We start from the raw sequence: 57,671 nt of genomic DNA on the forward strand, positions 1-57,671 counted from the left end.
CGGACTCGATCGACTTCCGCTGGTCGGCGGTGGCCGGGCCCTTCTCGCACTTCTCGGTGGTCTCGGCGTCTCCCTTGTTGCAGAGGAAGATCGAGACGTTGACCTTGTCGTACCAGAAGTCCTTCATCACGCTGACCTGCTCGCGCATGAGCAGTGCGCCGCCGAACAGCGCGAGCGAAAGGGCTACGGAAATGATGACGGCGAACGTCATCGTCAGATTTCGGCGGAGACCGACGCCGATCTCCGACAGGACGAACTGGGCGCGCATGGCGTCCTTTCAGCTTTCGATGCTCTTCGCGTTGCTCAGTGCTGGTAGCCGTAGACGCCTCGCGCCTGGTCTCGCACGAGACGGCCCTTTTCGAGCTCGATCACACGCTTGCGCATCTGGTCGACGATGTTCTGGTCGTGGGTCGCCATCACGACGGTCGTGCCGGTGCGGTTGATGCGGTCCAGCAGCTTCATGATGCCGACGGAGGTCTGCGGGTCGAGGTTGCCCGTCGGCTCGTCCGCGATCAGCAGCATGGGGCGGTTGACGAAGGCCCGTGCGATCGCGACGCGTTGCTGCTCACCACCGGAGAGTTCACCGGGCATCCGGTCCTCCTTGCCGCCGAGTCCGACGAGATCGAGGACCTGGGGCACGGACTTGTTGGTCTCCCCACGGGACTTGCCGATGACCTCCTGCGCGAACGCCACGTTCTGCATGACGGTCTTGTTCGGCAGCAGGCGGAAGTCCTGGAAGACCGTGCCGAGTTGGCGGCGCATGCTCGGCACCTTCCAGTTCGACAAGCGCGCGAGGTCCTTGCCGAGGACATGCACCATGCCGTGGCTGGCGCGCTCCTCACGCAGGACGAGCCGCAGGAAGGTCGACTTGCCGGAGCCCGAGGAGCCCACCAGGAAGACGAATTCGCCCTTCTCGATTTCGAGGGACACATCGCGCAGGGCGGGTCGGTTCTGCTTCGGATAGGTCTTGGAGACGTTGTCGAATCGGATCACGGGTGCACCACGGTCGGCCGGGAGTAGGTGAGCGAGACCTTACGCGAACCGGCCGGGGCCGCGCAGTCGGCCGCCGGGGTTGGTCCGGGCTTGGGTGATTTATCACGGCTGCCGGCCGCCCGCCACCGGGGACGGACCGGGTGCGATCCGACGGGGCGCGCCGAATCGAGCGAGAGCTGGCACAGTGGTACGGGGAACGGTCGCGTTTCCCGGAGCGTTGGGCGCAGTGAGAGTGACCGCGGCTCCGCGGCGCGGGAGGAGGAGAGCGCATGACCTTTGATCGGCTGGTGTGCGCCAACTGCGCGGGACCCGTCAGCGAGGGCCGGTGCCATGTGTGCCGTGCGAACAGGCAGCGGCTGGAGCAGGAGGGCCCCTTCGGCGGTCTGAGCCCGGTGGCGCTGCTGACCCTGCTGGTGGTGCTGATAGCGGCGGTGGCGCTGGTGGCGGTGGGGCATCAGACGGCCTGAGCCGTCCCCGAGCACAAGGAAGGGCCCGGACACCGAGTGGGTGTCCGGGCCCTTCCGTACGTACGGGATGGCTCAGGCGGCCGTGGCGCGGCTGCCGACCAGACGCGGGAGCATCCGGAAGCCGATACCGCCGGCGATCATGGTCGCGGCACCGATGATCAGGAACGTGGTCTCGGCGGCGCCGGTCTCCGCCAGCTCCTCCTTGGCCTCGCCCTGCTCGACCGGCTGCGAACCGGCGTTGTCGGTGTCCGTGCCGCCGGTGCTGCTGCCGGCGCCACCTGCGGTCTGACCCTCGTCGGTGCCACCGCTCTGGCCTTCAGCGGCTCCGCCGTCAGCGCCACCATCGGCACCGCCGTCGGCACCGCCGTCAGCACCGCCGTCGGCGCCACCGTCAGCACCGCCATCGGCGCCACCGTCAGCACCGCCATCGGCGCCACCATCGGCACCGCCATCGGCTCCACCGTCAGCACCGCCGTCAGCACCGCCATCGGCACCACCGTCAGCGCCGCCATCGGCACCGCCGTCGGCACCGCCGTCAGCGCCACCATCGGCTCCACCGTCGACACCGCCGTCAGCACCGCCATCGGCACCGCCGTCAGCGCCACCATCGGCTCCACCGTCAGCACCGCCGTCAGCGCCACCATCGGCACCGCCGTCGACACCACCATCGGCTCCGCCGTCGACACCACCATCGGCTCCGCCGTCGACACCGCCCGGGTCGCCCCCACCGATGTCGGCTCCACCGTCAACACCGCCGGGGTCGCCCCCGCCGTCGGCGCCGCCATCCGTGTCCCCGAGGCCGAGACCGACGTCCAGGCCGTCCTCGTTGACGTCCGCGTTGGCGCTGAGGCCACCGACATTGACATCGATGCCGACGGCCGAAGCGGCGCCCGCGGCGGTCAGCGAAGCACCGGCGGCGATCACGGCGCCGGCGGCTATCCGCGCTACGCGGATCCGCGTCTTCTTGGTCATGTGCTTGCTACCCCCAGTAGCTAATCGTGAGTGGTGCAGCGTCCGGGGCCGGCCGGTTGGAAGACCGCGTGTACAGGTCCCCCGATCACACACGCCCCAGAAATACGCATGCCGCGCGTCACCTTTCCGAGTTTTTGCATAAGCGTCAAGGTCGTTGCGCGTGCGATGCCCGGATTAAAGCCAGTTGTCCGCCGGGCGCGGGGCAACTGTGACACAAACGGGAACTACCGCCTCCTGAACGGCAGTTCCTTTGTCGACAAAGCGAGTCCCTTGCCAACAGGCCGAGTTGGCCTCTGACAAGGGACGTAGCCGCCGGGAAGTGCTTAGCGTTCCTGCTGCTTGCGCCAGCGAATTCCGGCTTCCAGGAAGCCGTCGATCTCGCCGTCGAGCACGCCCTGGGGATTGCCCACCTCGAACTCCGTACGGAGGTCCTTGACCATCTGGTACGGGTGCAGGACGTACGAACGCATCTGGTTGCCCCACGAGTTGCCGCCGTCGCCCTTGAGGGCGTCCATCTTGGCCTGCTCCTCCTGACGGCGGCGTTCGAGCAGCTTCGCCTGAAGGACGTTCATGGCGCTGGCCTTGTTCTGGATCTGCGAGCGCTCGTTCTGGCACGAGACCACGATGCCGGTGGGGATGTGCGTGATGCGGACCGCGGAGTCCGTGGTGTTGACGCCCTGACCGCCGGGACCCGACGCGCGGTAGACGTCCACGCGCAGCTCGGTCTCGTCGATCTCGACGTGGTCGCTGGACTCGACGACGGGAAGCACCTCGACGCCCGCGAAGGAGGTCTGACGGCGCCCCTGGTTGTCGAACGGCGAGATACGGACCAGCCGGTGGGTGCCCTGCTCGACGGAGAGGGTGCCGTAGGCGTACGGCGCCTTCACGACGAAGGTGGTCGACTTGATGCCGGCCTCTTCCGCGTACGACGTCTCGTAGACCTCGGTCGGGTAGTTGTGCCGCTCCGCCCAGCGGATGTACATGCGCTGGAGCTGCTCGGCGAAGTCCGCCGCGTCGACGCCGCCGGCCTCGGCCCGGATGTTGACGAGGGCCTGCCGCTCGTCGTACTCGCCGGACAGGAGGGTGCGGACCTCCATCTCGTCGAGCGCCTTCTTCACCGCGACGAGTTCGGCCTCGGCCTCGTGCCGGGCGTCGGCGTCGTCCTCGCTCTCGGCCAGCTCGAACATCACCTCGACGTCGTCGATCCGGCCCCGGAGCGCCTCGGTCTTGCGCAGCTCGGCCTGGAGGTGCGACAGCTTGCTGGTGATCTTCTGCGCCGCCTCCGGGTCGTCCCAGAGGGACGGCGCCGCCGCCTGGTCCTCCAGGACGGCGATCTCCGCCCTCATCTTGTCGAGGTCAAGGACGGCCTCGATCGACCCCATGGTCGAGGAAAGGGACTTCAGCTCTTCGGATACATCGACGACTGCCACGGACCCAGCCTAACGGCTGACCGGTGAAACCCCGCCGCCGCTCCCGCCGCCGCCCCACGAGGCCCGGCCGGCACCGGCCGCGAGGGCCCACGGGCGGCTACGGGACGGGCGCCGCCGACCTGGTGCTGTCGCCGGGGGTGGGCTCCGCGCCGTCGCTGCTCGTCGCCAGCCAGCCGCCGACGCCGAGGACGGCGATCAGCAGGGCGGCCGTCACACCCAGCGTGATACGGCGTTTGCGTACCGCCTCCGCCTTGTGCCGGGCCGATCCGGGCCTGCGCTGGCCGGCCGCGCGCGGGGCCCTGGCCGTACCGCGCGCACCGCCCGCCAGCTCGTCGGGGCCCGGGACGCGCATGCTCGTGTGGGTGTCGCGGTTGGAGTCGGGGGCCGCTCCGGGGACGAGCGGTACGGCGCCCCGGCGGCGCGGCTGCTCGGCCGGCGCCGGCCGCTGTTCGTCGGCGTCCTGGTAGGACCGTTCCTCCTCGGTCGGCTCGGCGTCCGGCTCGTCCACCTCCAGGGAGGGGATGCCGGCGAGCTGCGGAAGCTGCTCGCGGAGCCGGGCCGCCAGCTCGGAGGCGCGCAGCCGGGAGGCCGGGGCCTTGGCCAGGCACTGGACGAGGAGCTGCCACAGCTCGTCGGGGATGCCGGGCAGCGGTACGACGGTCTCGGTGACATGGCGGCGCAGGACGGCGCCGGGGTGGCCGCCGCCGAAGGGCGTGAAGCCGGCGAGCAGCTCGTACAGGACCGTCGCGAGTGCGTAGATGTCGACGGCGGCGCGCGGTGGCAGGCCCTCGACGATCTCGGGCGCCAGATAGTCGGGGGTGCCGATGATCCTGGTCGCCTTCGTACGGCGGGGGGTGTCGATCAGCTTGGCGATGCCGAAGTCGGTGAGCAGCGCGGGGTGCGAGCCGCCGGGGCCGATGGGGCCCTCCATGTCGAGCAGGATGTTCTCCGGCTTGACGTCGCGGTGGACGACTCCGGCGGCGTGCGCGGCGGCGAGGCCGTCGGCGACATCGGCGACGACGGCGACCGCGGCCTCGGGGGCGAGCCGGCGTTCGCGGTCGAGACGGGTGCGCAGGTCGGTGCCCCGCACCAGCTCCATGACGAGGGCCAGGTCGTTGCCGTCCACGACGAGGTCGCGGACGGCCACCACGCGCGGGTGGTCGAGTCCGAGCAGCGCGGTGCGCTCCTGGACGAAGCGCCCGACCAGCTCCTGGTCGGAGGCGAGGTCTTCGCGCAACAGCTTGATGGCGACGGGCCCTTCGGGTCCCTCGCCGAGCCACACCGTGCCGGCGCTGCCCCGCCCCAGGATCTGATGGGCGGTGTACCGGCTGCCGATATTCCGTGCCAAGACTGCTCCCTCAGCGGCTGGCTTTGCCCATCAAAGTACGCGGGTATCGGGGTGTTGAGTGCCCGGTACCGCGGCAACGTTCACTTCTACGGGGGAATTGATCCCGCGGGAATCGACAAAGCGACAGAAGCGACCGATCCGTGCCGGGCGCCGGTGGGGGACCCCGCCGGCGCCGGTGTTCGGCAGGATCAGGGGGTGGTTCCGGAGTCCGAACCACCGAACTCGGAGACCCAGTCCGAGACCGTGTTGTACGAGTCCTTGATCGCCTGCCAGTAGCTCTTGCCCTGGCCGATCCAGTCCTGGAGCGGGGTCAGCTCCCAGATCAGCCAGCTGGCCACGACGAGCAGGATGATCGTGAACAGGCACCCCTTGAGGCATCCGAGGCCGGGGATCCGCATCGGGTTGGCGCTGCGCTGCCGGGGCTGGCGCGGTGCGGGCGGCTGAGGCGGCTGGGGCGCGGGCTGCTGCGGGGGCGCGTACCGCTGCTGTTGCTGCTGCGGGGGTGGTGAGTAGCGCTGCTGCTGGGGCTGATGAGGCTGGTGGGACTGCGGCGGGTACGGCTGCTGCTGCGGGGCCCGCTGTTGCCGGCGCTGGGACGGCGGGGGCTGCTGGCCCTGGGGCCGCTGGGGCCGGCGCCTGAGCGGGTCCTGGCTCGGGTCCAGGTACTGGACCTGGGTCTGCTCGTTGCGGTCGCGCGCGGCCCTGAGCTGGTTCTGCCAGGGGTGCGGGTCCTCGGGACCGGGGCCGCCGGGACCGCCGGGGCCACCGGGACCGCCCGCGCCGACCGGCATGACCGACGTCGGGTCGGCCGAGCCCGGCGCGTTCGGCGCGTTCGTCGGCAGGACGCTGGTGGCGGCGGCCGGGTCGTACGATCCCGCGTTGCTCGGCAGGACCTGCGTCGGGTCGGCGGCGCCGGGCTCACCGGGCACGGTGGTGGGCGACGGGTCGGGCGCCAGCAGGGCGCCCACGCCCATCGCGGCGTTGATCTGGGCGGAGTTCGCCTGCGCGCCGACACCGGAGGCGACGGTGCGCAGGCCCCGGGCGAGATTGACGGCGCTGGGCCGCTCGTCCGGCTCCTTACGGAGGCAGCGCTCTATCACCGTCCACAGCGGTTCGGGGACGTTGGACGGCCGGCGGGGCTCCTCGCTGAGGTGGCGGTGGAGCACTTCCAGGGCCGTACCGCCCGCGAACGGCGGACGGCCGGTGACCAGCTCGTACAGCAGGATGCCCGCGCCGTAGACGTCCACGGCGGAGGTCTGCGGGCGGCCCTCGGCGGACTCCGGCGCGACGTACGCGGGCGTGCCGACGAACTCGTGCGTCCGCGTCAGTCCCGGGGAGTCGGCGAGCCGGGCGATACCGAAGTCGGTGAGCATCGGGTGCAGCTGGTCGCCGTCGTCCTTCAGGAGGACGTTGGCGGGCTTCAGGTCACGGTGTACGACGCCGTCGGCGTGGCTGGCGGCCAGCGCGTCCGCGATCTGGGCCGTGAGCAGCGAGGCCGCGATCGGGCTGAAGGGGCCGTTCTGGCGCAGGTAGTGGTGCAGGTCGGGGCCCTCGACCAGATCCATGACGAGGGCCAGGAGGTCACCCTCGACGACCAGGTCACGGGTCCGCACGATGTTGGGGTGGGTGAGCCGGAGCAGGACGGAGCGCTCGCGCAGGAAGCGCATCACCACGTCCGCGTCGTTCGCCAGCTCCTCCTTGAGGACCTTGATCGCGACGGTCTCACCGGGCTGCCCGGCCACGGCGGCCTCGGCTCCGGCGGTCTCCCGCTGCCGGGCGCGCCAGACGGTGCCCGTGGCGCCGCGCCCGATGGGCTCCTCCAGGAGGTACTTGCTGCCTACCGGCCGCACGTCACGCTCTCCCTGCTGCTGGTGGTCCTTGCATGGCCCCGGGCCCGCCCGGGTGTCCGACCCACTTTAGAGGTCCCGCGCGGGTTGTCGTCGCGGTCGTGTTCGAGAACAGGACGCGAGCGTCCTGCGGATGGTTGCCCTGTACGCGTACCCGCAGGGGCCACGGATGATCCCAACCCGTTCTCAACCATGCACTTTTGCACGCACAGCCGACCATTCAAGATCACTTCCCCCTGGTTCGTGGGCGTGTTGTCGGTGGCAGGTGCGAAGATGCCATGCAGCACTCGATGTGTGGGGTCGTTCGCTCACCGTCCGTGCCGACCTGTACCGGACGATGTGTCGGTGCCGGGTGGGGGGATTCACACAGGGCAGCACCCCTGCCGGGCACCCCGCGCAGAAGGGACCGCTGACGGCGATGCAGATCCGGCTGACCGTCCTCGCGCCGCGCAGCGGCCATCCCGCGGGGCGCGCGTGCGACGTGCTCGTGACCGCCCCGGCGGGGACGGCCCTCGCGGCCGTCGCCTCCGGTCTGGCCACGGCCGTCGCCGGCCCCGACGTCTCGGGCGCCGTCGTGCTGTACGCGGGGCGGGAGCGGCTGGACGCGCAGCGCCGCACCCTGGGCGAGCCACCGCTGGTGGACGGCGCCGTGCTGTCCCTGCACGTCCCCGGCGAGGACGACGCGCCGACCGACGACGTCCCCGCCCAGCTCCATGTGGTCGCGGGCCCGGACGCGGGCGGGGTGCATCTGCTGCACGGCGGCCAGGTCAGGATCGGCCGCTCGGCGGACGCCGACGTACCGCTCGACGACCCGGACGTCTCACGGCTGCACTGCTCGGTGACGGTGGCCGATGACGGCCATGTCTCGGTCGCGGACCTGCATTCCACGAACGGCACCACCCTCGAAGGCGTACGGGTCGGTGCCCGGCCGGTGCCGCTCCCGGCCGGCGCCCTGCTGCGGCTGGGCGAGTCCGCGGTGCGGCTGACCTCGGGCGGCCGGATGCCGGCCCTGGCGACCGCGCCGGACGGCGAGGGCCATCTGCGGATCGCACGCGGGGACGGCGCGGCCGGTGGCAAGGACGGCGGGAGCGACGGCGCGGGAGGCGCGCGTACGGGCTCCGGCGCGGCGGCGGGGACGTACGGCGGCCCGCGATCGGGCCAGGAGGCCGCGTCGTACGGATCGGGCACCCCGGGCGGGCGGACGGTCCACGCGTACACACAGGGCGGTCAGGGCGGTCAGGGCGGTCAGGGGCATGGCGGCCAGGGCGGCCCGGCCGTCACGCCGCGCGTGCCCGATCCGCGCACCCCCCGCTCGGACGCGGACACCCGGTACGGCGACGCGCTGTACGCGCCGGTGCCCGGCGCCGGGCGGCCCGCGCACGACCGGGCCGACAGCGACGAGACGCACGACGGGACCGACGACGGCCCCCAGGGACACAGCCGTACGCCGGGCTCCCGCCGCCAGGGCACACCCATGCGCGGCACGGAGCTGCCCGAGAGCCCCGGCAGGCGGCGCGGCGGCATAGGGGCGTGGGCCCGGCGGCTGGCCGGCGGTCGCGACGAGGAGTTCCCCGACGGCGACGAGGGCGCCCCGGCGACCGCCGCGCGGCCCCGGGGGCGCGCGCCCCTGGACGACACCTGGCCGGATCCCGCCTCCGTACTGATGACGGCGCTCGGCCCCGGCCCCCGGCTCTGGGAGCGCGGCCCCGGCCATCCGGAGTCGCTCGTCGTGCGTCTCGGCACGACGGAGCGCCCGGCGCCCGACGGCACCGGCCCGCTGCCCCCGGTCCCCGTGACCGTCAGCCTGCGGGAGGCCGGTTCACTCGGTCTGGCGGGTCCCAGGGAGCGGTTGACGGGTATCGCCAGGTCGGCCGTGGCGCAGCTCGCCGCGCTGCACTCCCCCGCCGATCTGGAGATCGTGCTGGTCAGCGCCGACCGGAACAGAAGCGTGGAGCAGCGCAGGCGCGACTGGGGCTGGCTCGGCTGGCTGCCGCACGTGCGGCCGGCCCATGGCCAGGACTGCCGGCTGCTGCTGGCCTACGACCGGGACCAGGCCGCCGCGCGGCTGGGCGAGCTGACGCGCCGGCTGGACGACGGGCCGCTCGGCACGGGGTGGGCGTCGGCGGGCGCCAGGTCCGTCGCGGAGGCCGCCGGGCGGTACGAGGGGTCGGCCACCGTGGTGGTCGTGGACGGCGATCCCGGCTCCGCCGCGCTGCGCGAGACCGCCGCGCGGCTGGCGGGCGCCGGTTCGGTGGCCGGTGTCCATGTGATCTGTCTCGCCGAGACCCCGGCGGCGTCGCCCCTCTCCCCGGTCGCCGCGACGTACGAGACGGCGTGCGCCGCTTCGGTGGCCTTCCGTGAGTGCGGGGCGGTGGCCCTGCTGAGCGGTGATGTGGCCACGGCGCTGCGGCTGTTGCGTACGACGGTGGGGCAGCCCGCCGGGCACGGCACGGTCGCGACGGTGGACGCGGTGTCCGTGGCGTGGGCCGACCGTTTCGGCCGGGCGCTGGCTCCCCTTCGTACGGAGGCGGGCAGCGCGGCGGCCTCGGGCCGGAGCAGGCAGGCGGCGGCGCTGCCCCGGTCGGCGCGGCTGCTGGACGAGTTGGGGCTGGCGCGGGCGACTCCCGCGTCGCTGATGGCGCGCTGGGCGTCGGCGGCGGGCGGTACGACGGTGCTCGGCACGGGGCCGCACGGCCCGGTGACGGTGGATCTGGTGGAGGAGGGCCCGCATCTGCTGATCGAGGGGCCGGCGGGCAGTGGCCGCTCCGAGCTGCTGCGCGCGGTCGCGGCCTCTCTCGCCGCCGGCTGCCGCCCGGACAGGCTGGGGCTGCTCCTGGTGGACGGCGCGGGTGGTGAGCGCGGCGAGGGGCTGGCGGCCTGTACGGAGCTGCCGCATGTGACCGAGCATCTGGTGGCCTCGGACCCGATCCTGATGCGGGAGTTCGCGCAGGCGCTGGGCGCCGAGCTGAAGCGGCGCGCGGAGGTGCTGGGGCGGCTGGACTTCGCCGAGTGGCACAACAGACGTGAGGTCGCGGAGCGGATGGTGGGCCAGCGCGCCCCGAGCCCGGCCGAGCAGCGGGGCACGCAGGGCGCGGGGATGCCCGGCCAGTCGCCCACCGGTGGTACGAGCGGCGCGAGCGCGGGCGCGCGCGGCGGTACGGGCGGTGCGACGGGCTCGGCCGGCTCGGGCGGCTCGGGCGGTACGGGCGCAGGCTCGGGCGGCACCCTGGGCGGCAGCACCGTCCGGCTGCGCCAGACCGCCTCCCGTACGCGCGGCGAGCCCGGCCCCGGCCCCGTACTCCCCCGGCTCATCGTCCTCGTCGACGACTACGACGCCCTGGTCGCGCCCGCGCTGGGCAGTCCGGGCCGCCCGGCGGCCGGTTCGGTCGTCCGGGCCCTGGAGGCCGTCGCCCGCGACGGCGAGCGCCTCGGGGTCCATCTGGTCGCCACGTCCGCCCGCCCGGAGCGGACGTCGGAGACGGAGCTGGCGTCCCGGACCCGGCTGCGGGTGGTGCTGGACACACCGCCGGCCGCGCCCGCCCCGGACGATCCGCTGCCGGGCCGCGGCAGGCTCGGGCATCCGGACGGCCGGGTGACGCCGTTCCAGGGCGGCCGGGTGACCGGCCGTATTCCGCGTACGGCGACACAGCGACCCACGGTCGTCCCGCTGGAGTGGGAGCGCATGGGTGATCCGCCGGCCCGTCGGCCGGTGCGCGAGCTGGGCAACGGGCCGACGGATCTGGCCCTGCTGGCAAGTGCCCTGGAACGGGCGGCCCGTTCGGTGTCCGCGATGCCGGTGGGACCCCTGGGTCGTGTCTGACGGTAACCGTCGGCGGGGCGCCGACCCGGCGGCCACCCCGTCGCCGCCGGTGGCCGAAAGCGGACATCCTGCGGTGGCGGCCGGTATTGGTCCAGACCTCGGCAGGTCACCATGCCTTCACATCTCTGAAATTACCCCTACGTCCGTAAACGACGTCACGAGCCCATCACGATCTTCGATTTGAAGCCCAGGACAGTATTGCGGCCTACGGTCACTGCGCGTAGGACTTACCGCACGGGACAAGGACGGCGTCGTCAGCTCGCTCGGGGCGCCGGTCCGCATGCGTAATCATGCGTCAAGATCCGCACGCTCGATGGAGAGACGGGGCAGTCATGCGTACAACTCTTAATGGCCGCAAGGCATTTGGAGCAGGAGCACGTTCAGCGGCACGGGGATCACACAGAGCGGCGGTGGCGGCCGTGGTCGTCGGCGCCGTGGTGCTCACCGGCTGTGGTGGCGACTCCGAGGACAAGTCGGACGGTGGGAGCGAGAGCAAGAAGCCCGCGAGCACGGTCGAACTGCCCAAATTGGACGGCGAGAAGATCCAGGTCGCCGCGGTGTGGACCGGCCCCGAGCAGGCCAACTTCACCAAGGTCCTGGACGAGTTCGAGAAGCGGACGGGTGCGACGGTCACGTTCGTCCCCGCGCAGGACCCGATCGTGAACTTCCTCGGCACCAAGATCGCCGGCGGCAGCCCGCCCGATGTCGCGATGCTCCCGCAGGTCGGCGCGATCACGCAGGCCGTGGAGAAGAAGTGGGCCAAGCCGGTCGGCCCCGAGGCCAAGGCGCAGCTGGCGAAGAACTACGGCAAGGGCTGGCAGGACCTCGGCGCGGTCGACGGCGAGCAGTACGGCGTGTACTACAAGGCGGCCAACAAGTCGCTGGTCTGGTACAACAACACCGCCTTCGAGAACGCGGGCGCGGCCGAGCCGAAGACCTGGAAGGAACTGCTGACGACCGCCGACACCATCTCGGCGTCGGGCGTCACCCCGGTCTCCGTCGGCGGCGCCGACGGCTGGACGCTCACCGACTGGTTCGAGAACGTCTATCTGTCGCAGGCCGGTCCGGAGAAGTACGACCAGCTGGCCAAGCACGAGATCAAGTGGACGGACCCGTCGGTGGCCACCGCGCTGACGACGCTCGCCGAGCTGTGGGGCAAGCCCGCCCTGATCGCCGGCGGCGCGGACGGCGCGCTCCAGACCGAGTTCCCCGCCTCCGTCACCCAGACCTTCACCGGCGGTGACGTCCCGAAGGCGTCCATGGTCTTCGCCGCGGACTTCGCCGGTGTGAATGTCACCGAGGCCGGTGCCAAGGTCGGCACGGACGCCAAGGTCTTCCCGTTCCCGGCCGTCGGCGCCGACTCCCCCGTGGTGACCGGTGGCGACGCGGCCGTGGCGCTCACGGACAGCAAGGGCGCGCAGGCGCTGCTGACCTTCCTGGCGTCCACGGACGCCGCGCAGATCCAGGCGGAGCTGGGCGGCTTCATCTCGCCGAACAAGGCCCTGGACGGCAAGGCGTACCCGAGCGACGTGCAGCGTGACATCGCCAAGGCGCTCATCGACGCCGGTGACGACTTCCGCTTCGACATGTCGGACCAGATGCCGCAGTCGTTCGGCGGTACGCCCGGCAAGGGCGAGTGGAAGGCCCTCCAGGACTTCCTGAAGAACCCGAAGGACGTCAAGGGCGCTCAGCAGCAGCTGGAGTCGGACGCCGCCAAGGCATACAAGAGCTGACGCGGTGAAGTCGGCGACAACAGGGGGCACCGGCACCACGGTGCCGGCGCCCCCGTCCCCCACCGGGGGGAAGCGCAAGAGCGTGACGGGCACACGTAAGGGTCTCGCGGTGGCGTTCCTGCTGCCCGCGCTGATCCTGCTGGGCGCGCTCGTGGTCTACCCGATCGGGTTCTCCGTCTACAGGTCGTTCCTCGACCAGTCCGGCGACAATTTCGCGGGCTTCGACAACTACGTGGAGATATTCACCGAGGACACCATCCGGACCGCCATCAAGAACAACTTGATCTGGGTGGTGGTGGCCCCGACGGTCGCCACCGCGCTCGGTCTGATCTTCGCCGTACTCACCGAACGGGTGCGCTGGGGAACGGCGTTCAAGCTGATCGTCTTCATGCCGATGGCGATCTCGATGCTCGCCTCGGGCATCATCTTCCGGCTGGTGTACGAGCAGGCTCCGGAGCGCGGCATCGCCAACGCCGTCGCCGTGGGCGTGCACGACACCTTCTCCGAATCGGCCGGCTATCCCAAGGCCCGGCCGCTGCCGGTGCATCCGCTGAAGGCGGGCGACGCCAAGGGGTCCTTCGTCACCAAGGCGCCGGTCTCGGCGGGCACTCCGGTGCTGCTGCCGCTGGTCGGCGTACCGGCCGACAAGATGCCGTCCGACGCCGCACCGGCCAAGGTGGGCGAGAGCGGCGGCGACGAGATCACCGGCACCGCCTGGCTGGACTTCACCAAGGGCGGCGGCGGCAAGCCCAATGTCGTCGACCCGAAGGAGCTGGGCCTCGGCGGGCTCAAGATCGAGGCGGTCAAGGACGGCAAGGTCGTCGCCTCGGCGAGCGCGGCGTCGGACGGTACGTTCACCCTGCCGGCCTCGGCCGACGGAGCCGTGCTCCAGCTGCCCGAGAGCAACTTCAGGGAGCCGTACAACGGCGTGGACTGGCTCGGCCCGTCCCTCGTCACCCCCGCGATCATCGGCAGCTATCTGTGGATGTGGGCGGGCTTCGCGATGGTGCTGATCGGCGCCGGTCTCGCGAGCATGCCGCGTGAACTCCTGGAGGCCGCGCGGGTCGACGGCGCGAACGAGTGGAACGTGTTCCGCCGGATCACCGTGCCGCTGCTCGCACCGGTCCTGGCCGTCGTCATGGTCACCCTGATGATCAATGTGCTGAAGATCTTCGACCTGGTGCTGATCATCGCGCCGGGCTCGTCCCAGGACGACGCGAACGTGCTGGCGCTCCAGCTCTACCGCTCGTCGTTCGGCACGGACGCCAACGTCGGTGTGGGCAGCGCGATCGCCGTATTCCTCCTGCTGCTCGTGATCCCGGTGATGCTCTTCAACATTCGCCGGATGCAGAAGGAGAACCGCCGATGAGTACGACTGACACAGCGCGGCCGGCGAAGCGGCCCGCGCCGGCCGACACGGCGGCCAAGCCGAAGCCGTCCCTGCCCGCCCGTATCGCGGCGAGGGCGGGCGGCGGGGTCGTCCAGGTCTTCCTCATCCTGGTCGCCCTGTTCTGGATGATGCCGACCATCGGTCTGCTGATCTCCTCGCTGCGCGGCTCGTCGGACATCGCGGCGAGCGGCTGGTGGGAGGTCTTCACCAAGCCGGCGCAGCTCACCACCGAGAACTACTCGGAGCTGCTGGCCAACGACATCATCACCAACTCGCTCTGGTCCACGGTGATGATCACGGTCCCGTCGACCCTGCTGGTCGTGGTGATCGGCTCGCTCGCCGGATACGCCTTCGCGTGGATGGAGTTCCCGGGCCGCGACTGGTGGTTCATGCTCGTCGTCGGTCTGCTGGTGGTCCCGGTCCAGGTCGCGCTGATCCCGGTCTCCGAACTCTTCGGTGAGATCGGGATCTTCGAGACGACGTTCGGCGTGGTCATGTTCCACGTCGCGTTCGGGCTGCCCTTCGCGATCTTCCTGCTCAGGAACTTCTTCGCGGAGATCCCCCGGGAGCTGCTGGAGGCGGCCCGGCTCGACGGCGCGGGCGAGATCCGGCTGTTCACCCGGGTCGTGATGCCGCTCGGCGGTCCCGCGATCGCCTCGCTCGGCATCTTCCAGTTCCTCTGGGTCTGGAACGACATGCTGGTGGCCCTGATCTTCGCGGACTCCGAGAATCCGCCGATCACGGTCGCACTCCAGCAGCAGGTACGGCAGTTCGGCAACAACATCGATGTGCTGGCGCCCGGCGCCTTCCTCTCGATGATCATCCCGCTGGCGGTCTTCTTCCTGTTCCAGCGGCAGTTCGTCTCGGGGGTCATGGCGGGGGCGGTCAAGTAGGGCCGCTTCGGGCATCCGTTCGACGGGAAAGTACGCCAAAAGGGGCGGGCCGGTTCAACTACCGGCCCGCCCGGCGTATTTGTCCCCCGTATGCCACGTCTGGCGTAACCCGGTCACTCCATCGGCCGTTCCCGAGCCATGGCCCGGTTCAGCATCATCGTCCCCGCGTACAAGGTCCAGGCGTACTTGCAGGAGTGTCTGCGGTCGGTGCTCGACCAGACCTACGAGGATTTCCAACTCATCGCCGTGGACGACGGATCACCCGACGCCTGCGGGGCGATCATCGACGAGACCGCCGCCGCCGACCCGCGCGTGGTCGCCGTCCACCTCGCGGAGAACGAGGGCCTCGGCCCCGCCCGTAACGCCGGGATGGCCCACGCCACGGGCGACTATCTGATCTTCCTGGACGGCGACGACACCCTCACCCCCGGCGCGCTCCAGACCATCGCCGACCGGCTGAAGGAGACGGACGGCCCCGACGTCCTGGTCTACGACTACGCCCGTACGTACTGGTCCGGCGAGGTCGTCCGGAACATCCTCTCCGACCTCCTCGACGAGAGCGGCCCCGCCTCGTTCCGGCTCACCGACCGGCCGGACCTGCTGAGGGTGCTGATGGTCGTCTGGAACAAGGCGTACAGCCGCGAGTACATCGCCCGCCAGAACTTCACCTTCCCGCCGGGCTACTACGAGGACACGCCCTGGACCTTCCCGGTCCTGATGGCCGCCGACTCGATCACCACGCTCGACCGGGTCTGCGTGCACTACCGGCAGCGGCGCCAGGGCAACATCCTGTCCACCACCAGCCGCAAGCACTTCGACATCTTCGACCAGTACGACCGGGTCTTCGCGTTCATCGACTCCCGCCCGGCCCTGGACGCCTGGCGGCCGGTGCTGTTCCGGCGGATGCTCGACCACTTCTCCAAACTCGTCGCCGTACGGGGGCGGTTGCCGCGCCGCAGCCGCCCCGAGTTCTTCCGCCGGGCCCGCGCCCACCACCGCCGCCACCGCACCCCGGGCTCCGCGCCACTGCTGCGGGCCCGGCTGCGCCACACCCTGCTGCGGTTCGGCGCCCACCGCACGTACCGCGCCCTGTGGACCGCGCAGCGCGCCCAGTTGGGCGCCCGGCAGATCGCCACGGCCCTCGGCCGGGCCGTGCGCGCCGGGGCACTGCATCTGCACTACCGGCTCCAACGGTGCCTGCCCGTACGGGAGAACAGGGCGGTCTTCGCGGCGTACGACGGCCGGGGGTACGCGTGCAACCCGGCGGCCATCGAGGAGAAGGTGCGCGAACTCGCCCCGCACATCGGCACGTCGTGGATCGGCCGCGCCGAGTACCACCACACCGTGCCCACCGCCACGCGCAAGCTGCGCCCCGGCAGCTTCGGCTACTGGACGGCCCTCGCCCGTGACAAGTACCTCGTCAACAACGTCAACTTCGACCGCCGTCTGGTCAAGCGCCCGCAGCAGATCCTCCTCCAGACCCACCACGGCACGCCGCTGAAATCCATGGGCCTCGACCTCCAGGACCACCCGGCCGCGGCCCGCCACACCGAGTTCGACCAACTCCTCGCGGGCGTCGACCAGTGGGACTTCTCCCTCTCCGCGAACCGCCACTCCACCCTCGTCTGGGAGAAGGCGTACCCGGCCGGCCACACGGCGCTCGAATACGGCTACCCGCGCAACGACGTGTTCCAGCGGGCCACTTCGTCCGACGTCGCCCGGCTGCGCGAGTCGCTGGGCATCCCCGAGGGCTTCACCGCCGTGCTGTACGCCCCCACACAGCGCGACTACCGGCGCACCCCGTACGTGCCGCTGGACCTGGAACGCCTGGCCCAGGCGCTGGGCCCGCGCTTCGTGGTGCTGACCCGCGCCCACCACACGTACGAGGCCCCCCTGCCGCACACCCCGCACCCGCGCATCATCGACGTCTCGGGCCACCACCGGGTCGAGTCGCTGTGCCTGGCCGCCGACGCGCTCATCACCGACTACTCGTCACTGATGTTCGACTACGTCAATCTGGACCGGCCCGTCGTCATCCACATCGACGACTGGGACGCGTACGAGGCGGCCCGCGGCACCTACTTCGACATCCGGGCCTTCCCACCGGGCGCGGTGGCCCGCGACGAGGACGACCTGATCGACATCTTCACCACCGACCACTGGCGCGGCTCCCGCTCGGCCCAACTGCGGGCGGCCTTCCGGGCCCGCTTCTGCCCGTACGACGACGGCCAGGCGGCCGAGCGGGTGGTACGCCGCGTCTTCCTCGGCGAAACGACGGGCCTCCCGGAACCGGTCCCCCTGGAGGACCGCACCCCGGCACCGTCCCCCCTGTCACTCCCCGCCCAACGCCACGGCCGAAGCACCATGTCGGACGCGAAACGCTGAGAGCCGCAGATAACCGGGGCCCGAGTCCCCGCCTCCCCGACCCGGGTTGCCCGGTACCTTCGACGCCCGGACCATGACTCGCGCGGACTTGACCGGCCGGCCTGCGTTCTCGGACGAGGCTGCGTTGCATCCAGCTTTTCAGGGAGGGTGAGATGAAAAATATCGCCGACTGGGACCGAGAATTCAGAGTCTGGCACTTCACCGTCAGCTATTCGCAGCTACTACTTCGAAGTATCAACGTAGCGAACTCGGACACAAGAATCGACATACTGTTCTCGAATGTTTCGATGCTGCACTTGACTCCGTCATTTGATCGCCTGAGAGTCGATAGGCTTGAGCTCTCAGATCCCATTCCTTCCATATACAAGGCAGGGATTGAAGGAGGAGAAGTGAGCGTCTTCCTCCTCAACGGCGGAGAGGGTTACGTCTATGCGACACACTGCGATTGGCACGAGGATCTCGGAGGAACGCGCACTCCCTCCAAATTCGGCCCGCTGCGCGGAGTCGAATAGCCTGATTTGACCCGAGCCACGCCCAAGTCAGTGCGTCGCGGCGGAGCAAAGGGCCGTCACGGTGAACGACGCGCGTGGAGACCGATGGGAGCGTCACCCCGCACCACACAGGAGCTCCACCGGCCCCGTGCGGTGCGACGCCGCAGCGCGCTCCGCCGGTCGGCCGTCAACTCCCCCGCGACTCGTGGTGGTTCAGCAGGCGGGTCAGCAACTCGACGAGTTGGTCGCGTTCGGGCGGGCTCAGGGGTGCGAGCAGTTCGTCGTGGAGGGTGTCCAGGATTGTGTCGAGGCGTCGGAGTTGGCGGCGGCCCGCGGGGGAGATCGTGATGACGTTGCGGCGCTGGTCGTCGGGATCCGGTGCACGCTCGACGAGTTGGCGGCGGGCCAGTTCGTTGAGGACGCCCACCATGTCGCTGCGGTAGATGCCGGTGCGCTTGCTCAGAGCGGCTTGGCTGGCCGGTCCGAAGTCCTGGAGCGAGGCGAGCACCGCGTAGTGCCACTTGCGCGCGTCCGCCCGGGCGAGGCCCTCGTTGATCAGCCGGTCCGACCGCGTGGTCACCTGCGACAGCAGCCGGCTCGCCCGCTGACTCAGCCTGTCGTCCCTGTTCATGGCGCCCACCTTACCCGTTGCGTTAGTCCAACTAACGATGTACGTTCACTGGCGCCCGAACCCGTCAGTGCCGCCGACGCCAGATGAGGAAGAGACACCATTCCGACGAGAACAGTGCGGATTCCCACGCCGGACGGCCACGCCGACGCGTTCGCCGCCCACCCCGGCGACGGCGAGCGGCACCCGGGGGTGCTGCTGTACATGGACGCCTTCGGCCTGCGGCCCGTGCTGGAGGAGCTGGCCCGCGAGTTGGCCGGGCACGGGTACTACGTGCTCGTGCCCAACGTCTACCACCGGCACGGGCCGGGACCGGTGGTCGAACTCCCCCCGCACATCGGCGAAGACGTCCGCCCCGCGATCATCGACCGCCTGCGCCCCTTCATCGTCGCGCACACCACGGAACGGGTCCTGCGCGACGCCGACGCCTACCTCGGTTTCCTCACCGCCCAGCCCGAGGTCACGGCGGGGCGGATCGCCGTGACCGGTTACTGCATGGGCGGCCTCTGGGCGACCCGTACCGCACTGGCCCACCCGGACCGCGTGGCAGCCCTCGCCGTGTTCCACCCCGGCTTCCTGGTCACCGACGCGCCGGACAGCCCGCACCGCCACGTCGCTGGGCTCACCGCCGAGGTCCATGTCGGCCTCTCGGAGAACGACATGTCCCCCGAGGCGGTCGCGGAACTCGACGAGGCGCTGGACGCGGCGGGTGTCACGCACACCACCGAGATCTACCCGGGCACGGCCCACGGCTTCACGATGCGCGACACGGACGCGTTCGACGCGGCGGGGCTACGGCGCCACTGGGCCCGGCTGCTGCCGCTCCTGGCCCGCGCCCTGCCCACCGGGAAGATCGCCCCCTAGTGTCCGGCGCCTCGCGCGCTGCCGTGTCTGCCCTGGGTACGACGTCCACGAGCGCCCGGCTCCTCGCGCGGAGGCACGGGGCGCCGGCTGGTGCCGGCGGCCGGGCGCCTGTCGGTGGTCTCCAGACGACGGGCGCGGCGGGCCAGTTCCTCCTGCCGCCGCGTGAGATCCAGCAGCCGCTCCGACTCACTGAGCACTCGCGCCTCCCGCACGCCTTCGTGCTCGTTGATGGCTGAGGCGTAGGCCGCCCCTGTCAACTGCACCAGGTCGAAAGACGTGCTCACGCGCATCCCGTACATCTCCTGGGCGGCGGTCCGCGCGTGCGGGTCGATATACCGGTAGGCGTGGTTGTCCTTGCTCACCGAGTACGCCTTCGCCGCCGCGTCCTCGGCCTCCTTGAGCGCTCTCAACTGCGTGTCGCCGCCCAGGCGGTAATTCAGGGCGTACTCGAATCTGACCGCGTTCCAGCGGTTTCCCTCCCGCCGTGCGAGCGCGTCCACAATCATTTCCTCGATGCGGTTGAGCTCTTCCTCTTCCACGTCAACTTCCCTGTCTCCGGACGGTCGAAGAGCCGGCCAACGCCGGACACACCGGACGACTACGGCCCCGGGCCCCGGCCGGTTCACCACACCGACCCGCCGTTGGGTGCCGGTCCGGTGCTTGAGGAGGGTCGTCAACGGTCCAGCAGCGCGAACAAGTCGTGCCAGCGGCGCAGGATCTCGGCCTCCGAGTACCGCTGGACGTTCACCCGTGCCCGGTCTCCCAGGGTGTCCCGCAGCCGGGGGTTGCCCGTCAGCCGCAGCAGCCGGTCCGCCAGTGCCGCCGTGTCGCCCGGTGGGGCCAGCAGACCGTCCTCGCCGTCGGTGATGATCTCCCGGACGCCCGGCGCGCAGTCGAACGCCGCGCACGGGACGGCGCTCGCCATGGCTTCCATCAGGGCCAGCGGGAACCCTTCACCGCGCGAGGACTGGACGAAGACCGAGCTGGTGGCCAGCGCGCCCGCCACGTCGTCGGTGCGGCCCATCCACTCGACCGAGCCGTCCAGTCCGAGCGCCGTGCACTGCTTCTTCAGCGCGGCGGCGTCCTGGCCGGCGCCGTAGATCCGCAGCCGCCAGTCGGGGCGTTCGCCGGCCATCAGGGACCAGGTCTCCAGGAGCAGGTCGATGCCCTTCTGGTCGTCCAGGCGGCCGATGCTGGCGACGGTCTTCTCGGTGCGCGGGGAGGGGAGTTCGGGCAGCGCGCCGAGTGCGTTGGGCAGGGCGCCGACGTTGTCGAAGCCCTCGGCGATCCAGGCGTCGGCGTCCTCCTGGGTGAGGGTGAGCCAGCGGTCGACCTGCGGATAGCTGTTCTTGATCCAGCGGAAGCGGTGGCAGCGTCTGCTGTACTCGTACGACTCGTGGCTCATCCCGATCAGCCGCATCCCCGTCGTGTCGGCCTCCAGGACCCACTCCATCGGCCAGACCTGCGTGACGATCACCAGGGCGCCGGGGCCGGCCGCGCGGAAGATCTCCGAGAGGCGTGCGACGGCGCGCCGCTTGTCCGCGACCCTGATCGCCTCGCGACGGCGCGCGCGCAGGTCGAAGTAGCCGAGGGGCGCACGCGGGCGCCAGGGCGTGGGCGGATGGGACGGGTAGAGCGCGGTCACCGGATAGGCGGGCGGCTCGGGGAGGGTGAGCTTCAGCTCGGCCTCGTGGATGCCGACGACCTGGACGCGGTGGCCGTGGTCGGCGAAGAGGCGGGCCATCTGGTGGGTCCAGGCGGTGACACCGCCGAGTACATCGGTGGCGTTGGCGAGGAGGATCAGCTCGCGGGGCTCGGTGAGGGTCGTCTTCTCCACGACGGTCGCGGTCATCGGCGGGGCCTTCCTGCGAAGAGCACGTCCACGGCGGTACGGGCGGCCTGGCCGCTCTCGTAACCGCCGAACTTCTCGGCGAAGCGGGCGCGGTCCGCGCGGTGCGCGGCGTCGGACTGCTTCAACTCGTCCATGGCACGGAAGAGTTCACCGGTCGTCTCGACCACCGGGCCGGGGGCCTCGGCCCGCAGGTCGAAGTAGCTGCCGCGCTCCGCCACGTACGCGTCGAGGTCGGGCGTGAAGAAGACCATCGGCCGGTCCAGCAGGGCGTAGTCGAACATGATGGAGGAGTAGTCCGTGATCAACACGTCGGCCAGGCAGAGGAGTTCGCTGATGTCGTGATGGCCGGACACATCGATCACCGTGCCGGGCGGGCAGACGGGCAGCACGGCGGACTCCAGATAATGCGCGCGTACGAGCAGGACGTACTCGTCGCCGAACCTCTCCGCGAACCGGCCCACGTCGAGCGGCAGTCGCGTCGTCCGGCCCTTCTTCGGCATGCCCCGGAAAGTCGGCGCGTACAGCACCACCTTGCGGTGGTCGGGAATCCCCAGGCGCGCGGCGAGCGCCGGGCGGGGGAAGCGGCCCTGGCTCTCGTCGGTGGCGCGGGCGCGCACGAGGCGGTCGTTGCGCGGATAGCCGCAGGCGACCAGGGCTTCGGCGGGCTGCCGGTAGTCGCGGGCCAGGGTCGCCACGTCGTGCTCGGACCGTACGAGGAAGTGGTCGAAACGGGCGAGCGCGGCGCTCAGCTTGTCGCGCTCGGCGGCGTTCTGCGCCTTGATACGGCTCTCGGCGAAGCCCATCCGCTTGTACGCGGAGCCGTGCCAGGTCTGGAGATACGTGGTGGCCGGCGGCTTCTTCAGGTCGAGCGGGAAGCCCTGGTTGTCGACCCAGTACTGGGCGCGGGCCAGCGCCCACAGATAGCGCCAGGACAGCCGCCGTACCAGCCGCGCGTCGGCGGGGTAGCCGTCGGGGGACGCGGCGTACGACCAGACGCAGCGCACCCCGCGCCGTCCCCGCGCGCGCAGTTCCTCGTGGATGGCGCGCGGGCTGTCGCCGTAGCACTTGCCCATGTGGCTCTCGAAGACCACCGAGCCTTTGCGGACAGGCAGCCGGATCAGGAGGCGGTTGTAGACGCGCGTCTTGACGGAGCGGGCGAAGAGCCGGTCGAAGCGCCGGCGCACCCCCTTGACCAGCCTCTTCGCCTTGCGGGCCGGGCGGAAGTGGGTGAGGTAGTGGTAGGCCGCCGCCGCGAGGCGGCCGGGGCGGCGCCGGGCCTGGAGCTGGAGCGCGAGGTGGTGCTTGACCGTGACGTACGGCTTCCAGCTGTCGCCGAACAGCCGGCCCCGGCGCGGTCGCGCGGGGAAGTGCCCGGCCGCGTCGACCCGGTCCCGCTCCAGGAACAGCGGGCCGGTGGTGGTGCCGTCGGGGGTGTGCAGGGCAAGGCGGGGGTCGCACACGCGGTCCCGCGCCCCGCCGACGCGCAGCAGCGCGGCGATGTCGACGGACGCGCGCCAGCGGACCGTGTCGGAGGGGGACGCGGGGCGGGAATCGGAGTGCAGTTCCGACTCGGCGTCCGCGTCGGGCTCGCGCCAGACCTCGTCCACCGGGGTACGGAAGACAAGCCGCCCTTCGGTCCCACGCGCCAGGAACTCCAGCGTGGCCGTCAACGGGGCTTCGGCGGGGATCAGTTGGAGCGGCGCGGGCAGCCGTCCTTCGAGTACGAGCCGGTCGCCCTCCTGCCCGCAGTGGGTGAGGTGGTTCAGCAACGGGGTGTCGGCGACGGACTGGTACTGGTGACCCAGCTCCGTGACGTCGAGCGCCGCCCGAGCCCGGGGGTCGTCGGGCAGCGCCGTACGCCAGTACACCCGCCCGTCCCGTTCGGTGAGGGCGGAGGCGACGGCGCCTGGGCGGCCGAGCGCGTATCCGGCGGCCAGAACGCCGTCGGCGTCGCCGTCCACGAGGAGTTGGAGGCAGACCCGCTCCAGGGGCGGCAGGTCGAGCCGCAGATCCGGGTCGGTCCGGGCGGCGGGCAGCGCGGCCACCAGGGCGGCGGCGCGGGCGCGTTCGGTGGCGTCGAGCTTGGGGAACTGCCGGGCGAGCGGGACGAGCCGGTCGGCGAGGAACGCCCGGTCGCGGGCGTCGCGCAGCGCCGTGTCGCCCTGGAACAGGGGCAGTTCGGCGACCCGCACATGGGCGGCGAGCTGCCCCTCCAGCGTGCCGGCCGGGTCGTCGGCCGCCCGGCCGCCGACGATCAGGTTCGGTACGAGCGCGATCCGGGCCGCCGCGGCGGCCAGTTGGGCGCCGAACAGGATCTCGCCGCGGTCCAGGTCCTCGGCGTACCGCAGCCCCTCCCGCTCCAGCAGATCCGTACGGACACAGAATCCGGTCACCAAGGCGTCGGCGACGACGAGTTCGGGTGCCTCGGCAGGCCCGTCGACCGTGCGGGTGCGCGCGTACAGCTCGCTCTCGACGAGCCGGGCCGGGGTCTGCTCCTTGGCGCGGCGGCCCGCGCGCCGGGTCCAGCGGCCGGCGGCGAGTTCGGCGCCGGAGCGTTCGGCGGCCTCCCACAGATTGCGGCAGGCGTCGCGCTGGAGACGTTCGCCCTCGCCGAGCACGGTGACGTACCGGCCGCGCGCCTGGTCCAGGCCGTGGTTGCGGAGCACGGCGGTGGTGGGGGCCTCGGCGCCGGACGTGACGATCCGTACGCGTGCCGGGTCGAGCGCGGCGAGTTCGTCGGCGACGGCGCGTACGTCCTCGGCGGCCGACTCGGGGTCGTCGTCCACTCCCGTGGCCGACAAGGCTGCGCCGACCGGCAGAGCTGCGCCGACCGGCAGGGACGCGCCTACCGACAGCGGCGCGCCGGTCAGGCCGAGCACCACCACGGCCTCGACCGCTCGCATGGTCTGCGCGACGACCGACTCGACGGACCTGCGCAGCGCCTGCGGATCCCGCCCCGCGGTGACAACACAGCTGATCTCGACCGCGCTCATGCGCCGCCCCCCACGGGCATCAGATCCGCGACCTGGGCGGCGGCGGTGCCGTCCTCCCACTCGCAGAAGACCTCTCGGAACCGGTCGTAAGCGGGGGCGGGCACTGGGGATCTCGGCGCCCGCAGGGCGGCCACGAGCGCGGCGGTGTCGGTGACGAGCGGACCGGGCGCCGCCGATTCGAAGTCGAAGTAGAAGCCGCGCAGCGTGTCCCGGTAGTGCTTCAGGTCGTACGCGTGGAAGTACATCGGACGGCCCGTCTGCGCGAAGTCGAACATCAGCGACGAGTAGTCGGTGACCAGCGCGTCGCTGATCAGCATCAGCTCGGCGACGTCCGGGTAGCGGGACACGTCCCGTACGAAACCGGCCGGGCCGGGGACCGTACCGCCGACCAGATAGTGCCGGCGCACGAGCAGCACATGGTCCTCCGCCAGCCCCTCCGCCGCCTGTTCCAGGTCGAGTTGGAGGTCGAGCCCGTACCGGCCGCCCTTCTTGGGCTGGTCCTCGCGCCAGGTCGGCGCGTACAGGATCACGCGCTTGCCCTCGGGGATCCCCAGGAGTTCGCGTACGGCGTCGGCGACCTTGGCCCGGTCGGGCGCGTGCAGCAGGTCGTTGCGCGGGTAGCCGGACTCCAGGACCGTGCCTTCGTAGCCGAAGGCGCGGCGCATGACCGGTGTGGAGAAGCGGTTGGGCGACACCAGCACGCTCCACTGCGCGGCGCGGCGCGACAGGGTCGCGATGTACGCCTCGTCCGCGTGGGCGGTGCCCGTGAGGTCGCGGCCGATGCGCTTGAGGGGGGTACCGTGCCAGGTCTGGACGACGTACTGGCCGTCCGCCCGCTCGAACCACTCCGGCAGATGGGTGTTGCTGACGACGCATCGGCTGCGGGCCAGCGCCTCGTACCAGTCGGCACTGTGCAGTTCGACGGCGCGGGCGCCGGCCGGCAGGGTCACCTGCCGGTCCCGTACGACCCACAGATGCTCCACCGGGGCCCGCCTGCGCAGCAGTTCCTCATGGATAGCGCGCGGCGAGTCCGAGTACTGGCGGCCGTCGAAACTGCTGTAGAGCACGGCGTCGCGCAGCGGGCCCGCCGAGCGGACGGTCGTGTAGCGGGAGCGCAGCCGCTGCTGCCGGTACGCGCCTCGGTCCTGCTCCGGGAGCACGGACCCGGAGTGCAGCTGGAGTGTGTCCTGGCGGTGCCGGTCGAGCGTGAACTCCCGCCCGTCCAGGGTCCGTACGAGCGGCAGAGTGTGGTGCCGCGCGGGCTGGACCCGTAGCGCGGTGTAGCGCTCCGGGTCGCTCTCGCCCGGCTCGCGGACGTACAACAGCCAGCGCCCCTCCGCCAGTTGGCGCACTCCGTGCAGCCCTTGGACGGCGCCGGGCCGCAGAGCCGTACGGAACCGGCCGTCCGGGAGTGTGTCGAGCGGGAACACGTTCTCCTCGCGATGCCCGCTGTGCTTCAGCACCAACTCCGCGCTCCGCAAGGCGGGTTGGCTGCCCTCCAGGATCAGTTCGCCGTCCGCCGTCCAGTCGACCGTGTCGACCACCGGCTGCTCGGTCTGGTCGCTGAGGACCAGATCACCCGCCGCGTTGGCGGTGACGTACAGCTCGCGGCCGTCGCCGAGACCGTAGTGTCCGGGCCGGACCGCGCCACGGGCCGCCACCGCGAAGCGGCTGCCGTTGGCCCGTACGAGATGGACGCCCCAGGGCACGGTGGCCTGCCGCCGCGCGGTGGGGTCGCCGAAGACGGCCAGCGGGACATCGGCGGTGAAGGTGCCGCCCCCCAGCCGCAGCGGGACCTCGTGGACGTCCTTGGTGTACCAGTTCTGGACGGCGAGTCCGGTCGGTGGGGCGCTCATGCTGTGCAGGAGGCCCTCGATCCGTACGGCGTCGACGGCGTCGGTGTTCTTCACATGGCCGGTGAGCAGGGCGTGTACGGGCTCGACGCGCAGTTCCAGCTTGTTGCCGGAGAGCGCGGGCACGACGCGCGTGGTGTCGTCCACGTAGTGCACGGCCGGTACGGCGGGCGCCCCGGCCGACCCCGTCAGCCGCAGCGGCGCCCGGCGCAGCCGTCCCGCCCCGAAGACACCCATCTCCAGCTTCCAGACGGTGCGCGCGGAGCCCGAGCCCCGGCTCCGCGTCAGCCGGCGCGGATCGACGACGGTCTCGAACCCGGCCCAGTCGTAGGCGTGCAGGCCCTGCTTGGACTCGTACGTCGCCGCCGGCATCCGCACCGTGCGCGTCCGCAGCGGCAGCACGCGCCGCTTGCCGGTGCGCAGCCACGCCGCCTTGACGGACTTGCGGCGCGCGTCGGCCGGCACGTTGCGTACGTACGCGTAACCCTTGAGGTGCAGCCGCCCGTCACGCCATACGGCCTCGGTGAGATGCGAGGTCACCGGCAGTTCCTTGGGCTTGAGGGTGGCGACGGCCCGGGGCAGACCGCCGGTGAGCACCGGATACTCGGCGCGGGACCTGCGCAGCCCCCGGACGCCGAAGGCCCCGGGGTCGGCCTTCTCATGGGCGAGCAGCGCGAGGAGTTCGGGCATCCGGCGCTCGCGAATCAGATGCCACTTGACGCGCAGATGCAGCGGCAGGGCGTCGAAGACGCTCTGATCGACCGTCGCGGCGAAGGAGTTGGCGTGGGCGAGGAAGGATTCGTGGAAGTTGGCGTCGCCGTCGGGCAGCGCCTCGATGAACAGCCACAGATCGCCGGAGAGGACATGCTGGTGGTAACGGCGCCGCGCGTCGGCCCAGTCGATGGCGCTGGCGCTGCCGATGTCGCCGCCGCTGTCGCTGTCGACGCCGGTCCGCAGCCGTTCGGCGAGGAAGTCGCTGACCGACGAGACGGCGGTGACCCGGTCGCGGATCCCCTTCGGTACGGCGCGCTTCGCGGTGATCGAGCCGTCCCTGGTCCGCCAGTGGTAGACGGGGCCGGACAGCACGTCCACGCCGTCCGCCAGGAAGTATGCGGGCAGCACGACGGCGATGTCCTCGTACAGCACCCCGGACGGGAAGGCGAAGGAGTGCCGGTCCCAGAAGGACTTCCGGAAGACCTTGTTGCAGGCGATACGGTCCCCGAGCAGCACCCAGTCGCGGGTGATCCGGGTCCCGGAGCGCTCCGTCGCCATCGGCTTGCGGAACATCGGCGCCTGCACGAGCGCGCCTCCTGGACCGAGCCGGAGCACATTGCCGGTCACGAAGTCGGAACCTGACCGGTCGAGCGCGGCGAGCATCCGCTCGTACGCGTCGTCCGGCACGACGTCGTCGCTGTCGACGAAGGTGAGGAACTCCCCCCGGGCGTGCCGGACTCCGGTGTTGCGCGCCGCGCCGAGCCCCGCGTTCGCCTGCTCGACCAGCCGGAACCGCGCGTCCTGGTCGGCGAACCGTCTCGCGATCCGCGCGCTCCCGTCCGTGGAACCGTCGTTCACCATGACGATCTCGGAGTCGGCCATGGTCTGTCCGGCCAGTGAGCGTAGGCAGTCGTCGAGATAGTCCTCCACGTTGTAGATGGGCACGACGACGGTGAGGCGGGGGGTCATGCGCGGTGCACGGTCCTTCCGAACTTCTGGACTTCCGAACTGCTGAACTGCTGAACTGCTGGGACTGCTGGACTACTGAGTTGCTGGACTCCTGGACTGCTGAACTACCGGGCGAGGGGGGCGGATTCAGGGCTTGACCGCGATCCGGCCCTCGTCCATGCGCAGCATGAGCAGCCGTTCGCCCGTCTTCTCCACGAACTCGTCCACGGCCTGGCGCGACCCCTGCCAGTAGCCGTAGTCGTCGATGAGCAGCACTCCGCCACTCACCAACCGGGGATACAGGAACTCCAGTTCGTGCTTGGTGGAGGCGTACCAGTCGGTGTCCAGGCGCAGGATCGAGATCTGTTCGGGCGCCTGCTGCGGGACCGTGTCCTCGACCATGCCCTGCACGTAGTGCACCCGCTCGCCGGGGTAAGGCACCTGCTCGAAGCCCGCCTGTACGTCCTCCAGCGAGGCGACCGCCCAGATCGGCCGGTCCTTGCCCTGCGCCGCGAGCAGGGCCTCGGCGGACTTGCCGTCCCGCCGCAGGTCCTCGGCGGTGGGCGGTGGCATGCCCTCGAAGGTGTCGAAGAGATGCAGGTCGCGGTCGGTCTCGCCGAGCGCGATCAGCGCCTTGGCGCAGGCCTGCATGGAGCCGCCGCGCCAGACGCCGCACTCGACGATGTCACCGGGGATGTTGTGCCGTACGACATGGCGGGTGGCGAGGATGAAGGCGTTGAGCCGCTCCGGGGAGGTCATCGTGTACGGCTTGACCGCGCGGATGATCTCCTTCGCCTCGTCGTCGTAGTCGGCGGGAAGCGCCGCCGGCTTCGGTTTCGGCTTGGGCTTGGCCGCCGGTGCTGCCGATGCCGCCGGTGCCTCTGATGCGGTGGTCCGCGGGTCGGGGGCGGTTGCCGGGGCCGGTACGACGGGGGCCGCCGGCGTCGCCGACACGGTCGACACGGCCGACCGTGGGGCGGGGACGGGGATCCGCCTGAGCTGATATCCGGTGAGCTTTTCGAGTGCGCCGTTCACTGCGTTTCGCCATGCCATGCCGACGGACGGTACGCGGAGAACTCCGCCGATGTCACCTTTCGTCAACTCCGGTAGGTTTATGCCTCTTTCGTGTGCAAGTCCGCCGATACGGGCCGGGCGGATCCGGGCTGTGCCTCCGGGGCCTGCGCGGGTACGACGGGTGCCGTGGGCGCAGGAGCGGGTACCGCCGTGGGCGCGGCTGCGGGCGCGGCTGCGGGGGTGCCTCTGCCGCACCGCTCCCGCCCTTCGACCGGCTCGGGCAGCGGGATGCCGTCGACACCGCCGACCCGGTTGGCGTAACGGACCGTCAGTTCCCGTACCGCGTACTCCCACAGCCGTCGCCTCGGCCGGAGCGGCCTGCGGAACACACCGACCGAGTCACCCCAGTAGGCGCGCTTGCCGTCGATGGCGGCGTAGTCGAAGCGGATGCCCTTCATCGGCGGGAAGTCCGTGTACGCCTCGGCCAGTTCGAGCCCGGTGAAGGCGGCCATGGCCCTGAATCCGTCCGGGTAGTACCGCCAGCAGTCCTGCGCGTCGTGCACATGGCCGCGCGAGGGCGCGGTGACGAACGCCAGGCCGCCGGGCCGCAGGACGCGGGCGATCTCCATCATCGACGCCCAGAAGAACGGGATGTGCTCGAACGCCTGCCCCGACAGCACGAAGTCGGCGGTCCGGGACCGTACCGGAATGCGGTACGGCGCGGGCATCACGATGTCGACGTTCGGACCGTCGAGCACGTCGACGCCGATGTACTCCACATCGTGCCCGCCGAGCAGCCCACGGTGGGTGAGGGACTGCTTGGGCGAGATGCGCGAGCCCAGGTCGACCACCCGGTGGCGGCCGGACGCGGGCATGTACTCCTTGACGCAGAGCTCCATCTGCTCGTACGCGGACCTGTGCACGGTGACTCACTTTCCATCCGGCTCGTTGGGTGCGGCGCTCCCCCGACGCCGGTGACGTCTCCCGACGTTCGAGGACATCAACGCCCGTACGGCCGTATGGTCACCCTGCCCACGCGCGCGCGCACGCGCCCTGAGCCCGAGCCGATCAGGTCACGTGGCGGTGGCGCCGGCCGGGTCGCCCGGTTCCACGTCGTCGTCGGACACGGTCGCCTCGGACTTCTTCGCCGGGGCCGTCGCGGCGGCGGTCGCCGGCGCCGGGGCGGCCAACAGCCCCTGGTAGACGCCGTCGAGGACGGCGGCCTGGGTGTCCCAGGTCCACTCGGCGAGCAGTTCCGGGCGGTCGTACGCCTTCCGGTAGGCGGCCGGATCGTCGAGCACGGCACGCGCCGCCCGGACGAAGTCCGCGGTGTCCTCCGCGCGGAACACCTCCCCCTGCCCGGTCTCACGCACCTTCGCCGCCATGGTGCGTACGTCGCTGACGACGATGGGCAGCCGGGCGTGCGCGTACTCCATGAACTTGGTGATCAGGGCGAGTTCGTGGTTCGGCCAGTGGTGGATCGGGATCACGCCGATGTCGGCGGTGGCCAGGAAGGGCACGATCTGCCAGTGCGGGACGTACGGCAGCGGGTGAACCCGGTCGGCGACGCCGAGTTCGGCGGCGTGGTCGAGCACCTTGGCGACGACCCATCCGTCGGGCGCGGGGACGACCAGCGCCGCGTGCGCGCCCGGCAGTTGGGGCAGTGACTCGATCAGCGTGGCGAGCCCGCGCTGCGGGGCGAGGGCGCCGCTGTAGACGAGCAGCGGGGTGTCGGCGCCGATCCCGCACAACTCCCGCAGATCCGGCACCGGTTCATGGGCGCGGTCGGCGGGCGGCCCGCCCCCGGGGGCGTTGAGCACGACGACCGGCATCCGGGGCAGCCGGTGCTCCTTGTGCAGCAGTTCGGCCAGGGTCTGGGAGACGGTCACCACGGCGTCCGCGCACCGCCCGTACTCCCGCTCGTGCGCGACATGGGCGGGCATCCAACGCCGGTAGCCGGCCCGGGGCTTGATGCCCGGCAGATACTCGTGCGCGTCCCAGACCAGCTTGACGTCCCGGCCCCTGCCCCGGGCGCGGTGCACGGCACGGGCGCCGACGCCGATCATCCGGAAGTCGTTGGCGTGGATGAGATCGGGTTCAAGGGCGTCGACGACGGGGCCGAAGGCGAACTCGTAGTCCCACAAGTAGGGTTCGAGCCTGCGCCAGCAGCGGTCGCCGAGCAGGGCGCGCCACATGGCCGTACGCAGCCGCTCCGGCAACGAGTCCGGATTGCGTCTGCCCTCGACCAGGGCGAGTTGGCGGTGCCGGAAGCCGACCCAGCGGGCCAGGATACGGGCGGCCGTACGCCGGATCAGGAACCGCCGGCCCTCGGCGGACCTGCGGGCCAGCAGATCGGCGCGCCAGGCCTTCACCCACTGCTTGCGGTGGTGCGCGATACCGCCGCGCCGGTAGGCGAAGAGCCGGGGCAGGACAACTCTTCGGTAGTCCCGGCGGCGTTTGGCGAGGGTCATCACGACGGGGACCAGCCGGACCTCGGCGTCGCCGATGGTCCAGCGGTGCCGGTCGCGGTCCGGGGACTGACCGAGCAGCACCACGTCCCAGCCGGCGTCGGCCATGGAGCGGGCGGCCTTCTGTACGCGGGAGTCGCCGTTGACGGCGTTGTCGACGAGCATGACGACCCGTCCTCGGTGTCGCCCGGGATCTGGCGTGGAAGCGGCACTCATGGGGCCCGTCCTTCGGCTCGTCTTCGCGCTCGGCCTCGGGGCGGGACCTGCCCTGGTCCGCCCCACCGGGCAACGAAGGTTCATCCGCCAGGGCTACGGAGCCCGGCCCCATGTCACCCGTACGGCGGTGCGCTCGACGACGTACGCACGCCGGGGCGCCGGGCGGTAGCAGGGAGGACCAGGATCCTCACCGGGCGCGGTCGCGGGTCAGCGCGGTGACCGCCGTGGTGGCGAGGTCGTCGAGATAGCCGGCGGGCAGATCGCCGCGTACGACGACGAGACGCCAGTAGAGCGGCCCCGCGATGAGGTCGAGCGCCCGGTCGGGATCGGTGTCCTCGGACAGTTCGCCACGGGTGACCGCCTCGCGTACGACGACGGCCGCGATGCCGTGCTCCCGGTCCAGCAGGGCGGACTTGATCGCCTCGGAGATCTCCGGGTGCCGGGCGGCCTCCACCAGCAGGTCCGGGATGACGCGGGAGGCCAGCGGGTGGCGCAGGGCGTGCGAGGCCACTTCGAGCAGGGCGCGTACGTCTCCGTACAGCGAACCGGTCGCGGGGACGGGCAGCCCCTGGGCCGCGACGGCGGAGACCAGGTCGAGGACCAGCGCGAGTTTGGACTTCCAGCGCCGGTAGACGGCGGTCTTGCCGACACCGGCCCGGCGGGCGATGCCCTCGATGGACATCCGGGCGAAACCGACGGCGGCCAGTTCCTCGAAGACGGCGGAGCGGATGGCGTCGGTCACGTCCTCACGGAGCACTGCGGCTCCCGCTGGGGCGCGGCGTGAGAGGCGGGGGTCCGTGGGCATGGCGTCGAGCATAGCGTCATGCACGTCACGACGAAACGGTTGCGTTGCGACGTGCTCGGCCTTAGTCTCATCGTTACGACGAAACGGTCCCGTCCCGTCGTAACCACCATCGCTCTCATCCACCACGTCTTCGTTCGATGTCCCTCGTCGAAAGCGATCCCCGTGAGCCAGACGACCGCATCCCCCGCCCCGGTCCGGGCCCCCGAAGCACCCCCGCCGCTCCCGGACGACCTGCGCGCGTTCGCCGCCCGGCACGGCCTGACCGAGAGCGGCGCCCGGCCCTCGGTCCCCGCGTATCTGCGCGGACTGCACTCCCGCCGCCACTTCGTCACGGCTTTCGCCACCGCCCGGCTGACCTCGCAGTACAGCCAGGCGAAGCTCGGCCAGCTCTGGCAGATCATGACGCCGCTGCTCAACGCGACCGTCTACTACTTCATCTTCGGCGTCCTGCTCAACACCAAGGACGGGGTGCCGGACTTCGTCCCGTTCCTGGTCACCGGCGTCTTCATCTGGTCGTTCACCGCCGGCACCATCACGGCCGGCACCCGCGCCATCTCGGGCAACATCGGCCTCGTACGCGCGCTGCACTTCCCGCGCGCCTCGCTGCCGCTCGCGCTCGCCCTCCAGCAGTTGCAGCAACTGCTGTTCTCGCTGGGCGCGTTGGCCATGATCCTGGTCGTCTTCGGCCAGTACCCGAACCCCGCCTGGCTGCTGGCCGTACCCGCCCTCGCGCTCCAGACCCTGTTCAACACCGGGCTCGCGATGATCTTCGCGAGACTGACGGCGGCGACGCCGGACATCGCGCAGCTGATGCCGTTCCTGCTCCGCACCTGGATGTACTCGTCCGGTGTGATGTGGAGCCTGGACTCGGTCCTCAAGAACGAGCAGGTGCCGCAACTGGTCCGGCTGGCGCTCGAATGCAATCCGGCGGCCGTCTACATCGACCTGATGCGCTTCGCGCTCGTCGACAGCTTCACCGCCGGCCAACTCCCGCCCCACGCCTGGCTGGTCGCAACCGGCTGGGCCCTGCTCGCCGGGGTCGGCGGATTCCTGTTCTTCTGGCAGTCCGAGGAGAAGTACGGCCGTGGCTGAGACCGAGCGAGTTCCGACCGTCGTCGTCGACGGCGTCCACATCACCTACACCGTGCACGGCACCAAGGGCGGCAAAGGCAGCGCCACCTCGGCGCTCAGCCGCATCGTCTCGCGCCGCACGAGCCCCGGAGCGCGCGAGGTGCACGCCGTACGGGGCGTGAGCCTGGTCGCGTACAAGGGCGAGGCCATCGGTCTCATCGGCTCCAACGGCTCCGGCAAGTCGACCCTCCTCAAGGCCGTCGCCGGGCTGCTGCCGCCGAGCCGGGGCAAGGTCTTCACCCGTGGCCAGCCCTCACTCCTCGGCGTCAACGCGGCGCTGATGAGCGATCTGACCGGCGAACGCAACGTGATACTCGGCGGGCTCGCGATGGGCATGACGCGCGCGCAGGTCAAGAGCCGTTACGCGGACATCGTGGAGTTCTCCGGGATCAACGAGAAGGGCGACTTCATCACACTGCCGATGCGCACGTACTCCTCCGGCATGGGCGCCCGGCTCCGCTTCTCGATCGCGGCGGCCAAGACCCATGAGGTACTGCTGATCGACGAGGCGCTGTCCACGGGGGACGCCCGGTTCCAGAAGCGCAGCAAGGAACGCATCGCCGAGCTGCGCGAGGAGGCGGGCACGGTCTTCCTGGTCAGCCACAGCAACAAGACGATCACCGAGACCTGCGACCGGGCGATCTGGCTGGAGTCGGGAACACTGCGGATGGACGGCCCGGCGAAGGAAGTCGTGGCGGCCTACGAGGAGTTCACGACCCCCCGGAAAAAACGCAACACCTGACCCCACGCTCGCCGGCCGGGCATTTCCAGCCCGCCCAGCGCACACTCCATCCGCGCCGGGCGGGCATTCTCAGCCCGTCCGGCGCCCACTCCACACACCCCGGGCGGACATCTTCAGCCCGTCCGGCGTTTGAGGACGAACCGGCCGCCGGGACGGACCCCGGCCAACCGCCCCGCCCTCACCACGAGTACCCGCCTTGCCAACCGGCCGGCCCGGATCAGCCCGTCCGGCGCTTGAGGACACCCCCCGCCGGGGGACCGGCTACGCGTGCGTCCGCAGCAGCGTCCGCATCGTCCGCATCGCGACCGACAGATTCGCCAGGTCGAAGGAGTCCGAACTCTGGATCTCCTCCAGCGTCGTACGCGAACGCCCAAGAATCGCCGCGTTCTTCTGCTCCCACGCCTTGAACCGCTCCTCCGGCGTCGACGTCCCGTTGCCGACGGACAGCACGTCCGACGTCAGCGCGGCGTGCGCCGCGTACAGGTCCTCGCGGATCGACGCGCGGGCCATGGACTGCCAGCGGTCGGCCCTCGGCAGCTCGATGATCCGGTCCATCAGCTGCGTGATCCGCAGCCGGTCCCCGAGGTCGTAGTACACCTCGGCGACGGCCAGCGGCTCCTTGCCCGTACGGTCGGCGATCTGCACGATGTCGAGCGCCGGGAACGCCGCGGAGAATCCGGCGACCCGCAGCGCCAGCACATCGGGCACGCCCACCCCGGTGAGCTCCTCCACGATGTTCTGGTACCACTCCAGGTCCGCGCCGCGCAGCAGTTGGGGCAGTTGCTGCCACACCTGCTCCACGCCTTCGGCGAAGAAGTCGACCGTCCCGGCGATCTCCACCGGCTGCGGCCGGTTGCCGAGCAGCCAGCGGGTGCCGCGCTCGACCAGTCGCCGTGAGTGGAGCCTGATCCGGGTCTGGACGTCGGCGCCGACGGTGTTGTCCAGCGCCTCGACCGCGTCCCAGACCCCGCCGAGTCCGAAGATCTCCCGGGCGGCCGTCTGCGCCCGTACGATCTCCTCGATCGACGCCCCGGTCTCCTCGCGCAGCCGGTGCAGGAAGGTCGAACCTCCCGCGTTCACGGTGTCGTTGACCAGCACCGTCGTGATGATCTCGCGGCGCAGCGCGTGCCCGTCGATCTGCTCGGCAAACTTCTCGCGGAGCTGCGCGGGGAAGTACGCGTACAGCAGCTTGCGCAGATACGGGTCGTCCGGCAGCTCGGTGGAGATCAGCTCGTCGGCGACGGTGATCTTGGTGTACGCGAGCAGGACGGCGAGTTCGGGCTGGGAGAGGCCCTTGCCCGAGTTGAGCAGTTCCCGGATCTGACGGTCGGTCGGCAGGAATTCGAGCGCCCTGTCGAGGCTGCCGTCGCGCTCCAGGCGGCGCATGAACCGCTGGTGGGCGTGGAGCAGGGACGGGGCCTGGACGACGGCGTTGGCGAGTGCCACGTTCTGCGCGTAGTTGTTGCGCAGGACGAGCGTGCCGATCTCGTCGGTCATGGCCGCGAGCAGCTTGTTGCGCTGCTTGACGGTCATGTCGCCTTCGGTCACGAGGCCGTTGAGCAGGATCTTGATGTTCACCTCGTGGTCGGAGGTGTCCACACCGGCGCTGTTGTCGATGGCGTCCGTGTTGATCTTGCCGCCCTCGCCGTCCGCGCCGCGCCGCGCGAACTCGATGCGGCCGAGCTGTGTCGCGCCGAGGTTCCCGCCCTCGCCGACGACCTTGGCCCGCAGGTCCTCGCCGTTGATACGGATGGAGTCGTTGGCCTTGTCGCCCACGTCCGCGTTCGACTCGGTGGACGACTTGATGTACGTACCGATGCCGCCGTTCCACATCAGGTCGACCGGTGCCTTGAGGATCGCCCGCATCAGATCGGCCGGCGTCAGCTTGGACACGCCCGCGTCGATCCCCAGCGCCCGGCGCACATGCGCGTTGACCGGGATCGACTTCGCGCTGCGGGGGTGGATCCCGCCGCCCTGGGACAGCAGCGACTTGTCGTAGTCGGCCCAGGAGCTGCGCGGCAGTTCGAAGAGGCGGCGGCGCTCGGCGAACGAGGTGGCCGCGTCCGGGTCCGGGTCGATGAAGATGTGCCGGTGGTCGAAGGCGGCGACCAGCCGGATGTGCTCGGAGAGCAGCATGCCGTTGCCGAAGACGTCGCCGGACATGTCGCCGACCCCGGCGACGGTGAAGTCCTCGGTCTGGGTGTCGTGGCCCAGCTCGCGGAAGTGCCGCTTCACGGACTCCCAGGCGCCGCGCGCCGTGATGCCCATGCCCTTGTGGTCGTAACCGGCGGAGCCGCCGGAGGCGAAGGCGTCGCCGAGCCAGAAGTCGTAGGCGATCGCGACCTCGTTGGCGATGTCGGAGAAGCTGGCGGTGCCCTTGTCGGCGGCGACGACCAGATAGGTGTCGTCCTCGTCGTGCCGCACCACGTCGGCGGGGTGCACGACCTCGCCGGCCACCATGTTGTCGGTGATGTCGAGCAGGGCCGAGATGAACGTCTTGTAGGAGGCGATGCCCTCGGCGAGCCAGGCGTCCCGGTCCACGGCCGGGTCCGGCAGGTGCTTGGCGACGAAGCCGCCCTTGGCGCCGACGGGCACGATTACCGTGTTCTTGACCATCTGCGCCTTGACCAGGCCCAGGATCTCCGTACGGAAGTCCTCGCGCCGGTCGGACCAGCGCAGACCGCCTCGGGCGACCTTGCCGAAGCGCAGGTGCACGCCCTCGACACGTGGCGAGTAGACCCAGATCTCGTACGCGGGCCGGGGCGCGGGCAGGTCGGGGATGGCCTGCGGGTCGAATTTCATCGACACGTAGCTGTGGTGCTTCTCGACCGTGCTCTGCCGGCCGGTGCCGATCTTCCCGTCCGGCCCCTTCCCAGCGCTCTGGCCCTTCTTGAGGCTTCCCTCGCCGGCGCTCTGGAAGAAGTTCGTCCGCAGCGTGGCCTTGATGACGGTGAGGAAGGAGCGCAGGATGCGGTCCTCGTCGAGGCTGGCGACCTGGTCGAGGGCGCCGGTCAGCTCTTCGAGGAGCCCCTCGATCAGCTCCGTACCGGCGCGCTGGCGGTTGGGCGCCATCCGGGCCTCGAAGAGGGAGATCAGCAGCCGGGTGGTGTGAACGTTGTTACGGAGGGTGTCCTCCATGTAGTCCTGGCTGAAGGTCGCCCCGGCCTGGCGCAGATACTTCGCGTACGCGCGCAGCACCATCGCCTCGCGCCAGTTGAGCCCGGCGCGCAGCACGAGGGAGTTGAAGCCGTCGTTCTCCGCCTCGCCCGTCCAGACGGCCGCGAAGGCGTCCTGGAAGCGCTCGCGGGCGTCCTCGGCGAGGTGGTCGTCCTTGGCCTGGCCGTTCTCCCCGCGCGGCATGCGCAGCCCGAAGTCGTAGATCCAGGCGTGCGCGCGGTCCGTGCAGCGCAGCTCGTACGGCCGCTCGTCCACGACCTCGACACCGAGCTGCTGGAGCACCGGCAGGACGGCGGACAGGGAGACCTGCTCGCCCGTGCGGTAGATCTTGAACCGGCGTTCGCCGGGGCCGGCACCGACGGGCTCGTAGAGGGAGAGCGCGAAGTCCTTCTCCTCGCGGCTCAGTTCCTCGACACGGACGAGGTCGGCGACGGCCGCGCGCGGCGAGTGGTCGGCCTTGTAGCCCTCGGGGAAGGCGTTGCCGTAGCGGCGCAGCAGCTCGGCGGCGCGCTCCTCGCCCAGCTCGGCGTTGAGCGCCTCACCGAAGCCGTCGGCCCAGGAGCGGGCGGCCTCGACGAGCCGTGCCTCGATGCGGTCGACGTCCTGGTCGGTGAGGCCCGTCAGCTCGGTGCCCTGCGGGACGCGTACGACGAAGTGGAGCCTGGAGAGGATCGACTCGGTGTTCCAGGCGGTGAAGTCGACGCTGGTGCCGCCCAGTTCCTCCTTGAGGATGTCGATCAGCCGCAGCCGGACGCCGGTGGTGTAGCGGTCGCGCGGCAGGTAGATGAGGGCGGAGTAGTAGCGCCCGTACTCGTCCTGACGGAGGTAGAGGCGCAGCCGGCGCCGCTCCTGGAGGTACAGGACGCTGGTGACGATGGAGCGCAGCTGGTCGACGGGCGTCTGGAACAGCTCGTCGCGCGGGTAGGTCTCCAGGATCTGCATCAGGTCGCGGCCGTCGTGGCTGTTGGGCGAGAAGCCCGCGCCCTGAAGGACCTCGGCGACCTTGCGGCGTACGACGGGCACGCGGCGTACGGACTCGGTGTACGCCGCCGAGGAGAACAGGCCCAGGAAGCGGCGCTCGCCGACGACATTGCCCTTGTCGTCGAACTTCTTCACGCCCACGTAGTCGAGATAGCTCGGGCGGTGCACGGTAGAGCGGCTGTTGGCCTTCGTCAGGATGAGCAGCCTGTGCTCACGGGCCTTGGCGCGCGCGTCGGCCGGGAGCCGGTTGAACGACGGGCTCACCGGGTGCGCCTCGTCGTCGGTGTGCCGCGGGTCGGAGCGCAGGATGCCGAGGCCGGTGCCGGGCACGGCGGTCAGGGCGTCGTCGCCCGTCAGCTCGTACTCGCGGTAGCCCAGGAAGGTGAAGTGGTTGTCGGCGAGCCAGCGCAGCAGCTCGCGCGCCTCCTCGACCTCCTGGTCGCGCAGGTCGTCGGCGGTCGGCTCGCTGGGCAGCTCGTCGGCGATCCGCAGCGCGGACTCGCGCATCTTGTCCCAGTCCTCGACGGCCTCGCGGGCGTCGGACAGGACGCGCTGGAGGTCGGAGGTGATCTGCTTGAGGTCGGACCGGTCGGTCTCGCGGTCGATCTCTACATGGATCCACGACTCGATCAGGGTGTCGTGCGTCAGCTCGGCCGCGTCACCGCGGCTCTCGGGAAGGATCTCGATGAGCTTGCCGGTGATGTCGCGGCGCACCAGGATCTGCGGGTGGATGACGGCGTGGATGCCGCGATTCTGCCGGGAGAGTTCGTTGGTGACCGAGTCGACCAGGAACGGCATGTCGTCGGTGACGACCTCGACGACCGTGTGGGTGCAGGTCCAGCCGTTCTCCTCGACCGTCGGCGTGTGGACGCGCACGCTGGCCGTGCCCTGCGGGCGGTCCTCGGACAGCCGGTAGTGGGAGAGCGCCGCGCCGTAGATGTCGACCGGATCGCGGTCGGCGAGGTCGTCCGGGGCGGTGTGGAGGTAGTACTTCTGGAGGAAGGCGAGCAGCGTCTCGTTGTCCGGACGCCCCTCGTCGTACGTCTCGTCGTCGGTCGCCTTCGCGGCCGAGTTGTTCCGGGAGGTGCCCCCCAGACCCCCAGCCCCCCCGGCTGGGCTGTTCTCAGCGACCCGGGCCGCCCGTGCGAGCAGCTCGGCCTTGGCTTCGTCCAGCTTGGTCTGCATGTCCTCTGGCTCCTGTCGCGCGCCATTGCGTGACGTCGATGAAAGAAGCGACACAACGCCACGACGCGGGGTGTCCGGTCTGAGTCGACGCTATGCCGCGATGAGAGATCTCCGGGACGTTATTGGCCAAACTTGACGGCCACGCCGGATTGTGGGGATCAGCGAGGCCCGGGGCGCTGTGGCGCTCCGGGCGCGGGCCGGGAGCTTCGCTGCTCCCACGGCATATCGCACTGATCACGGCCCCAGGCTATCTCGCCGCACCCCGGACCCGTCATGAACCGCATATGTACAAAAGAAGGGCGAGAAATTTGCCGGTCCGGCCAGTGACAAGTGGTCGGTGACGGGGGGTGCGAAGAGCGCGGTGAAAGCCGCCGTGAGCGCTGCCATGAGAGCTGCTGCCGTGGGTGACGGCCGTGGAGCCCGCTTGGGAGCGGCGCTGCGCTGTCCGCCGTGGAGACGACGGTCAGCGCGCGATGCTCTGGGCGAGATCGACGGCCTCGGCGAGACTGTCCACGACGGGCACTCCCACCACCTCCAGGCTCTTACGGCTGTGCGATCCCCCGGTGTAGAGCACCGCTCGCGCCCCCACATGGGCGGCGGCGAGCGCGTCGTCGACCGCGTCACCGATGACCACCGTGTGCTCGGGCACTATCCGGCCCTCGTCGGCGAGCGCGGCCAGATGACGCTCCATGTGCACGGCCTTCGTGCCGCCGGACGGACCCGTCCGTCCGTCGACCCGGACGAAGTGCTGGTGAATCCCGTAGTCCCGCACCACGGGCACCAGTTGGTCGTGGTCGTACATGCTGAGAATCGACTGGCTGCGGCCGGCCAGCGTCCACTGCGTCAGCAGCTCCTCGACGCCCTCGGTCAGGGTGCACCCGACGCGCCGCTCGACGTAGTGCCGGTGGAAGGTCTCGTCCATGATCAGCCACTCGGCGTCCGTGGGGAGGCGGCCCATCAGACGCTCGTAGAAGAGCGGGATCGGCATGCAGTACAGATCCCGGTACCGCTCGGCGGTGATCGGCTCCAGACCGATCTCCGCGAAGCTGGCGTTGGTCGCCCCGATGACCGCGCTGAAGTCGTCGAGCAGTGTGCCGTTCCAGTCCCAGACCAGATGTGTGTCGTGCTTCCCCATGCCGCAAACGTTACCGGCCGGGTCTGACAACGCGCCGCAGGAATTTACCCGACGATGGTCGGAATCTCCTGTACGCCGAACCACAGCAGCTCATGGTCCTCGGCGCCGTCCACCGTGAACTGCGCGTCGTCGTCGCCGTGGTCGGCGGCGCCCAGTGCCGCCGCGGCGGCGGACACGTCGGTCTCGGCTTCGTCCGCGTCGATGTGCACGGCGGCGGCCTTGGCCAGCGGCACGGCCGCGGCGATCCGCACCTCGCCGAGGCCGGCGGAGTCCACCCCCCGGTCGGGGTCGGCGGCAGCGTCCCTGTCCGGCACGTCGACGGCGACGACGACCCGGCGCCGCGCGGCGGACGGGTCACCGGCGATCAGCCGGAGCGAGGCGGCGGCGGCGCGGTTGAGGGCCGCGTACTCCAACTCCTCGATGTCGTCGGAGAGATACCACTCGCGCAGTCCGGGGGTCACCGCGTAGGCGGTCAGCGGCCCAGGACCCAACTCGCCCGTCTTGTGCGCCTCGGCGAGACCGGGAAGGGTCAGAGGGACGTAGACGCGCATGCGATGACCGCTTTCGTAGTCGGGAGAGCGGTTCCAGGATACGTGCGGCACATCCGGGCGGTCCCTCGTCGGGGTGACACTGCGGAGCCGTTTCCCGTCCACTTGAACACACAGAGTGACACCTGCGCCCCTGGTCCGGCCTGCCCGGCCACTCGGACAGGTGACACCTGGCACGCGCGACGCCCCGGAGTCCGGCGCTTGCGGGTGGCGCGGATCACCCGTAGAAGATCCCCAACACAAGTTACTGCCTGGTAACGCACATGCGGCCGGGCCGGCGGACGGGGGCGATCTGCGTGAGCGACACAGAGACCAGCAGGACGTACGACAGGAATTACAGCAGGAACTACGACAGGACTTACGACAGGACGACGGCCCGGACGGCCGCCACCACCCGCCCACCGGCCAGGCGCGACCCGCGCCGCCCGGCCCGGGTGATCTCCCAGCGCCGCCGGCCCTCGCTCCGGCCTCACGAGCGCTTCGCGGAACAACTGCTGGCCGTCCTCAGCGGCCTGCGCCCGGTCCACTCGATGCTGGGCCAGACGATCGGCGAGGCGTACGACCAACTCGTCCGCCTGGCCCCGGCCACTCCACTCCGCGCCCGCAACACGACCCCGGTGATCCGCAGTTGCCGGGGCTTCCACCCCTGCCCGGGGGTGGTCGAGGCATTCGCCGTCATCGCGGCGGGGGACCAGGTCCGCGCGATGGCGTTCCGCCTCGAACAGTCCCCCGACCTCCGCTGGCGCTGCGCGGCGGTGGAGGTGACGCCCCGCCGCCGACAGAACTAGGGCGCGGCCGGAAGGCAGCGCCGTCCGCCCGCCGGGTCGGGCCTGCGGCGGCTGGGGCCTCGTACTCCTACGGAGAAGAGGTGCCGTGGCGGGCGGGGCGGACGGGCCGGGCGACGCCACTTTCACCACACGCCCCAACCACCCCCCGCCGGCCCCTCGGACGACCCCACGAGGCCGTCCGAGGCCGTCCGAGACCAACCGTCGCCGAGGTCCCACCCCAAGGCCCACCCGGCGCCCCAGCAGGCCCTCCCGGCGCCCGCGGACGCCCCGGCCAACGGGCGGGCCCGGTCACCCGCCTCCGCCCGCACGAACGACGGCCGGGCCCGGACATCTCGTGTCCGAACCCGGCCGTCAGAGCCGCTACGCGGCAAGAACGCGCGCCCGTCTACTTCTTGCGGCGGCGCCCGCCACCCTTCTGGGCCTTGCGCCGCTCCGCGCGGGTCGTCCCGGAACCGGAACCCGTCTCCGTACGGTCCGCCCCGCCACTGCTCTCGAAGTCGCCCTCGACGACGCCACCCTCACCGTCGACCGTCGGCGCGGAGAAGTGGAGCCGGTCCCGCCGCTGCGGTGCCTCCAGGCCCTTCGCCCGGATCTCCGGACGCCCGCCGCCCGAGCGGGCACCCGCGTCCGCCTTCTCCAGCGACGTACGCTCGGCAGCCGCCGCGTCCTGCACCGGGACCTCCTCGACCTGCTGCTCGACCTGGACCTCCAGGTTGAACAGATAGCCGACGGACTCCTCCTTGATGCCCTCCATCATGGCGGTGAACATGTCGAAGCCCTCGCGCTGGTACTCGACCAGCGGGTCCTTCTGCGCCATCGCGCGCAGGCCGATGCCCTCCTGGAGATAGTCCATCTCGTAGAGGTGCTCACGCCACTTGCGGTCCAGCACGGACAGCACCACGCGTCGCTCCAGCTCGCGCATCACGTCCGGGCCCAGCGACTTCTCGCGCTCGTTGTACTGCTCGTGCGCGTCTTCCTTGATGGACTCGGCGATGAACTCCGCCGTGATGCCCGCGCGGTCGCCCGTCGCCTCTTCCAGGTCCTCGACGGTGACCTTCACCGGGTAGAGCTGCTTGAACGCGCCCCACAGCCGGTCCAGGTCCCACTCCTCGGCGAAGCCCTCCGCCGTCTCCTGGGCGATGTAGTCGTCGATCGTGTCGCCCATGAAGTGCCGGATCTGCTCCTGGAGGTCCTCGCCCTCCAGGACCCGCCGGCGCTCGCCGTAGATGACCTGGCGCTGCCGGTTGAGCACCTCGTCGTACTTCAGGACGTTCTTACGCGTCTCGAAGTTCTGCTGCTCCACCTGCGACTGCGCCGAGGCGATCGCGCGGGTGACCATCTTGTTCTCGATCGGGACGTCGTCCGGCACGTTCGCCATCGACATGACGCGCTCGACCATCTGCGCCTTGAACAGCCGCATCAGGTCGTCGCCCAGCGACAGATAGAACCGGGACTCGCCCGGGTCGCCCTGACGGCCGGAACGACCACGCAGCTGGTTGTCGATCCGGCGCGACTCGTGGCGCTCCGTACCGAGGACGTAGAGCCCACCGAGCTCCACGACCTCCTCGAACTCCGCCCGTACCGCTTCCTCGGCCTTCTCCATCGCGGCGGGCAGCGCGGCGGCCCACTCCTCGACGTGCTCCACCGGGTCGAGCCCGCGCTGGCGCAGCTCCGCCTCGGCGAGGTCGTCGGGGTTGCCGCCGAGCTTGATGTCGGTACCACGGCCGGCCATGTTCGTGGCGACGGTCACCGCGCCCTTGCGCCCGGCCTGGGCGATGATCGGCGCCTCACGGTCGTGCTGCTTGGCGTTCAGCACCTCGTGCTGCACACCCCGCTTCGAGAGCTGCTGCGACAGGTACTCCGACTTCTCCACGGAGGTCGTGCCGACCAGGATCGGCTGGCCCTTCTCGTGCTTCTCGGCGATGTCGTCGACGACCGCCGCGAACTTCGCGACCTCGGTGCGGTAGATCAGGTCGGGCTGGTTGACGCGGACCATCGGCCGGTTCGTCGGGATCGGCACGACGCCCAGCTTGTAGATCTGCTGGAACTCGGCGGCCTCGGTCATGGCCGTACCGGTCATGCCGGACAGCTTGTCGTAGAGGCGGAAGAAGTTCTGGAGGGTGATCGTGGCGAGCGTCTGGTTCTCGTCCTTGATGTCCACCCCTTCCTTCGCCTCGATCGCCTGGTGCATGCCCTCGTTGTAGCGGCGGCCCGCGAGGATACGGCCGGTGTGCTCGTCGACAATCATGACTTCGCCGTCGATGACGACGTAGTCCTTGTCGTTCTTGAACAGTTCCTTGGCCTTGATGGCGTTGTTCAGATAACCGACGAGCGGGGTGTTCACCGACTCGTACAGGTTGTCGATGCCCAGCCAGTCCTCGACCTTCGCGACGCCGGACTCGTGGATCGCGACGGTGCGCTTCTTCTCGTCGACCTCGTAGTCGCCGGTCTCCTCGATGCCCTTGAGCTGGTTGCCCGCCTCGCCCTTGGTGAGCCGGGTGACCAACTTGGCGAAGTCGCCGTACCACTTCGTGGCCTGGTCGGCGGGGCCGGAGATGATCAGCGGCGTACGGGCCTCGTCGACGAGGATCGAGTCGACCTCGTCCACGACGGCGAAGTTGTGGCCGCGCTGGACCAGTTCCTCCTGGGACCACGCCATGTTGTCGCGGAGGTAGTCGAAGCCGAACTCGTTGTTCGTGCCGTACGTGATGTCGCAGTTGTACTGCTCGCGGCGCTGCGCGGGCGACATGTTGGCGAGGATGCAGCCGACGGACAGGCCCAGGAACTTGTGGACCCGGCCCATCATCTCGGAGTCGCGCTCAGCCAGATAGTCGTTGACCGTGATCACGTGGACGCCGTCGCCGGACAGCGCGTTCAGGTAACAGGGCAGCGTGCCGACGAGGGTCTTGCCCTCACCGGTCTTCATCTCGGCGACATGACCGAGGTGCAGCGCGGCGCCGCCCATCAGCTGGACGTCGTAGGGGCGCTGGCCGAGGACCCGCTTGGCCGCCTCACGGACGGTCGCGAAGGCCTCGGGGAGCAGGTCGTCAAGGGACTCACCGTCGGCGTAACGCTGCTTGTACTCCTCGGTGAGGGCCTGCAACTCGGCGTCGGAGAGGGCGGTGAAGTCCTCTTCGATGGAGTTGACCTGGTCCGCGATGCGGTGCAGTTTGCGCAGGATCTTGCCTTCGCCTGCACGCATGAGCTTGTTGAAGACGGACACTGAGGTTGGTCTCCTTGCCGGTCGGGCCTGGCACTGGGTCTGGTAACGGACACTGGCGCGGGCGCGGCGGGCCGACCCCACCGCAACGGCCATCGTAAGCGAGGACCCGGCCGCCTCGGGAGGTCCACGTGGCGCCGGCCTCCTGTCACCCGCAATGAGAACGCGTGGGGCGCGCGGAAGGTGCCGCCGAGGACGAAAAGCGCTCGCGCCGGGGAACCGGGGTCCCCACACTCCCCCCATGGAGCCACTCAGCCCCCGGTCCGGCCCCCCGGACCCCTCGACCACCTCCGTGATCACCGAGCGTCTGCGGCTGCGCCCCCTGGTCCCGGACGACATCGACGCGGTGTACGCGGCCTGCCAGGACCCCGACGTACAGCGGTGGACGACGATCCCCTCTCCGTACGAAAGGCAGCACGCCGAACACTTCGTCGGGCGGATCGTGCCGGACATGTGGCGGGCCGGGACGAACTTCGTCTTCGCGGTCGAGCCGGTCGGCGGCGGCCCGCTGCTGGCCTCGCTCAACGCCCACAGCCACTGCGGTGTGTGGGCGGTCGGTTACTGGGCGGTCAGGGAGCATCGCGGCCGGGGCCACACGACGGAGGCACTGCGCGCGCTGACCCGCTGGATGTTCACCGAACTGGGCGCCGACCGTGTCGAGTGGCGTGCCGAGGCCGGCAACGAGGGCTCGCGGGCCGTCGCGCTGAAGGCCGGGTTCGTCATGGAGGGCACCCTGCGCGCCGCGCTGGTCATGAAGGGGACGACGCGTGACGCCTGGGTCGGCGCGCTCCTGCCGTCCGATCTCGGTCTGCCGTCCAGGTACCCCTACCTGCCCGCGCGTCCCTGACGGCCGGCGTGCGGTGGTCCACCGGCCCCGGCCGGCTGTCAGTGCCGCCGTCTATCGTTCGGGGATGACCACTGTGCCGCCCGCCGCCGCCGAGTTGTCCGCCGACGAAGCCCGCCGCATCGCTCTGCGCGCGCAGGGGTTCCTCGGCGCTCCCGACCGCCGGGGCGGGGTGCGCGGGGTGCTGCGCCACCTCGGGGCCGTACAGCTGGACACGATCTCGGTGCTCGCGCGCTCGCACGAGCTGATTCCGTACGCACGGCTGGGCGCCGTCGGCCGCAAGACGGTCGAGGAGGCGTACTGGACGCCGGCAGCCGCGGCCGACGCCCCGCCCCGGCCGCACGCCTTCGAGTACTGGTCGCATGCCGCGTGCATCCTCCCGGTCGAGGAATGGCCGCATTTCGCCTTCCGCCGTCGCGCCTACCGCGCCCGCCCGCACTGGCACCACGAGCTGTCGGACGGGGCGTACGACGCGGTGATCAAGCAGCTGCGGGCCGAAGGCCCGCTGACGGCCACCGAGTTGGGCGGCGCCAAGAACGGCGGCGAGTGGTGGGACTGGTCCGAGGCGAAGGTCGCGGTCGAGCGGGCGCTGATGCACGGCGAGGTGGTCTGCACGGAGCGCCGGAGCTGGAAGCGGGTGTACGACCTCGCGGAGCGCGCCATCCCCGACGAGGTGCTGCACGACGACCTGGACGACACCGAGTGCCTGCGCCGGCTCGTACGGCTGGCGGGGCAGTCGCTCGGGGTGGGCACCCGCTCGGACATCGGGGACTACCACCGCATCAAGGGCGAGCAGGTCGACGCGGTGATCGCGGACTCCGGGCTGGTGCCGGTGACGGTCGAGGGCTGGGCGAAGCCCGCCTGGGCCGATCCCGAGGCGCTGGCGAGTGTCCCGCGCGGGCGGCACCGTACGACTCTGCTCTCGCCGTTCGACTCACTCATCTGGGAGCGGGCCCGCACCGAGCGGATCTTCGGCTTCACCCACCGCCTGGAGGCGTACGTCCCCAAGCCCAAGCGGATCTACGGGTACTTCGCGATGCCGCTGCTGTCGGGCGGGAAGCTGCTCGGCCGGGTCGACCCGGCGCGCGAGGGCAGCACGCTGGTCGCCCGTCAGGTGTCGCTGGACACGCCCTCCGCTGTCGAGCCGATGGCGCGGGCGCTGCGGGAGGCCGCCGAGTGGGTGGGCTGCGACTCGGTACGGATCGAGCGCGTCGACCGCCCCGAGCTGGCGGCGGCACTGACGCGGGCCGTCATCTGATTTCGAGGATCTTCTCCCGCATCGCGTAGACCACGGCTTCCATCCGGGAGTGCAGCTGCAACTTCTCCAGGATGTTGCGGACATGGTTCTTCACGGTGTTTTCGGAGATGAACAACTCCTTGGCGATATCACGGTTGTTCATTCCCGTGGCGACCAGCTTGAGGACTTCGAGCTCGCGCTCGGTGAGCCTCGGCGCCGGCACGAGTCTGCGCTCGTCGGTGCGCTGAATCATCGACTTGAACTCGGTCAGCAGCTTGGAGGCCATGGAAGGGCTGATTTGCGACTGTCCGTCGGCCACGGCGCGAATCGCGGTCGCCACCTCGTCCGTCGAGATCTCCTTGAGGAGATAGCCGGTGGCGCCCGCCTTGATGGCGTCGTAGAGGTCGGCCTCCTCGTCGCTGATCGTCAGCATGATGATCTTGGCACTGGGGGCCACCTCCTTGATGGAGGTACAGGCCTCGATGCCGCCGCGCTTGGGCATCCGGACGTCCATCAGCACGATGTCGGGGAGTAGGTCGGCGGCCTTGTCCACGGCTTCCGCGCCGTCTCCGGCCTCCCCCACGACCTGGATGTCCTCCTCCTGGGCGAGGACGATCTCCAGCCCCCGGCGGAAGAGCGCGTGGTCGTCGACGACAAGGACCCTGATCGGTTCCTTGCCGGGGTCGTCCGGGTCCGTGCCGCCGTCCGGTCCGGTGCCGCCGGTCGTACCGCCGGTACCGCGCGCGTGCTGCACCGGCCCGAAGCTGTCCGCCATCGTTCCTCCCCCTGAAGGCCATGGGCCGAAGTACATGCGAGCTACACCAACCCCTGGTCAGGGACCGGGGGTTGACGTGCGTGGCCATGATTTCATGCCCGGCCGACAGAGCGGTGATCCAGTCGTCGCGCGGTGGTGCCCCCGCGGCCGGATCGGGCACTGCGGGGGCACCACCGAGGGGTCGTCTCTCTCAGCCGCCGAGCGCTCCGCCCGCGCCCGCCGCCTCGGACTCGGCCAGTTGGTCGGTCCTCAGATGGATGACGCCGTAGTCGTAGGCGTGACGTCGGTAGACGACGCTCGGCTCCTTGGTCTCGGAATCCACGAACAGATAGAAGTCGTGTCCGACCAACTCCATCTCGTAGAGCGCCTGGTCGAGGGTCATCAGAGCCGCGGTGTGCGTCTTCTCGCGGACCACCAGCGGTCCTTCGCCCTGCACTTCGAGCGAGCCGATCCTGGTGGTGGGTACGCCGTTCGACGATTCGCTCGCGGGGACCTGGCCCGAGCCGTTCAACTGGGCGACCCCAGGAACGACGTCGACGACCTCGGCGGCCGAAAGCCTGCCGTTGCCACGGCGGTTGAAGCGCTTCTCGTGCTGCCTGCGCAGCCGCGCCTCCAGCTTGCCGGTGGCCAGGTCAAGCGCTGCGTACGGATCGGCGGCGGCGGCTTCCGCCCTGATGACGGGGCCGCGGGAGTGAAGTGTGATCTCCACCCGGTCGCAACGGTCCGCCTGACGCGGGTTGTGCTCCTTGGACACCTCGACGTCGAGGCTGATCACCTTGCCGTCGAGCTTCTGGATCTTCTCCAGCTTCAGCTTCTCGGCCACGTGCTTACGGAACCGCTCGGGTACCTCTGTCTTGCGGCCCTTGACGACGATGTCCACGCAGAACTCCGTTCCCGGATTCGCTCCGCCGCGTTGCGGAGCTACTCCCTCTTGCACCCGACCTCGATGGGCATCGAGGCCTCGGACTTGGCGACTTTCACCTCCTCCTCCCCCGCGGGCAAGATCCCCATTCCCTCTGACTTCGAGGTTCTGGAAAACGCTCCGACGCGCCGCTGCATATCAGTGAGTACGGCTTTCGCTTTCCTCACAACCGAACATAGCTCTCTTGGGCGGGTATCGGCACCCGCTACCGGTGCGTACGTCCGTTCCGGTGTTTTACGACCCTCACCACCTGCAACGAAGCGAACTCCCGATCAGTTCCGGTTTATTTCGAAAGAGAGTGGAGGCGCGGCCACCACAGCCGCGCTCACCTGTATCAATGCGGGGTACCCCGGTTTCATCGCGGCATGCATCGCGCGTGACGCCTCGACGAGCGAGGCACCGGTCGTCATGAGATCGTCCACCAGCACCACCCTGCCGCCCTCCAGAAGCCCCGTGCCACCGACGGCGACCTCCAGCGCCCCGGCCAGATTGGCGAGCCTCTGGCGGGCGCCCAGGCCCGACTGGTCGGCCACCATCCGCCGCTGTCGCAGCACCGGGATCACCCGGGCGGAGCGCCCCGTGCTCCGCAGCTCCCCCGCCGCCGCCAGGGCGATCCTGCGGGCGGCGTCATGCCCGCGCGCACCGACGGCGCGTCGCGTGGACGGGACCGGCACGAGAATCAGCGGGCCGACACCCGTGCCCGGCGGGACGGCGGCCTGGACGGCCCCGGCCAGCGCCCTGCCCAGGGGCGCGGCAAGCCCGAGCGCGCCACGCTCCTTGTGCGCCAGCAGTACGGCCCGTACGGCGTCCTCGTACGGCGCGGCGGCATGCACCACCGGGAGCCCCACGGGCTCGGGAACCGGCCGCACGCGGCACGGCCACGTCCCGTACAACGCCCGTCCGCACGCGTCGCACAGCGGCGTCCTGGGACTCCCGCAGCCGCCGCAGGCGACCGGCAGCACCAGCCCGGTGATTTCTCGCCACCACCCCCGCATGTCACCCACTGTGCCAACGACTCGGGCCCCCGGCCACCCCTGTGGATAACCCGGATCCAGATCCGGCCCGCACGCACATGCACGGGGCACACCACGCCCAGGACCCGGCCCGATCCGAGAGGCGGGGCTTAACCCGGATACACCGGTGACGAACCCTCTTTCACCATCGTCTGCCAGTTCGCCCCGGTCGGCAGCCGCACGATGCCCGCGTCGTCCGAGTCGGCCACCAGCGGCTGCTGTTCGTCATCGGCGGCGGCGATCCCGGTGACCTGGTTCAGCCCCGGCAGCACACCCGCCGGCGACGTGGAACCGTCCGTCTGGAGATAGCTCACCTGCTGCACCCCGCCGGCCTCCTTGCCCACCACGACGAGCCGGCTCGGGCCGGCCCACGACACGGCCGTCACCGTCTCCATACGCGGCGCCACGGCCTTCAGCTCCGTCACGGACACCGTCTGCTCCGCGGCGGGTCCGCGTCGCTCCACCCGGCCGATCTGGAGGGTCGTACGTCCGCCCTCGGAGAGCAGCAGCGCCACCCGTACGCCGTCGGCGGACACCCGCAGCGCCTCGATCCGCGCGCTGCCCAGCCCGTCGACCGTGACCGCCTGGGGCGCGTCGGCGCCGTCGGCGAGACGCAGCAGCCGGGAGTGCTCGGGGTCGCGGTCGGCTATCCACAGATCGCCGTTCCCGTCCCAACTGGGCGCCGACAGCCGGTCTTCCTTCTTCGCGGCCTCGCTGACGACGAGCGCGTCGCCCACCTCGCCCGCCGAGATGATGGACCCGGCGTACAGGGACTTGCCGTCCTGCGAGACGCCGGCCGCGTGCTTCTCGTCTCGCGCCACCGCGACCTGGCCGAGCGGCAACGTGCCGTCGCCGAACGGGCCCGGCACACGCGCCGGGTCGATCGGCTCCTTGCTGCTCGCCGACAGTTGCGCCAGCCGGCCCTTCGCGTCGATGAAGTACGGGCTGTCCGAGCTGCCCGACGTACGGTCGGCGGCGAACTCCTCGGCCTGGTCGCCGCTCAGCACGCACAGCGACGAGCCGTCCTGCCGCAGCAGCTCGACCTGTTCGCCTCGGGTGGAGGTCAAGTCGCGGAGGGTGAAGAGCAGTTGCGCCGCCATCTTGCGGCACTGCTCCCGCCCGACGTTGTCGACCTTCGCGTTGAGCGGCACCTTCAGCGCGTTGCGGTCGTCGAACTCCAGTGTCCGGGTGCCGCGCTTCAGCTCCGTACCGGTCGGGAAGGGCGAGTCGACCACGGGCCGCATCCAGTCCGTCGGCCCTTCGAGGAGCACCTTGACGGCCTGGGTGACCGGGTCCATCCGCGTCACCGGGTCTATGCGCTGCCGGATGTAGACGGGATCGGCGACGAGCCAGTCCTGCCCGGAGGCGAAGTAGTACTTGTTCACCGCGCGGTAGTTGCGCTGGAAGTCGGACTCACCGAGCACCAGCCCCTGCGGGAGGTCGTCGATGCGCCATTCCCTGGTGTCCAGCACCTTCTCCTGGACGAGATGAATCGTGCCCTTGTACGGCTCGGGCGCCACCGGCTGGTACGCGTGCCCGGCGTCGACCGCGGCGATCTGGTCGCCGTACAGCGGGTAGGTGAGACCGGGACCGTCGGGACCGGACGGCCCCTGGGGGTCGGCCGGGTCGGGCGCCGCCGCCAGCACCGTCGTACGTTCCGCCGGCTGCCAGCTCTGCGACGCCTGCTTCGACAGATACTTCCTGGCCACCGCGAAGTCGGGGTCGTCGCTGGTCATCGCCTCAAGGAAGCCGTCGACGATCTCGTTCGGATCGGCGCCCTCGGCGGGAGCGACGGGATAGACGCGCACCTGGGAGTCACCGCGCGGCGACGCCTTGACCGGCTCGACGTCCCCGCTGTTGGGGATCGACGCGCAGCCGGCCAGCAGCACGACACCGCACCCGAGCACGACGGGCAACCGCCACGCGCGCCCTCGGCCGTGACGAAGGCGGTCAGCGCCCACGAGTTGTGTCCTCCCGCTCCGATGCCTGAGCCGCGGACGTGACCGTGGCGGCAGTTGACGACGTCGACGAGGTGGCGGGGTCCCGCTCGACGGGCTCGCCGGCGGAACGCGGCACCACCCGGGCGCCGTTGCCCGGCAGCGCCGTCGGGTCGACCGCGCCCGCGCGCGGTGGCACCGGCGGCCTGGGCGGCACCGGAAGCGACGACCCCGTCGCCGACTGGGAAGGCACACTGGCCAGCCGGTGGGCGCTCTCCTTCGGCTCCCCGACGGTGGAACGCTCCCGGCCGCGCCGCGAGTCCTCGGGCTCCAGCGGTATGGGCGAGCCCCGCAGCGGTTCGTCGGCGGTACGCGGCAGGGTCAGCCGGAACTGCGATCCGCCGCCCGGCTCGCCCCACGCCTGGAGCCAGCCGCCGTGCAGACGCGCGTCCTCGACGGCGATCGACAGGCCAAGGCCCGTACCGCCGGTGGTACGCGCCCGTGCCGGATCCGCCCGCCAGAACCTGTTGAAGACCCGGGTCGCCTCGCCGGGCTTGAGGCCCACCCCGTAGTCGCGCACGGCCACGGCGACGGCGCCGCCGGCCACCGCCATCCGCACGACCACGTCCCGCCCCTCGCCGTGCTCGACGGCGTTGACAACCAGATTGCGCAGCACCCGCTCCACACGGCGGGCATCGGCCTCGGCGACGACGGGCTGTTCGTCGCCCATGACGCGGATCCGGGTGCCCTTGCGTTCGGCGAGCGGTTCGGCTCCGCCGATCACCCGGCGTACGACCACCCGAAGGTCTATGGGCTCGGCCTCCAGCGCGGCTGCGCCGGCGTCGAACCGGCTGATCTCCAGCAGATCCGAGAGCAGGGACTCGAAACGGTCGAGCTGGTCCCCCAGCAGCTCCGCCGAGCGCGCGGTGACGGGGTCGAAGTCGACACGGGCCTCGTGGATGACGTCGGCGGCCATCCGCACGGTGGTCAGCGGGGTGCGCAGCTCGTGGGAGACGTCCGACACGAAGCGGCGCTGCATCCTGGAGAGCTCCTCCAGCTGCTGGATCTTCAGGTGCAGACTCTGGGCCATCTTGTTGAAGGCCTCACCGAGCCGGGCGATGTCGTCCTCGCCGGTGACCTTCATCCGTTCCTGGAGCCGGCCGGTGGACAGCCGCTCGGCGATCCCCGCGGCCATCCGTACGGGCGTCACGACCTGCCGTACGACGAGCCAGGCGATGGCCCCGAGCAGCACGACGACGAACAGTCCCGCCGTGGCGAGCGTGCCCTTGACCAGATTGAGCGACTGTTCTTCCTGGGTCAGCGGGAACAGGTAGTAAAGCTCGTAGGAATTGCCGTCCACATCGGTCAGCCGCTTGCCGATCACCAGCCCGGACTCGGACTCCCGGCCGTCCGTGTACTGGATCAGGGTGTACTTCTGGAACGTCCCCGTGCCCTTGGCGACGTCCGACCGCAGATCCTGCGGAACGCTCGCGATGTGGTCCACGCCGCCGGACGCGCGCGGGAAGCGGCTGCTGGAGCCCGTACCGTCCGCGTCGGCGCTCAGCGCCACCACGTTGAACGCACTCTGTCCGCCACTGGCCAGCTGCACGACCAGGTCGGAGCGCCAGTTGACGGAGTTACGGCTCGACCTGCCGTCCCCCGAGCCGCCGTCCCCGCCCGGCTCGACCGGCGCGTCGGCCTTCTCCTTGGCGACGGTGAACCCACCGGCCGCCTGGCTCTGCGCCGCTTTCTCCTTGGCGTCGAGCAGACCGTTACGGACCTGTCCGATCACGACCAGACCCAGCAGCAGCACCACGCCCAGCGACATCAGCAGGGTGGTGATGACCACCCTGAGCTGGATGTTCCGCCGCCACAGCCGTACGGCGGGCAGCACCGGACGCCTGAGCAGGCGCACGACGAGGCGCAGCACGGGACTGCCCGCCGCCCCGTCCTGGAGCAGCCGGCCACGGCGCAGGAGCCGGCCGAGGCGTGAGCCCCCACGACCCCGGTCGGCAGTCCGCCCCGTACGGACTCCCGGCTCCCCGGGCTTCGGGGCAGCACTGCCGCTGGACATGTCAGCTCGGTCCGGCCTTGTAGCCGACACCGCGAACGGTCACGACGATCTCCGGGCGCTCCGGGTCCTTCTCGACCTTGGAGCGGAGCCGCTGCACATGCACATTGACCAGGCGGGTGTCCGCCGCGTGACGGTAGCCCCACACCTGCTCAAGCAGCACCTCACGGGTGAAGACCTGCCACGGCTTGCGGGCCAGCGCGACGAGCAGGTCGAACTCCAGCGGGGTCAGGGCGATGGACTGCCCCTCACGCTTCACGGAGTGACCGGCCACATCGATGACCAGATCACCGATGGCCAGCTGCTCCGGCGCCGGCTCCTCGGACCTGCGCAGCCGCGCCCTGATCCTGGCGACCAGCTCCTTGGGCTTGAACGGCTTGACGATGTAGTCGTCGGCGCCCGATTCGAGCCCCACCACCACATCGACCGTGTCGCTCTTGGCCGTCAGCATGACGATCGGCACACCGGACTCGGCCCTGATGAGCCGGCACACCTCGATACCGTCCCGGCCGGGCAGCATCAGATCCAGCAGCACCAGGTCCGGCTTGGCCTCACGGAAAGCGGCGAGAGCCTTGTCGCCGTCCGCTACGAACGACGGCTCGAACCCTTCACCTCGCAGCACGATGCCGAGCATCTCGGCCAGTGCGGTGTCGTCATCGACGACAAGGACGCGTCCCTTCATATCGACATCATCCCATTTTCATTTCCGTTACGTAGACTTGCGTGATCCAGCTCACTGACCTGTGACGACGTGGACGGATGTCCTTCGTGGACCGTCGCGGTTCGTTGCTGTTGACGTCAACCACAGATGCCACACCCTGTCTCGTTGACCTGGCCCTCCGACAGGAACCATAGCGAGCCACCCGCCCGGCCAACCCCGCCAGCGCGTCCCCCCACCCCTCGCGCACCCGTCCCGTCAGCCCCGTACCTCCTGCCGCGCCTGGGCACACAGCTCCGCGATCCCGTCCCGCGTCACCGGCGACAGCGCTCCGTGCTCGGTGACCAGCGCCGTCACCAGCTCCGGCGGGGTCACGTCGAACGCCGGGTTGTACGCCTGCGTCCCCAGCGGCGCCACCGGCATCCCACCGCCCGCCTCCACCCCGGCCCCGGCCGCCTGCGGAGCCGTCAGCTCGGTCACCTCCTGGCTCGGTCGCTGCTCCACCTCGATCGACGCGCCGTCCGGCGTGCCCAGGTCGAGCGTCGTGGTCGGCGCGACCACGATGAACGGCACATGGTGGTACCTGGCCTGTACCGCGAGCGGATAGCTGCCCACCTTGTTCGCCACCGAGCCGTCGGCCGCGATCCGGTCCGCCCCGATGAGCACGGCGTCCACCTCACCCGCCGCGAACAGCGACCCCGCGGCGTTGTCCGTGAGCAGCGTGTACGCCATCCCGTGCCGGGCCGCTTCGTACGCCGTCAGCCGCGCCCCCTGGAGCAGCGGACGTGTCTCGTCCACCCACAGCCGCCTGAGCCGCCCCGCCCGGTGCGCCGACAGTGCCACGGCGAACGCGGTGCCCTCGCCGCCCGAGACCAGTGCCCCGGTGTTGCAGTGGGTCAGGATCCGGTGATTTCCGCCCGGCAGCAACTCGTCGAGAAGGGCCAGCCCCGATGCGGCCATCCGGGCGCTGCCCACGGCGTCCTCGCGGTGCAGCTTCCTGGCCTCGGCGAGTGTGGCCGCGGCTGCCTGCTCCTGATCGGCGCCCCCGGCGACGGCCGCCCGGTGCACCTCCAGCGCCCGTCGTACGCCGTACCCGAGGTTCACCGCGGTGGGCCGGGCGCTCTCCAGCAGCGCCGCCGCCTCCTCCACGTCGTAACCACGGGTGGCGGCGAGTGCGACACCGTACGCACCGGCGATACCCAGGAGCGGCGCCCCACGCACGGCGAGCGTCCGGATCGACTGCACCAGCGCCGGCACATCGGTGCAGACCAGTTCGGCCTCCTCGACCGGCAGTCTCGTCTGGTCGAGGAGCACCAGTACGGGCCCTTCCGGCAGCTCGTCCCAGCGCAGTGCCGGAGACATGGACGGCTCGGCGTGGAGCGGCGATGGTGCGTACTGATCAGTCATCCGCCCAGTCTGCCCGGTACCGCTCGGACTATGAAGGCGAGAAGGAGATGGAGCACCCCGCCCACCGGCGGGCCACGCGTGGCACGATGGCTGCCAGCCTCCCGCTCTGCTTCGCAGACAGGCACCGTTGAAGCGCCGGCTCCCCGAGCCTGCCTCCGAAACCAATCCACGAGGTGGACGACCGTGAACGACACTCCGGGCTGGGCCTCGCCCGGATCTGCCCCGTCCGACGGCCAGGAGGCCGGCGTACCCCGCCCCGCCCAGCCCGCCGACGACTCCGCCACGCCCTCGGACTCCCCCTCGAAGTGGTCCAAGACCCAGCCGCCGCCCGGCCAGTGGTCCGCGCCCAGCGCCCCGGGCCCCGACCCCGTCCCCCCCGCTCCCAGGCCCGCACCGGGCTGGGGCGGTGCCCCCGGCCCCGGCGGTGGGCCGCATCCCGGCTGGGGACAGCCACCCCTCGCGGCGAAGCCCGGTGTCATCCCGCTGCGTCCCCTGGGCGTGGGAGAGATCCTCGACGGTGCCGTGTCCACGCTGCGCGCCCACTGGCGCACCGTCCTCGGCGTCACCATCGTCGTCGCGGTGATCTCGCAGATCGGCGACATACTCGTCCAGCGCTACCTCCTGCCGGAGCCGGTGGACGTCGACCCGAACGCGAGCCCGACGGAAGCGCTGAACCAGGCCGTCGACGCGATGCAGTCCACCCTCCTCGCACTCGCGCCGTCGCTGTTCATCACCATCATCGGCACGCTCTTCACCACGGCCGTACTGACCGTGGTCATCAGCCGCTCGGTGCTCGGCCGCAGCGTGACGCTGTCGGACGCCTGGCACGAGGCACGGCCCCGGCTGCTTCAACTGCTCGGCCTGACCCTGCTGTTGCCCGTCATGGGAGCCGCCATTGTGGCCGTCGGCATCCTGCCGGGCCTGCTGATCGGCTCCGGTGCCGGAGTGGCGCTGACGATGCTCGGCGGACTGGCCGCCGTCGTCGTCGTGCTCTGGCTGATGGTCAACTTCAGCCTCTCCTCGCCCGCCCTCATGCTCGAACGGCAGAGCATCGTGGCGTCCATGCGGCGCTCCGCCAAGCTCGTGAAGGGCACCTGGTGGCGGATCTTCGGCATCCTGCTGCTGACGATGCTGCTCACGTTCATCGTCTCGATGATCATCGCCGTGCCGTTCAGCCTCATCGCCATGGCGGTGGACGGCGACGGTCTCAGTGGGCTCCTCTCCGAGTCCGGTCCGGACTTCGGCTGGCCCTTCCTGATCATCACCGGTATCGGCACGGTGATCAGCACCTCCATCACCCTGCCGATCTCCGCAGGTGTCTCGGTGCTCCTCTACGTGGACCAGCGCATCCGGCGCGAAGCCCTGGACCTCGAACTCGCACGCGCCGCCGGCGTTCCGGGCTACGGCTCCGAGCGGCCTGGCAACGACGCCCCCAGGGGCTGATGCGGTGTTCGGCACGGGGGGCACGGCAACGGCGTGGCTGACGGCGCGCACGAGCGAGGACATACCGGTGGACACTCCGCGTGTCCCCGCTCGTGAGGCCGCCGAGGACGAACTGTCCAAGCCTCTGTACCACGAGAACGACCCGAATCTGCTCGAGCGCGCGATGGACCGCTTCTGGGAGTGGATCGGAGAACTCTTCAACTCCGTCGCCGGCTCCGGCGTGACCAGCCCGCTCGGCCTCGCCGTCGTCGCGGTAATCGTCGTGGCGCTCGTCGCGGCCATATGGTGGCGGCTCGGCACCCCCCGGCGCACCACCCGCCCCAAGGACGCGCT

The 57,671-nt window shown here is 70.7% G+C and carries 42 protein-coding genes (2 of these 42 only partly in view); 17 read left to right on the plus strand and 25 right to left on the minus strand.

Annotation, left to right across the window (positions count from 1 at the left end):
- Both ftsX and ftsE read right to left on the minus strand, forming a co-directional pair.
- Positions 1 to 268: the 5' end (the start) of a permease-like cell division protein FtsX gene (gene ftsX / locus ACFYNU_RS02410; RefSeq protein ID WP_356595097.1), read on the minus strand. 650 nt of this gene lie to the left of the window's left edge; the window shows 268 of its 918 coding nt (coding positions 1-268); it begins with the start codon at positions 266 to 268; its stop codon lies off the left edge, out of view.
- A gap of 35 nt (positions 269 to 303) precedes the next feature.
- Positions 304 to 993 (minus strand): cell division ATP-binding protein FtsE, encoded by a 690-nt coding sequence (gene ftsE, locus ACFYNU_RS02415; RefSeq protein WP_356595099.1) that lies wholly within the window; start codon positions 991 to 993, stop codon positions 304 to 306.
- 269 nt (positions 994 to 1,262) lie between these two features.
- Between ftsE and ACFYNU_RS02420 the strand changes: the two genes are divergently transcribed.
- The gene (locus ACFYNU_RS02420; RefSeq protein ID WP_023541382.1) at positions 1,263 to 1,460 is read left to right on the plus strand and encodes a hypothetical protein; all 198 of its coding nucleotides are present in this window, start codon (positions 1,263 to 1,265) and stop codon (positions 1,458 to 1,460) included.
- A 36-nt stretch (positions 1,461 to 1,496) separates the two neighbouring features.
- Positions 1,497 to 2,456, plus strand: coding sequence for a hypothetical protein (locus ACFYNU_RS02425; RefSeq protein ID WP_356595101.1), 960 nt, complete (start codon positions 1,497 to 1,499; stop codon positions 2,454 to 2,456).
- A 299-nt stretch (positions 2,457 to 2,755) separates the two neighbouring features.
- Here ACFYNU_RS02425 and prfB read toward each other — a convergent pair whose 3' ends face one another.
- The 3 genes from prfB to ACFYNU_RS02440 form a co-directional block, all read right to left on the minus strand.
- Positions 2,756 to 3,862, minus strand: a complete 1,107-nt coding sequence (gene prfB, locus ACFYNU_RS02430) for a peptide chain release factor 2 (RefSeq protein WP_356595103.1) — start codon at positions 3,860 to 3,862, stop codon at positions 2,756 to 2,758.
- A 97-nt stretch (positions 3,863 to 3,959) separates the two neighbouring features.
- Complete coding sequence (locus ACFYNU_RS02435) at positions 3,960 to 5,210, minus strand: protein kinase (RefSeq protein ID WP_356595105.1); 1,251 nt, start codon at positions 5,208 to 5,210, stop codon at positions 3,960 to 3,962.
- A gap of 188 nt (positions 5,211 to 5,398) precedes the next feature.
- Positions 5,399 to 7,060, minus strand: a complete 1,662-nt coding sequence (locus tag ACFYNU_RS02440) for a protein kinase (RefSeq protein WP_356595107.1) — start codon at positions 7,058 to 7,060, stop codon at positions 5,399 to 5,401.
- 415 nt (positions 7,061 to 7,475) lie between these two features.
- Here ACFYNU_RS02440 and ACFYNU_RS02445 point away from each other — a divergent pair, with 415 nt between their 5' ends.
- From ACFYNU_RS02445 to ACFYNU_RS02470, 6 genes are all read left to right on the plus strand, one after another.
- A complete protein-coding gene (locus tag ACFYNU_RS02445; protein WP_356595172.1) occupies positions 7,476 to 10,877 on the plus strand; it encodes an FHA domain-containing protein in 3,402 nt (1,133 codons plus the stop codon).
- Positions 10,878 to 11,209: 332 nt separating this feature from the next.
- Positions 11,210 to 12,610 (plus strand): ABC transporter substrate-binding protein, encoded by a 1,401-nt coding sequence (locus tag ACFYNU_RS02450; protein WP_388764840.1) that lies wholly within the window; start codon positions 11,210 to 11,212, stop codon positions 12,608 to 12,610.
- 4 nt (positions 12,611 to 12,614) lie between these two features.
- Positions 12,615 to 13,979, plus strand: coding sequence for a carbohydrate ABC transporter permease (locus ACFYNU_RS02455; RefSeq protein WP_388764843.1), 1,365 nt, complete (start codon positions 12,615 to 12,617; stop codon positions 13,977 to 13,979).
- Complete coding sequence (locus ACFYNU_RS02460) at positions 13,976 to 14,893, plus strand: carbohydrate ABC transporter permease (RefSeq protein WP_356595111.1); 918 nt, start codon at positions 13,976 to 13,978, stop codon at positions 14,891 to 14,893. Before ACFYNU_RS02455 ends, ACFYNU_RS02460 begins: the two co-directional genes overlap by 4 nt.
- A gap of 138 nt (positions 14,894 to 15,031) precedes the next feature.
- On the plus strand, positions 15,032 to 17,278 hold the full coding sequence (locus tag ACFYNU_RS02465; RefSeq protein WP_356595113.1) for a bifunctional glycosyltransferase family 2 protein/CDP-glycerol:glycerophosphate glycerophosphotransferase: 2,247 nt from the start codon (positions 15,032 to 15,034) through the stop codon (positions 17,276 to 17,278).
- Between the two features lie 152 nt (positions 17,279 to 17,430).
- Positions 17,431 to 17,790: a hypothetical protein gene (locus tag ACFYNU_RS02470; RefSeq protein WP_388764846.1), complete on the plus strand. Its 360-nt coding sequence runs from the start codon at positions 17,431 to 17,433 to the stop codon at positions 17,788 to 17,790.
- Between the two features lie 166 nt (positions 17,791 to 17,956).
- Here ACFYNU_RS02470 and ACFYNU_RS02475 read toward each other — a convergent pair whose 3' ends face one another.
- The gene (locus tag ACFYNU_RS02475) at positions 17,957 to 18,400 is read right to left on the minus strand and encodes a MarR family transcriptional regulator (RefSeq protein WP_356595115.1); all 444 of its coding nucleotides are present in this window, start codon (positions 18,398 to 18,400) and stop codon (positions 17,957 to 17,959) included.
- A gap of 99 nt (positions 18,401 to 18,499) precedes the next feature.
- Here ACFYNU_RS02475 and ACFYNU_RS02480 point away from each other — a divergent pair, with 99 nt between their 5' ends.
- Complete coding sequence (locus ACFYNU_RS02480) at positions 18,500 to 19,261, plus strand: dienelactone hydrolase family protein (protein ID WP_356595177.1); 762 nt, start codon at positions 18,500 to 18,502, stop codon at positions 19,259 to 19,261.
- Here ACFYNU_RS02480 and ACFYNU_RS02485 read toward each other — a convergent pair.
- From ACFYNU_RS02485 to ACFYNU_RS02515, 7 genes are all read right to left on the minus strand, one after another.
- Complete coding sequence (locus ACFYNU_RS02485) at positions 19,258 to 19,800, minus strand: hypothetical protein (RefSeq protein ID WP_356595117.1); 543 nt, start codon at positions 19,798 to 19,800, stop codon at positions 19,258 to 19,260. The genes ACFYNU_RS02480 and ACFYNU_RS02485 overlap by 4 nt on opposite strands.
- Before the next feature lie 134 nt (positions 19,801 to 19,934).
- A complete protein-coding gene (locus tag ACFYNU_RS02490) occupies positions 19,935 to 21,113 on the minus strand; it encodes a glycosyltransferase (RefSeq protein WP_356595119.1) in 1,179 nt (392 codons plus the stop codon).
- Positions 21,110 to 24,106, minus strand: a complete 2,997-nt coding sequence (locus ACFYNU_RS02495; RefSeq protein WP_356595121.1) for a CDP-glycerol glycerophosphotransferase family protein — start codon at positions 24,104 to 24,106, stop codon at positions 21,110 to 21,112. The genes ACFYNU_RS02490 and ACFYNU_RS02495 overlap by 4 nt, the downstream gene beginning before the upstream one ends.
- Positions 24,103 to 27,642 (minus strand): bifunctional glycosyltransferase family 2 protein/CDP-glycerol:glycerophosphate glycerophosphotransferase, encoded by a 3,540-nt coding sequence (locus ACFYNU_RS02500; protein ID WP_356595123.1) that lies wholly within the window; start codon positions 27,640 to 27,642, stop codon positions 24,103 to 24,105. The genes ACFYNU_RS02495 and ACFYNU_RS02500 overlap by 4 nt, the downstream gene beginning before the upstream one ends.
- Before the next feature lie 126 nt (positions 27,643 to 27,768).
- Positions 27,769 to 28,674 (minus strand): TylF/MycF/NovP-related O-methyltransferase, encoded by a 906-nt coding sequence (locus ACFYNU_RS02505; RefSeq protein WP_356595125.1) that lies wholly within the window; start codon positions 28,672 to 28,674, stop codon positions 27,769 to 27,771.
- Between the two features lie 59 nt (positions 28,675 to 28,733).
- Positions 28,734 to 29,558, minus strand: a complete 825-nt coding sequence (locus ACFYNU_RS02510) for a methyltransferase domain-containing protein (RefSeq protein ID WP_356595127.1) — start codon at positions 29,556 to 29,558, stop codon at positions 28,734 to 28,736.
- A gap of 150 nt (positions 29,559 to 29,708) precedes the next feature.
- The gene (locus tag ACFYNU_RS02515; RefSeq protein ID WP_356595129.1) at positions 29,709 to 31,268 is read right to left on the minus strand and encodes a glycosyltransferase family 4 protein; all 1,560 of its coding nucleotides are present in this window, start codon (positions 31,266 to 31,268) and stop codon (positions 29,709 to 29,711) included.
- A 49-nt stretch (positions 31,269 to 31,317) separates the two neighbouring features.
- Between ACFYNU_RS02515 and ACFYNU_RS02520 the strand changes: the two genes are divergently transcribed.
- On the plus strand, positions 31,318 to 31,488 hold the full coding sequence (locus tag ACFYNU_RS02520; RefSeq protein WP_356595131.1) for a hypothetical protein: 171 nt from the start codon (positions 31,318 to 31,320) through the stop codon (positions 31,486 to 31,488).
- Between the two features lie 18 nt (positions 31,489 to 31,506).
- Here ACFYNU_RS02520 and ACFYNU_RS02525 read toward each other — a convergent pair whose 3' ends face one another.
- Positions 31,507 to 32,136, minus strand: a complete 630-nt coding sequence (locus ACFYNU_RS02525; RefSeq protein WP_356595179.1) for a TetR/AcrR family transcriptional regulator — start codon at positions 32,134 to 32,136, stop codon at positions 31,507 to 31,509.
- 150 nt (positions 32,137 to 32,286) lie between these two features.
- On the opposite strand from ACFYNU_RS02525, the gene ACFYNU_RS02530 reads away from it, so the two are divergent.
- Positions 32,287 to 33,216 carry an ABC transporter permease gene (locus tag ACFYNU_RS02530; RefSeq protein WP_356595133.1) on the plus strand — a complete coding sequence of 310 codons (930 nt, stop codon included), beginning with the start codon at positions 32,287 to 32,289 and terminating at the stop codon, positions 33,214 to 33,216.
- A complete protein-coding gene (locus tag ACFYNU_RS02535) occupies positions 33,209 to 33,997 on the plus strand; it encodes an ABC transporter ATP-binding protein (RefSeq protein ID WP_356595135.1) in 789 nt (262 codons plus the stop codon). The genes ACFYNU_RS02530 and ACFYNU_RS02535 overlap by 8 nt, the downstream gene beginning before the upstream one ends.
- Positions 33,998 to 34,258: 261 nt before the next feature.
- Here the strand turns inward: ACFYNU_RS02535 and ACFYNU_RS02540 are convergent, their stop codons facing one another.
- The 3 genes from ACFYNU_RS02540 to ACFYNU_RS02550 form a co-directional block, all read right to left on the minus strand.
- Complete coding sequence (locus ACFYNU_RS02540) at positions 34,259 to 39,340, minus strand: NAD-glutamate dehydrogenase (RefSeq protein ID WP_356595137.1); 5,082 nt, start codon at positions 39,338 to 39,340, stop codon at positions 34,259 to 34,261.
- A gap of 463 nt (positions 39,341 to 39,803) precedes the next feature.
- Positions 39,804 to 40,475 carry an HAD family hydrolase gene (locus ACFYNU_RS02545; RefSeq protein WP_356595139.1) on the minus strand — a complete coding sequence of 224 codons (672 nt, stop codon included), beginning with the start codon at positions 40,473 to 40,475 and terminating at the stop codon, positions 39,804 to 39,806.
- 44 nt (positions 40,476 to 40,519) lie between these two features.
- On the minus strand, positions 40,520 to 41,026 hold the full coding sequence (locus tag ACFYNU_RS02550; RefSeq protein ID WP_356595141.1) for a DUF6912 family protein: 507 nt from the start codon (positions 41,024 to 41,026) through the stop codon (positions 40,520 to 40,522).
- 431 nt (positions 41,027 to 41,457) lie between these two features.
- Between ACFYNU_RS02550 and ACFYNU_RS02555 the strand changes: the two genes are divergently transcribed.
- Positions 41,458 to 41,811: an Rv3235 family protein gene (locus tag ACFYNU_RS02555; RefSeq protein WP_356595181.1), complete on the plus strand. Its 354-nt coding sequence runs from the start codon at positions 41,458 to 41,460 to the stop codon at positions 41,809 to 41,811.
- Between the two features lie 385 nt (positions 41,812 to 42,196).
- Here the strand turns inward: ACFYNU_RS02555 and secA are convergent, their stop codons facing one another.
- Positions 42,197 to 45,034, minus strand: a complete 2,838-nt coding sequence (gene secA, locus ACFYNU_RS02560) for a preprotein translocase subunit SecA (RefSeq protein ID WP_356595143.1) — start codon at positions 45,032 to 45,034, stop codon at positions 42,197 to 42,199.
- A gap of 238 nt (positions 45,035 to 45,272) precedes the next feature.
- On the opposite strand from secA, the gene ACFYNU_RS02565 reads away from it, so the two are divergent.
- Positions 45,273 to 45,878, plus strand: a complete 606-nt coding sequence (locus tag ACFYNU_RS02565) for a GNAT family N-acetyltransferase (protein ID WP_356595145.1) — start codon at positions 45,273 to 45,275, stop codon at positions 45,876 to 45,878.
- Positions 45,879 to 45,942: 64 nt separating this feature from the next.
- Positions 45,943 to 47,133, plus strand: coding sequence for a DNA glycosylase AlkZ-like family protein (locus tag ACFYNU_RS02570; protein ID WP_356595147.1), 1,191 nt, complete (start codon positions 45,943 to 45,945; stop codon positions 47,131 to 47,133).
- Here the strand turns inward: ACFYNU_RS02570 and ACFYNU_RS02575 are convergent.
- The 7 genes from ACFYNU_RS02575 to mtnA form a co-directional block, all read right to left on the minus strand.
- The gene (locus tag ACFYNU_RS02575) at positions 47,126 to 47,887 is read right to left on the minus strand and encodes a response regulator transcription factor (RefSeq protein WP_356595149.1); all 762 of its coding nucleotides are present in this window, start codon (positions 47,885 to 47,887) and stop codon (positions 47,126 to 47,128) included. The two genes, ACFYNU_RS02570 and ACFYNU_RS02575, sit on opposite strands and share 8 nt — an antisense overlap.
- Positions 47,888 to 48,077: 190 nt before the next feature.
- A complete protein-coding gene (gene hpf, locus ACFYNU_RS02580) occupies positions 48,078 to 48,767 on the minus strand; it encodes a ribosome hibernation-promoting factor, HPF/YfiA family (RefSeq protein WP_356595151.1) in 690 nt (229 codons plus the stop codon).
- 314 nt (positions 48,768 to 49,081) lie between these two features.
- Entirely contained in the window at positions 49,082 to 49,804 is a 723-nt protein-coding gene (locus ACFYNU_RS02585) for a ComF family protein (protein WP_356595153.1), read from the minus strand.
- A gap of 128 nt (positions 49,805 to 49,932) precedes the next feature.
- Positions 49,933 to 51,783, minus strand: coding sequence for an LpqB family beta-propeller domain-containing protein (locus ACFYNU_RS02590; RefSeq protein WP_388764860.1), 1,851 nt, complete (start codon positions 51,781 to 51,783; stop codon positions 49,933 to 49,935).
- On the minus strand, positions 51,773 to 53,833 hold the full coding sequence (mtrB, locus tag ACFYNU_RS02595; protein ID WP_356595157.1) for an MtrAB system histidine kinase MtrB: 2,061 nt from the start codon (positions 53,831 to 53,833) through the stop codon (positions 51,773 to 51,775). The genes ACFYNU_RS02590 and mtrB overlap by 11 nt, the downstream gene beginning before the upstream one ends.
- Before the next feature lies 1 nt (position 53,834).
- Complete coding sequence (gene mtrA, locus ACFYNU_RS02600; RefSeq protein ID WP_005486885.1) at positions 53,835 to 54,512, minus strand: two-component system response regulator MtrA; 678 nt, start codon at positions 54,510 to 54,512, stop codon at positions 53,835 to 53,837.
- A gap of 234 nt (positions 54,513 to 54,746) precedes the next feature.
- Complete coding sequence (gene mtnA / locus ACFYNU_RS02605; RefSeq protein WP_356595160.1) at positions 54,747 to 55,895, minus strand: S-methyl-5-thioribose-1-phosphate isomerase; 1,149 nt, start codon at positions 55,893 to 55,895, stop codon at positions 54,747 to 54,749.
- A gap of 183 nt (positions 55,896 to 56,078) precedes the next feature.
- On the opposite strand from mtnA, the gene ACFYNU_RS02610 reads away from it, so the two are divergent.
- Together ACFYNU_RS02610 and ACFYNU_RS02615 are read left to right on the plus strand one after the other, a co-directional pair.
- Complete coding sequence (locus tag ACFYNU_RS02610) at positions 56,079 to 57,338, plus strand: hypothetical protein (protein ID WP_356595162.1); 1,260 nt, start codon at positions 56,079 to 56,081, stop codon at positions 57,336 to 57,338.
- 4 nt (positions 57,339 to 57,342) lie between these two features.
- A protein-coding gene (locus tag ACFYNU_RS02615) for a DUF4129 domain-containing protein (RefSeq protein WP_388764864.1) crosses the window boundary here: on the plus strand, positions 57,343 to 57,671 show its beginning. 361 nt of this gene lie beyond the right edge of the window; only the first 329 of its 690 coding nucleotides appear in the window; its start codon is at positions 57,343 to 57,345; the stop codon falls past the right edge of the window.

Origin of the sequence: Streptomyces sp. NPDC006643, from assembly GCF_042870175.1 — a bacterium.
In the GTDB taxonomy this organism is placed as follows: Bacteria; Actinomycetota; Actinomycetes; order Streptomycetales; family Streptomycetaceae; genus Streptomyces.

Coding starts and splice junctions, on each gene's coding strand:
- ACFYNU_RS02420 (WP_023541382.1), top strand. CDS start 1,263: ATGACCTTTGATCGGCTGGTGTGCGCCAACTGCGCGGGACCCGTCAGC.
- ACFYNU_RS02445 (WP_356595172.1), top strand. CDS start 7,476: ATGCAGATCCGGCTGACCGTCCTCGCGCCGCGCAGCGGCCATCCCGCG.
- ACFYNU_RS02450 (WP_388764840.1), top strand. CDS start 11,210: ATGCGTACAACTCTTAATGGCCGCAAGGCATTTGGAGCAGGAGCACGT.
- ACFYNU_RS02460 (WP_356595111.1), top strand. CDS start 13,976: ATGAGTACGACTGACACAGCGCGGCCGGCGAAGCGGCCCGCGCCGGCC.
- ACFYNU_RS02465 (WP_356595113.1), top strand. CDS start 15,032: ATGGCCCGGTTCAGCATCATCGTCCCCGCGTACAAGGTCCAGGCGTAC.
- ACFYNU_RS02470 (WP_388764846.1), top strand. CDS start 17,431: ATGAAAAATATCGCCGACTGGGACCGAGAATTCAGAGTCTGGCACTTC.
- ACFYNU_RS02475 (WP_356595115.1), bottom strand. CDS start 18,400: ATGAACAGGGACGACAGGCTGAGTCAGCGGGCGAGCCGGCTGCTGTCG.
- ACFYNU_RS02490 (WP_356595119.1), bottom strand. CDS start 21,113: ATGACCGCGACCGTCGTGGAGAAGACGACCCTCACCGAGCCCCGCGAG.
- ACFYNU_RS02495 (WP_356595121.1), bottom strand. CDS start 24,106: ATGAGCGCGGTCGAGATCAGCTGTGTTGTCACCGCGGGGCGGGATCCG.
- ACFYNU_RS02500 (WP_356595123.1), bottom strand. CDS start 27,642: ATGACCCCCCGCCTCACCGTCGTCGTGCCCATCTACAACGTGGAGGAC.
- ACFYNU_RS02505 (WP_356595125.1), bottom strand. CDS start 28,674: ATGGCATGGCGAAACGCAGTGAACGGCGCACTCGAAAAGCTCACCGGA.
- ACFYNU_RS02515 (WP_356595129.1), bottom strand. CDS start 31,268: ATGCTCGTCGACAACGCCGTCAACGGCGACTCCCGCGTACAGAAGGCC.
- ACFYNU_RS02520 (WP_356595131.1), top strand. CDS start 31,318: ATGGGGCCCGTCCTTCGGCTCGTCTTCGCGCTCGGCCTCGGGGCGGGA.
- ACFYNU_RS02525 (WP_356595179.1), bottom strand. CDS start 32,136: ATGCTCGACGCCATGCCCACGGACCCCCGCCTCTCACGCCGCGCCCCA.
- ACFYNU_RS02540 (WP_356595137.1), bottom strand. CDS start 39,340: ATGCAGACCAAGCTGGACGAAGCCAAGGCCGAGCTGCTCGCACGGGCG.
- ACFYNU_RS02545 (WP_356595139.1), bottom strand. CDS start 40,475: ATGGGGAAGCACGACACACATCTGGTCTGGGACTGGAACGGCACACTG.
- ACFYNU_RS02550 (WP_356595141.1), bottom strand. CDS start 41,026: ATGCGCGTCTACGTCCCTCTGACCCTTCCCGGTCTCGCCGAGGCGCAC.
- ACFYNU_RS02565 (WP_356595145.1), top strand. CDS start 45,273: ATGGAGCCACTCAGCCCCCGGTCCGGCCCCCCGGACCCCTCGACCACC.
- ACFYNU_RS02570 (WP_356595147.1), top strand. CDS start 45,943: ATGACCACTGTGCCGCCCGCCGCCGCCGAGTTGTCCGCCGACGAAGCC.
- ACFYNU_RS02575 (WP_356595149.1), bottom strand. CDS start 47,887: ATGGCGGACAGCTTCGGGCCGGTGCAGCACGCGCGCGGTACCGGCGGT.
- ACFYNU_RS02585 (WP_356595153.1), bottom strand. CDS start 49,804: ATGCGGGGGTGGTGGCGAGAAATCACCGGGCTGGTGCTGCCGGTCGCC.
- mtrB (WP_356595157.1), bottom strand. CDS start 53,833: ATGTCCAGCGGCAGTGCTGCCCCGAAGCCCGGGGAGCCGGGAGTCCGT.
- mtrA (WP_005486885.1), bottom strand. CDS start 54,512: ATGAAGGGACGCGTCCTTGTCGTCGATGACGACACCGCACTGGCCGAG.
- mtnA (WP_356595160.1), bottom strand. CDS start 55,895: ATGACTGATCAGTACGCACCATCGCCGCTCCACGCCGAGCCGTCCATG.